General features: G+C 71.3%; 32 protein-coding genes. 15 read left to right on the top strand and 17 right to left on the bottom strand.

Annotation, left to right across the window (positions count from 1 at the left end; genetic code table 11):
* The 3 genes from EKE94_RS18175 to EKE94_RS18165 form a co-directional block, all read left to right on the top strand.
* The coding region (locus tag EKE94_RS18175) for a replication initiator protein A (RefSeq protein ID WP_206615119.1) at window positions 1-510 on the top strand (510 nt) is incomplete at its 5' end.
* A gap of 355 nt (window positions 511-865) precedes the next feature.
* Window positions 866-1,507, top strand: coding sequence for a ParA family protein (locus tag EKE94_RS18170; protein WP_127908054.1), 642 nt, complete (start codon window positions 866-868; stop codon window positions 1,505-1,507).
* Entirely contained in the window at window positions 1,507-1,953 is a 447-nt protein-coding gene (locus EKE94_RS18165) for a hypothetical protein (protein ID WP_127908053.1), read from the top strand. The genes EKE94_RS18170 and EKE94_RS18165 overlap by 1 nt, the downstream gene beginning before the upstream one ends.
* A 261-nt stretch (window positions 1,954-2,214) precedes the next feature.
* On the opposite strand, the gene EKE94_RS18160 is transcribed toward EKE94_RS18165, so the two are convergent.
* On the bottom strand, window positions 2,215-3,750 hold the full coding sequence (locus EKE94_RS18160) for a WecB/TagA/CpsF family glycosyltransferase (RefSeq protein WP_127908052.1): 1,536 nt from the start codon (window positions 3,748-3,750) through the stop codon (window positions 2,215-2,217).
* Between the two features lie 544 nt (window positions 3,751-4,294).
* Between EKE94_RS18160 and EKE94_RS18155 the strand changes: the two genes are divergently transcribed.
* From EKE94_RS18155 to EKE94_RS18145, 3 genes are all read left to right on the top strand, one after another.
* Entirely contained in the window at window positions 4,295-4,918 is a 624-nt protein-coding gene (locus tag EKE94_RS18155) for a LuxR C-terminal-related transcriptional regulator (RefSeq protein WP_127908051.1), read from the top strand.
* A 147-nt stretch (window positions 4,919-5,065) separates the two neighbouring features.
* Window positions 5,066-6,637, top strand: a complete 1,572-nt coding sequence (locus tag EKE94_RS18150; protein WP_206615118.1) for a GumC family protein — start codon at window positions 5,066-5,068, stop codon at window positions 6,635-6,637.
* Window positions 6,634-8,037 (top strand): O-antigen ligase domain-containing protein, encoded by a 1,404-nt coding sequence (locus EKE94_RS18145; protein ID WP_407940930.1) that lies wholly within the window; start codon window positions 6,634-6,636, stop codon window positions 8,035-8,037. The genes EKE94_RS18150 and EKE94_RS18145 overlap by 4 nt, the downstream gene beginning before the upstream one ends.
* A gap of 452 nt (window positions 8,038-8,489) precedes the next feature.
* Here EKE94_RS18145 and EKE94_RS18140 read toward each other — a convergent pair whose 3' ends face one another.
* The 4 genes from EKE94_RS18140 to EKE94_RS18125 all read right to left on the bottom strand — a co-directional run bounded on the left by EKE94_RS18140 (window position 8,490) and on the right by EKE94_RS18125 (window position 13,412).
* Window positions 8,490-9,563 (bottom strand): glycosyltransferase, encoded by a 1,074-nt coding sequence (locus EKE94_RS18140; RefSeq protein WP_127908050.1) that lies wholly within the window; start codon window positions 9,561-9,563, stop codon window positions 8,490-8,492.
* 61 nt (window positions 9,564-9,624) lie between these two features.
* Complete coding sequence (locus EKE94_RS18135; protein ID WP_328590514.1) at window positions 9,625-10,659, bottom strand: glycosyltransferase family 2 protein; 1,035 nt, start codon at window positions 10,657-10,659, stop codon at window positions 9,625-9,627.
* Window positions 10,660-10,691: 32 nt separating this feature from the next.
* Window positions 10,692-11,675, bottom strand: a complete 984-nt coding sequence (locus EKE94_RS18130; RefSeq protein WP_235856101.1) for a glycosyltransferase family 2 protein — start codon at window positions 11,673-11,675, stop codon at window positions 10,692-10,694.
* Between the two features lie 435 nt (window positions 11,676-12,110).
* Entirely contained in the window at window positions 12,111-13,412 is a 1,302-nt protein-coding gene (locus EKE94_RS18125; RefSeq protein ID WP_235856100.1) for an oligosaccharide flippase family protein, read from the bottom strand.
* Between the two features lie 687 nt (window positions 13,413-14,099).
* Between EKE94_RS18125 and EKE94_RS18120 the strand changes: the two genes are divergently transcribed.
* Window positions 14,100-15,275, top strand: a complete 1,176-nt coding sequence (locus EKE94_RS18120; RefSeq protein WP_127908048.1) for a polysaccharide biosynthesis/export family protein — start codon at window positions 14,100-14,102, stop codon at window positions 15,273-15,275.
* Between the two features lie 223 nt (window positions 15,276-15,498).
* Here EKE94_RS18120 and EKE94_RS19000 read toward each other — a convergent pair whose 3' ends face one another.
* Window positions 15,499-15,852 (bottom strand): type II toxin-antitoxin system death-on-curing family toxin, encoded by a 354-nt coding sequence (locus EKE94_RS19000; RefSeq protein ID WP_328590515.1) that lies wholly within the window; start codon window positions 15,850-15,852, stop codon window positions 15,499-15,501.
* 19 nt (window positions 15,853-15,871) lie between these two features.
* Complete coding sequence (locus EKE94_RS18110; protein ID WP_127908046.1) at window positions 15,872-16,057, bottom strand: hypothetical protein; 186 nt, start codon at window positions 16,055-16,057, stop codon at window positions 15,872-15,874.
* A 240-nt stretch (window positions 16,058-16,297) separates the two neighbouring features.
* Between EKE94_RS18110 and EKE94_RS18105 the strand changes: the two genes are divergently transcribed.
* The gene (locus EKE94_RS18105; RefSeq protein ID WP_127908045.1) at window positions 16,298-17,179 is read left to right on the top strand and encodes a metallophosphoesterase; all 882 of its coding nucleotides are present in this window, start codon (window positions 16,298-16,300) and stop codon (window positions 17,177-17,179) included.
* 132 nt (window positions 17,180-17,311) lie between these two features.
* Window positions 17,312-17,665, top strand: a complete 354-nt coding sequence (locus EKE94_RS18100) for an ADP-ribosylation/crystallin J1 (protein WP_127908044.1) — start codon at window positions 17,312-17,314, stop codon at window positions 17,663-17,665.
* A 220-nt stretch (window positions 17,666-17,885) separates the two neighbouring features.
* Here EKE94_RS18100 and EKE94_RS18095 read toward each other — a convergent pair whose 3' ends face one another.
* The 6 genes from EKE94_RS18095 to EKE94_RS18070 form a co-directional block, all read right to left on the bottom strand.
* A complete protein-coding gene (locus EKE94_RS18095) occupies window positions 17,886-19,400 on the bottom strand; it encodes a peptidoglycan-binding protein (RefSeq protein WP_127908043.1) in 1,515 nt (504 codons plus the stop codon).
* A gap of 191 nt (window positions 19,401-19,591) precedes the next feature.
* Window positions 19,592-20,896, bottom strand: coding sequence for a DUF3131 domain-containing protein (locus EKE94_RS18090; RefSeq protein ID WP_127908042.1), 1,305 nt, complete (start codon window positions 20,894-20,896; stop codon window positions 19,592-19,594).
* 14 nt (window positions 20,897-20,910) lie between these two features.
* Window positions 20,911-22,860, bottom strand: a complete 1,950-nt coding sequence (locus tag EKE94_RS18085; protein WP_127908041.1) for a glycosyltransferase — start codon at window positions 22,858-22,860, stop codon at window positions 20,911-20,913.
* A gap of 80 nt (window positions 22,861-22,940) precedes the next feature.
* Window positions 22,941-23,843 carry a hypothetical protein gene (locus EKE94_RS18080; RefSeq protein WP_127908040.1) on the bottom strand — a complete coding sequence of 301 codons (903 nt, stop codon included), beginning with the start codon at window positions 23,841-23,843 and terminating at the stop codon, window positions 22,941-22,943.
* 11 nt (window positions 23,844-23,854) lie between these two features.
* A complete protein-coding gene (locus EKE94_RS18075; RefSeq protein ID WP_127908039.1) occupies window positions 23,855-25,525 on the bottom strand; it encodes an STAS domain-containing protein in 1,671 nt (556 codons plus the stop codon).
* Window positions 25,526-25,582: 57 nt separating this feature from the next.
* A complete protein-coding gene (locus EKE94_RS18070) occupies window positions 25,583-26,872 on the bottom strand; it encodes an acyltransferase (protein WP_164871029.1) in 1,290 nt (429 codons plus the stop codon).
* A 277-nt stretch (window positions 26,873-27,149) separates the two neighbouring features.
* Between EKE94_RS18070 and EKE94_RS18065 the strand changes: the two genes are divergently transcribed.
* Complete coding sequence (locus EKE94_RS18065; RefSeq protein WP_127908037.1) at window positions 27,150-27,971, top strand: OmpA family protein; 822 nt, start codon at window positions 27,150-27,152, stop codon at window positions 27,969-27,971.
* A gap of 322 nt (window positions 27,972-28,293) precedes the next feature.
* On the opposite strand, the gene EKE94_RS18060 is transcribed toward EKE94_RS18065, so the two are convergent.
* From EKE94_RS18060 to EKE94_RS18050, 3 genes are all read right to left on the bottom strand, one after another.
* A complete protein-coding gene (locus EKE94_RS18060; RefSeq protein ID WP_127908036.1) occupies window positions 28,294-28,878 on the bottom strand; it encodes a hypothetical protein in 585 nt (194 codons plus the stop codon).
* Window positions 28,879-29,227: 349 nt separating this feature from the next.
* Window positions 29,228-31,045, bottom strand: a complete 1,818-nt coding sequence (locus EKE94_RS18055; RefSeq protein WP_127908035.1) for a hypothetical protein — start codon at window positions 31,043-31,045, stop codon at window positions 29,228-29,230.
* On the bottom strand, window positions 31,045-32,808 hold the full coding sequence (locus tag EKE94_RS18050) for a DUF3131 domain-containing protein (protein ID WP_235856099.1): 1,764 nt from the start codon (window positions 32,806-32,808) through the stop codon (window positions 31,045-31,047). The genes EKE94_RS18055 and EKE94_RS18050 overlap by 1 nt, the downstream gene beginning before the upstream one ends.
* A 295-nt stretch (window positions 32,809-33,103) precedes the next feature.
* On the opposite strand from EKE94_RS18050, the gene EKE94_RS18045 reads away from it, so the two are divergent.
* The 3 genes from EKE94_RS18045 (at window position 33,104) to EKE94_RS18035 (ending at window position 37,976) form a co-directional block, all read left to right on the top strand.
* Window positions 33,104-35,209 (top strand): ATP-binding cassette domain-containing protein, encoded by a 2,106-nt coding sequence (locus EKE94_RS18045; RefSeq protein WP_127908033.1) that lies wholly within the window; start codon window positions 33,104-33,106, stop codon window positions 35,207-35,209.
* Between the two features lie 15 nt (window positions 35,210-35,224).
* Complete coding sequence (locus EKE94_RS18040) at window positions 35,225-36,598, top strand: biotin/lipoyl-binding protein (protein ID WP_164871027.1); 1,374 nt, start codon at window positions 35,225-35,227, stop codon at window positions 36,596-36,598.
* A 313-nt stretch (window positions 36,599-36,911) separates the two neighbouring features.
* Complete coding sequence (locus EKE94_RS18035; protein ID WP_235856098.1) at window positions 36,912-37,976, top strand: replication initiator protein A; 1,065 nt, start codon at window positions 36,912-36,914, stop codon at window positions 37,974-37,976.
* A gap of 3 nt (window positions 37,977-37,979) precedes the next feature.
* Here the strand turns inward: EKE94_RS18035 and EKE94_RS18030 are convergent, their stop codons facing one another.
* Window positions 37,980-38,612 (bottom strand): recombinase family protein, encoded by a 633-nt coding sequence (locus tag EKE94_RS18030; protein ID WP_127908031.1) that lies wholly within the window; start codon window positions 38,610-38,612, stop codon window positions 37,980-37,982.
* A gap of 252 nt (window positions 38,613-38,864) precedes the next feature.
* On the opposite strand from EKE94_RS18030, the gene EKE94_RS18025 reads away from it, so the two are divergent.
* Entirely contained in the window at window positions 38,865-39,758 is an 894-nt protein-coding gene (locus EKE94_RS18025) for a family 16 glycosylhydrolase (RefSeq protein WP_127908030.1), read from the top strand.
* A 473-nt stretch (window positions 39,759-40,231) separates the two neighbouring features.
* On the top strand, window positions 40,232-40,898 hold a 667-nt coding region (locus tag EKE94_RS18020), incomplete at its 3' end, for a replication initiator protein A (RefSeq protein ID WP_206615117.1).

Raw genomic sequence — 40,898 nt, 5'->3', positions numbered from 1 at the left:
CTGTCGGACTGGGTCTTCAACGCAATCCGCGCGCAGGAGGTTCTGACGCTGCACCGCGACTACTTCCGCCTGCGCAAGCCGATCGAGCGGCGCGTCTACGAGATCGCGCGCAAGCATTGCGGCCAGCAGGACGAATGGCGCATCGGCCTGCCCCTGCTGTTGAAGAAGACCGGCGCGCAAAGCCCGTTGAAGCGGTTTCGCGAGATGATCCGCGATCTTGTCGCCTATGACCACCTGCCCGACTACAGCGTCACCTTCGATGCCGCCGCCGACATGGTGACCTTTCGCAACCGCGGCAGCCTGCTGGCTACCTGGGCCACGGCCTGGGACGGCCGGCTCGATGCCGAGGCGCATCACGACGCGCGCGAGGTGGCTCCGGGCTGGGACGTCTACATGCTGGAGGAGAAATGGCGCCTCTGGCTGGGCGAGCACGAGATCGAGCCGAAATTCCCCGAACGTCACTTCATCAAGTTCTGCCGCAGCTGGTACGAGAAACGCGGGCGTCCGTAGGATCGCAGCAAAGAAAGATCCTAGTTTTGCAGATCCCTGCGAGCCTAGGATGCTATGAGAGGCGAAATATAGGATGCATGTATCCTAGGGTTCTGCGCCATCCCGTCCGGCGGTCCTTCTTGTCCATGTCCATGCAGCCGCTTCGGTCCGCGATCCCTTTAGGCACAGCTTCGCGATTTCCCCGAAGGATCTGCACCGCACTGCTTTCGACGCACTGCGGGGGCGCCCTGCCAGCCGTCACGCAGCGACCCGCAAGGAGGGAAACGCAGGATCCTAGGAACGCAGGAGCCTATGTTGTCGCAAGGCTAATTTCGTGATATCCTAGGACTTAATAAACAAAAACCTGAGGCAGGCCATGATACTATCCTTGATCTCGCAGAAGGGCGGGGTGGGCAAAAGTGCGCTCGCCCGGCTTCTGGCCGTGGAAATCGCCAAGGCGGGGTGGTCGGTGAAGATCGCCGATCTCGACCCCGCGCAGGGCACCTCGACCAAGTGGAAGGCGCGGCGCGACCTGGCCGGGCTGCAGCCCGACATCGCGGTCGAGAAGTTCCGCACCGTCGACCGCGCCCTGAAAGAGGCCGACCGCTTCGACCTGATGATCCTCGACGGGCCCGCCCATGCCGAACAGGGCGGGCGGGTGATGGCGCGCGCCAGCGACCTGGTGATCCTGCCCACGGGCTACAGCCTCGACGACATGGAGCCGCAAATCGAAGCCGCCTACGAGCTGGAAGAGGCCGGTATTCCGACCGAGCGTCTGCTTTTCGTGTTCTGCCGCGCCCGCGGGTCCGAGGCCGAGGATCGCGCCGCGCGCGGCTACATCCGCAAGGCCGGGCTTCAGGCGCTGGGGCCGATCCTGCCCGAAATGGCCTCGATCCGTCAGGGTCACGCCGAGGGCCGCGCCGCGTCCGAGGTGCCTTTCCCGAAGGTGCAGGAAAAGGTGATCGCCGTCGCACAGGGCATCGTCGACCAGCTGACCGCCGAACGGGAGGCCGCGTGATGGCACGGGGATTGCAGATCGCCGAACCGCCCCGCCGCCGCGGCGCCGCAGCGCAGGAGAAGCAGGCCACCGGGACGCCGCAAGGCAGCTCCGGCCCGGCAGCCGGGACCGAGGTTGAGGCTGAGGCTGAGAAAGGGCAGGGCGGCACCACCGGTGAAACCGCCCGCAAGGGCGCACCCGCGACGCGGACACCGGGCAGCGACCCCGAGCCGAGGACCGCTCCGAAATCTGCGCCGAAAACTGCGGGCCCCCGCGCCGTCGCGGCGCCGTCGCGGGGCGAGAAGTTCTCGCAGGTGGCCGAGCACGACAAGGTGCAGTTCAACAAGCGCGTCACCCGCGGCACGGCAGACGGGTACGAGATGCTGGCGATCCGCACCCGCCGCAAGGTGCCCGAGCTTCTGGCCGAGGCGCTGGAGCTGCTGGAAGAGCGCTACGGCAGGGTCTAGGACCACAGGAACCTAGGAATCTGCGTTCCTAGGATTCTCGCTTTCTGCCGACATAGGATCCTGCATGTCCCCGGGCTTGCAGAGCGCGGCGCGGCGGCGGCGTTCTCGTCCCGGGTGTGGTCGGTGGCCCCGTTTAGGACCCGTTTTGGAGATCGCCCCCGCCCCCCCCCCGTCTTCCGTCACCGCACGCAACGCCGCTCCGCCCGCCCCGTCGGGGGCCGGCGGAGCGGGCAGGGGGGCGCCGTGACAGGAGGCGTCGTGTCAGTATGCGCCGCGGCCGGTCAGCACCGCGCGGAAGGTCATCGCGATCAGCATCACGTCCAGCATCACGCTGCGCGAGGCGGTATAGGCGACATCCATGTCGATCATCTTGTCGAAGCCGATATCGGCCCGGCCCGAAACCTGCCACAGCCCCGTCAGCCCCGGCTTCACCGCCAGCCGCGCCAGCGCCCGGTCGGGATAGGCCGCAACCTCTTCGGGCAGGGCAGGGCGGGGACCCACCACCGACATCTCGCCCCGCGCGATGTTGAGAAGCTGCGGCAGCTCGTCCAGCGAATAGCGCCGCAGCAGACGGCCCACGCGGGTGACCCGGGGGTCGGCCTTGGACTTGAAGCAGACGCCGGCGCGGTCCGACGTGGCCAGCAGCGCCGCGCGGCGCGCCTCGGCATCGACATGCATCGAGCGGAACTTCAGCACCTCGAACAACCGCCCGTCGCGCCCGACCCGCACCTGCCGGAACAGCACCGGCCCGCGGCTGTCCAGCCGGATCGCCGCCGCGATGGCAAGGAACAGCGGCCCCAGCAGCAAAAGCGCGGGAAGGATCACGGCAAGGTCGAGCGCACGCTTGGCCACGTCGGCCCGCGGAAAGGCGCAGGACAGCGCGTGGGCCGCGGCCCGTGCCAGGAAGGTGGCGTTGCCCACCAGGTAGCGCCCGGCCATCCGCCGCGGCTCCATCGCCAGGCGCCAGGCCCATTCCATCCGTGCCCGCCGCACCGCGGCCGGTGCCCGGCGGACCCGGCCGGCGAGGAAGTCGAACAGCGCGCCCACCCCCAGCGACAGGCCGGGCCCCATTCCGGTGTCAGTGTCGGCCGCATTGGCCAGCCACAGGTCCTGCCGGGGCACGCCCATGGCCACGAGCAGGATATCGGCACCCGAGGCGGCGATCGCCTCCTGCGCGGCCTGCGGGTCCGCGGCGCCGGCGAAACCGTCGCGCACCCCGGCGATGCGCAGGCCCGACGCCCGGCGCAACAGCGCCAGCGCGGCATCCTCGGCCACCCCCGGTGCGCCGCCGAAGAGGTAGACGGACATCCCGCGCCGGCCGGCCTCGTCCAGCAGGCGGGGCACGAAATCGGTGCCGTTGAGGTTCTCGGTAAAGCCGCCGCCGCGCATCCGTGCCGCCAGCTCGACCCCGATGCCGTCGGGCAGCACCATGTCGGCGCCCTGCAGCGCCGCGGCATAGGCCGGGTCGCGGGCCATGACGTTGCCGCAATGGGCGTTGAGAAAAGCCACCCGCTGCGGCGGGGTGCCGGTCTCGACCGCGTCGAGCAGCCGGGCGATGACGCTCTCCGCGTCGGCATCGACCACCTGCAGGCCGAAAAGTGCGCGGCGGGCGAGCCCGTCGGTTTCGGAGACGTCCCCGGCGATGGCTGCGGGATTGGCTGCGGCGTTTGCAAGACGATCCGCGGGGGAGGCGGCAGAGAACGCGGCAGGAGAGGCGGTGGGAGACGCAACGGCGGGACCGGTCGCCGGAACCGAGGTGGCGGGACGGGTGAAATCGAAAGGGGCAGCGTAGCTCATGGAACCGGCCTCCGGCGTTGCTTGGATGCCTTGACCATCCCGGGACGGGGCCTCAGGCTCAACTGAGCGGAGGGAGAGAGCGGCGGCCCTTCCGGTCGTGCCCGCCGCCGGAGGGGGGGCGGACCTATCCCACCGGACAGGCCTGCCCTCCGCACGGGACCGAGCGGGACCGAGCGGGACCGCACCGGGGACCACACCGGGGCTGCCCGGGAACCGCCTCCCCAACCCTCCCCGGGCAACGGAGGGGCAGGAGAGGGGCCACGCAGAAGCCGGACCACGCCCCGGGGTTTGGTTCCCAGGTTCCGGGCCCCGCCGGGAAGGGTCGGCCCGGGGGCGATCCGCACAAGGATCCCGGGCGCCGTGCGAGAGGCCATCCGGAGGGTCATCCCAGGGGGGCATCCGGGGGAGAGAAGCGGGGCAGGGCAGCAGGACACCGCGCAACCGACCGGGGAAAAGCGAAAGCCGTCTGTTCTCCGGGGCTTGTGGCCCCGGGCCGGGCCACCTAGGATCAACCGCAAGCTGCAAGACGGGAATTGGGGAAGACATGCGGGTCCTGATCGCGGACGACCACGATCTTCTGCGCGATACCCTGTTGCTCTATCTCGAATCCGAAGCCGGGATCGAGGCAACGGGCGTCGCCGATTATCCCGCCGCCGAAGCCGCCGTCGCGGCCGCGGACGGCGACCGGGGCTACGACCTGATCGTGCTCGACCTCGACATGCCGGGGATGTCCGGGTTGACCGGGCTCGACCGGGCCATGGCCTGGGGGGCGGGACAGCGCGTGGCGCTGATGTCTGGCACCGCCAACCGCGAAACGGCCGAGCGTGCGCTGGCCGCGGGCGCGGCGGGGTTCCTGCCCAAGACGCTGGCGGCGCGGTCGCTGGTCAACGCGATCCGCTTCATGGCGATGGGCGAGCAATACGCGCCGCTGGACTGGCTGCGCGCCGCCGAGGCCGAAGAGGCGCATCCGCTGGCGCAAAAGCTGTCGCAGCGCGAACTGCAGGTGCTGCGCGGCCTGACCGAGGGCAAGTCCAACAAGGAAATCGCGCGCGACATCGACATCCAGGAACCGACGGTCAAGCTGCACGTCAAGACGCTCTATCGCAAGATCGGCGCGGCCAACCGCACCCAGGCCGCGATGATCGCCAAGGAGGCCGGGCTGTTCTGACCTATCCGTGCGGATAGGGAAACCGCCCGACAAAACCGCGGCCCTCCCCCTCCGGGATCAGGAAACGGCAAGGTATTAACTATAGGACTGCAAGGGCACGCCGCCGGCGCCCCTCGCGGGGCCGGCCCGAGACCAGGAGCCGCCCCGATGTCCCGACGTTCCGCGATCCGCCAGATCCTGTCGCTGCCCTTCCGCATTCTGGGCGCGGTGCTGCGGCCGCTGCGCCGGCTCTGGCCGTTCCGCACGCCGCTGCGCGACCTGACGGTGGTGCGGGTGCTGGCCGGCGGTCCGATCAACGACCTGGGCCGTCTGCCGCGCTACCTGGGCTTCTTCCTGCTGGGGGCGGCGCTGATCTGGGCGCCGATCGCCAGCTACCTGTCGACGGCGCCGCTGCGCTACACCTCGCAGGTCTCGCTGATCCTGCCCGGCGCCGGGGCCTCGGCCTCGGTCAACCTCGACCAGATCGGGCAGGCCTCGTCGAACTCCTCCTCGCCCTTCTCGAACAACTCTGTCAGCCCGACCGAGACCTACAAGCGGCTGCTCTCGGCCGATCGCATCCTGTCGGCCGCCGCGGCCCAGGTGGGGGTGGCGCGCGAGGCCCTGGGCAAGCCGCGGGTCGAACTGGTCGACCAGACCGGGCTGATCCACATCCAGATGACCGGCGGCTCGCCCGAGGACGCGCAGGACCGCGCAGAAGCGCTGGTCGGCGCCTTCTTCTCCGAGGTCGACGCGTTGCGCAACGAAGAGCTCGACGTGCGCACCGAAAGCGGCTCGGACGCCATCGCGCAGTACCGCGGCGCGGTCGACGACACCCGGGTGGCGATCCAGGCGCTGCAGCGCGAAAGCGGGCTGATCTCGGTCGACCAGTACAACAACCTCGTGGGCGAGGCCGAGGCGCTGCGCAGCCGGGCCAGCGACCTGGCCAATGCGCTCGGCGAAGAGACCGAGGCGGTCGAGGCGCTGCGCCGCGCGCTCGGCATCGGGCCCGCGCTGGCCTCGGCCACGCTGAAGCTGCATGCCGACAGCGAATTCTCGGCGATCATCGAAGAGATGGGCCTGCAGGCGGCAAAGCTTTCCGAGGCGAAAAGCCAGTACGGCGACAGCCACCCCAAGGTGCGCGCGGTGCAGGCGCGCTACGACGTCGCCCGCAACCGGGCACAGGCGCGCGCGCGGCGGGTGACGAACCTCGGCGACGGCGATATCGCGCAGCTCGACCTGGCGCCGATCGGCGGCCGCTCGGGGCTTTTGTCGCAGCTCGTCACGCAGGAGGCGCGGCGCGCGGGGCTCGCGGCCGAACACGACGCGATGATCGCCCGGCTGGCGCAGACCCAGGCGCGGGTGCGCGACCTGATCGACCCCGCCGCCCGGCTGGAGGACCTGCAGCGCGATTTCCGCGTGGCCGAGGCGGTCTTTGCCTCGGCGCTGGCACGGACCGAAACCACCAAGACCGACCTCTATGCCTCCTACCCGCTGGTGCAGGTGCTCGAGAACGCGTCGCTGCCCGAAGGGCCGTCCTCCCCCAAGACCAAGCTTGCCATCGCGGCGGGGGTGGCGGGGACGCTGTTTCTGCTGATGGGCCTGATGCTGACCTGGCTGCGGCGGCCGCTGATCGGCCGGCTGCTGGAGAACCCCGAGACCGCGGACGCCCCGCGCCGGCGCGAAGCCGCAGGCCCCGAGGGGCCCGCCCCCCTGGCCCCCGGCGGCGGCCTGCCGGCATGACCGGAGGGGCCGCTGCGGAGGCTGCTGCAGGGGTTGCGGCCCATGGGGTGGGACCGGGCGCGCCCCTGCGCCCGCAGAACCCGGCCGAGAAGATCGCCCTGCGCAGCCTGCAGCTGACCTGGCCCTTCTACTTCATCGGCGCGCTTTACGTCGTGGGGCCGGTGCTGGGCTGGATCCTGGCGGGGCTGGCGGCGCTGGCGCTGTTCCTCGGCCCCGCGATCCGCCGCGACCTGCGCCCCACCGGATCGATCCCGCCCGTCGTCTGGGCCTGGATCCTCGGCATGGGGGTGATGCTGATCGCGCTCTGGGTCGGGCACCTGAACTGGGGCTTCGGCGCCAAGGGCACGATCAAGTCGACCATCGGCTGGGCCAAAGGCTGGGCGCTGGTGGCGCTGTTTCCCTTCGCGGGCGCCATCCTGCCCGTCCGGCGCGAGATCCTGGTGCGCGGGCATTGCCACGTCGCGCTTTGGACACTGATCCTGACGCCGATCCTCTTCGTGGCGCCGATGATCGGCCTGCCGGAGAAGATCTTCACCTCGCCGCTGAAGGCGGTGGGGGGGCCGGGGCCGGAATACTTCTCGGTCTACTTCTACACCATCGATCCCGGCGCCGGGGTGCCGCGCTGGCAGTTCTACGTGCCCTGGTCGCCCTTTGCCGCGCTTCTGGGCGTGGTCATGGTGCTCTTCGCGCTCGAGGAACGCGACCGCCGCTGGATGGCCGCGGGGATCGCCGCGGGCGTCATCATGATCCTTCTGTCGAAGTCGCGCATGGGGCTCGTGGGGCTTGTCGCCTGCACCATCGGGCCGCGGATGCTGCCCCTGATCTTCAAGGGCTGGGCCTGGCAGGTGGCTGCGGCGATCAGCGCCTCGATGGCGGTGCTGGGCACGGCGCTTCTGCAGATGCTGCAGGACGGCGTCGCCGCCTTCAAGGGCGCCCGCGCCGACAGCACCCGGGTGCGCGAGACGTTGCAGCGCATCGCCGGGGAACGCTGGCGGGAAGAGGCGTTCTGGTTCGGCCATGGCCGCGTCGCCCCGGGGCCGCACCTGGTGGAATACATGCCGATCGGCAGCCACCACACTTGGTGGGGCCTTCTCTTCGTCAAGGGCGCGGTGGGTTTCGCGGCGCTGCTGGTGCCGCTCGTATGGCAGACCGCCCTGGCGCTGGTCGATGCCGCGCGCGGGCCGCGGGGACGGTTGCCGCTCGGCATCATGATGACGCTGGTGCTTCTGTCCTTCGGCGAAAACATCGAGATCGAGGCCTATATGTTCTGGCCGGGGCTGATGATCCTGGGCCTGCATGCCCGCGAATTGTCCGACGAGGCGCGCGACCGCCGGCTCAGGGCCGAACTGGCCGCCCAGGCTGCCGCCACCGCGAGGATGCAGTCCACCGGGGCCGCCTGACGGGCCACCACCCAACCGCCCACCGACCTCGGGCCCACCAGGTCCGAACCTTCAGCCCCGCGCCGTCAGCCCCGCGCCGTCAGATCGGGGTTTCGGGGCGCCGGGCCGGTCGATCTCGCCGGCGCTGGACCAGCCACGGGGCACTCGACCACGCCGCACGGCACGACGAACGGCCACCCGGTTTTCGTCAGGGGCCTTCCCCGCCAGCAGCGCCCGGCCCCTGGTTTCTTCTCTTCGGAAATACTCCACGGGGGTGCGGGGGTGTGAAACCCCCGCGGGCCGGACGCGGGGGCGCCCGCGCCGGGCCTGCCGCGGGCGCACACCCGCCTGTCCTGCACGCACCGCCGGACGCGAAAGGGCACGGACCCGACAGGTCCGCGCCCCCAAGGACTGTCTTGCAGAAGCGGCCCGAACGCCCTCGGCCTGGGGGCCGGGGCGAAACCACCCGAAGGTCAGGCCACGCGCACGAGGCGGGGCCGCTCCGGCGTGGCGGTCGCCTGAAGGGCGGTCTGATCGGCTTCCGCCCCGATCTCGGCAGGACCGACCAGCTCTTCGGTCAGCGCGGCCCACCCGGCGGCAAAGCGGGTCCCGGCGTCGGCCGCATCGCGACGGGCCCGGTCGGTCTGCCCGGCCTCGGCGCCCGACAGCAGGCCCTTGATCGCCGAGGCCCAGGCCGGGGCACCGGGATTGACGGCGATCGCGCCGCCGCGGATCTGGTCGCGCAGGCCGTCCACCTTGGCGGCCAGCAGCGGCCGGCCCGCCGCCCGCGCCTCGAGCCCGACAAGGCCATAAGGCTCCCACTGCGAGGGCATCGCCACCGCGTCCACACGCGCCATCGCCTGCGCGGGGTCGGCCGCGAAGCCCAGGAAACGGATCCGCGCATCCCCGCGGGCCAGCATCTCGAGCCGCCTGCGCTCGGGGCCGTCGCCGATCATGTGCAGCTCGGCGTCGCGGCACTCGACGCGCCGGAACGCCTCGATCAGCATGCCGAAGCCCTTCTGCGTGTCGAACCGGCCGATCGCGCCCAGGACCCGCGGCCGCGGCTGCGCCGGGGCGGCCAGTTTCAGAAAGGCCGACAGGTCGACACAGGGCGAAATCACCCGCAGGTTGCGGTCGTGAATCAGGCCGAAATCCTCCATCCACGCGCCTTGTCCGGCACTGACCGCGACCACCTTGTCGAAAAGCGCGTAGGCCGTGCGCAGCATCGTCACGAAGCGGTCGCGCTGCGTCACGTTGTGCTGCATGAAGGCACCGGAATAGCTGTGCTCGATCTGCACGATGGGCAGGTGCGCATGGCGGGCGCGCAGGGACATCAGCCCCGGCAGGCTGCGCCAGTTCAGCGTCATGTGCGAAATCACCAGATCCGCCTCGAGCGTCAGGCGCCCGGCGCGGCCGCGGGCCACCTTCACCACCTCATGGTGCCCGAGCGCGGCCAGCCGGGGATCCCCCGTCATGTGGTCGAGCATGCGCATCACGCCGCCCGGCGAGGTGTCGTCGATCAGGTGCAGGATGCGAAGCTGGGCCATGGAAGGTCTCCTTTCGGGGATCTGTCGGAAGAGGGTCAGGGAGAGGTGGATCAGGCGGGGGTCAGGCGGGGCGGCGGCGCAGCAGCGCCTCGGCCCGGGTGATGGCGGCGGGGCCCAGGACGGCCAGCGCGCCTGCGGCTAGGCAGGTGGTCAGGGTCTTGGCAGGTTCCTCGACCAGCGGGCGCAGCGAGGCGCGCAGGCTGGCCCGGGCCAGGCCCGCCGCCCGGTCCGCGTCGCGGCTCGAAATCGCGCGGCGCGCGAGGTAACGCAGCTGGTAGGCCCGCGCGGCCGGTGCGTGGCGGTCGAAGAAACCGGGCGCCAGCGGGGTCAGCTTGCCGACCATCCGCTCCCACGCCTCGAACTGCCGCTCGGTCCCGGCCGACAGGCCGGTGCCCGAGATGCGGTAGCGCGTCAGCGCGCCCGGCACGCCTTCCAGCTGCCAGCGCGTGGTCAGCGCCAGCCGCAGCCAGGTCTCGATATCCTCGGACTGGCGGAAGCTTTCGTCGAACCACCAGTCGCGCTCGGTCTCGCCCGCGGGACGCCAGGCGATGGCGTCGAGCGCGGCGCGCCGGATCACCGGGGCCGAGCCGTTGCCGACGGGGTTGCGCTTGAAGACGTGGCGCGCCGCGACCCGGCGCAGCCGCGGCGCCTGCGCGAGGCCCAGCGGGCGGCCGGCCTCGTCGATCAGGGCCGACCCGGAATAGCTGATGCCGACGGCCGGCGCGGTGCGCAGGTGAACGACGTGGATAGCCAGCTTGCCCGGCGCCCAGAGGTCGTCGGCATCGCAGAACCCGACGAAGGCGCCGCGGGCATGGTGGATGCCGGTGTTGCGGGCGCCGGCCAGCCCGCGGTTGGCCTGGCTGACGATCCGCACCCGGGGGTCGGCGGCATAGCCACGGGCGACCTGCAGCGTGGTATCGGTCGACCCGTCGTCGACGATGATGATCTCGAAATCCGTGAAACTCTGCGCCAGCAGCGCCTCCAGCGTGGCGGGCAGGGTGGCGGCGACGTTGTAGGCCGGGACGACGATGCTGGCCTGCGGCGCGGTGCTGGCCTGCGGCGCGGTCGGTTGGGAAGCGGTCATCTGGACGGTCATGGCGGGCAGCCTTTCTCGAAGAGGCGAGACGATCAGCGGGCGAAGAGGGCGCGGTTGACGGGGCGGGGCAGCACCAGCGCGGCCAGCGCACCGGCCGCCACCAGCCCGCCGCGGCGGGGGGGCGAGAAGAAGCCGCGCGGCGAGGCGCGCAGCCCCCGCAGCGCCAGCGTCAGCGCGGTGACGCGCCCGGCCGACAGGCGCAGCGCGCGGCGGGCGAGGTAACGCAGGTGGATCGCCTCGGCCCGGCGGCAGGGGCTGTGACCCAGCCGCCGCGCGGTGGCCAGCGCCGCCGCGCGGCCCGCGGCCATCGCGGAAAGGTCGCTCGACAGGCCCGCGGCCGAGGTGCGGTAGGACACCAGGACCTCGTCCAGGCCCTGGATGCGGGCGCCGCCGCCCACCAGGCGGATCAGCAGCTCCAGGTCCTCGGCATGCACCATGCCTTCGTCGAAACCGCCCGCCTCGACGAAGAGGTCGCGCCGCAGGGCGAGGTTCGACATCGTGCAGACCGGGTTCTCCCCCAGCAGGGTGGCCACGTCGAGCGTCGCCTGCGGCCGGGCCGAGACGGTGCCGGGCGCGGCGGGATCGGTGCGGAAGAAGGCGACGCGGGCAAAGACGCCGTCGGTCGCGGGGCCAGAGCCCGTGCCTGCAAAGGCGGCAACCAGCCGGTCGATCTTCTGCGGGGCCCAAAGGTCGTCGGCATCGAGAAAGGCCAGGATCCGTCCCTGCGCGGCCTGAGCGCCCGCATTGCGCGCCGCGCTCGGGCCGCGGCCGGGGTTGCGCATCAGCCGGATGCGGCGGTCGCGCAGCGCCGCGTCGGCCAGGATCGTGCGGGTCGCGTCGGTCGAGCCGTCGTCGACGCAGATCGCCTCCCAGTCGGTGCGGGTCTGGGCCAGCAGGCTGTCCAGTGTCGCCTGCAGCGTGTCCGCCGCGTTGTAGCAGGGCAGCACGATCGAGACCTGCGGCACGGCCGGGGCCTCGGCCTGTGGGGCGGCGGGGTGGAACATGGACTGGGTCATCGGGGCACCTCGGGGGCTGCAGGCGTCTTTCCTGCAAATTACCCTAGGTCCCGCGCCGCCGCGCGGCCGCGGATGGCGAGGCCGGGGGCGCGTCGGGAGAGGCCCTACCCCTTTGGGATAGGTGCCCTTCCCCGCCCCGCCCTCAGGCATCGGCCAGAAGCGGGACGCGACTGGCGGGACACGCAGGGCCAGACACGCGGGGCAAGGCACGGCGGGCACCTGATCGGCGGATCCGCGGGTGTGCCGGCCGGACTGGCCTACCGGGAATGCCTGCAGAACGCCCCGGCTACATGTCGGTGAGCCCCGCAAGTCCCGGCCCACCCTGCCGCATGTCCCGATCCCGCCGGTCAGGCCCGGATGTCGGCACTTCCGGCGCACCGATGCGTCTGCCGGCCGGGGTGCACGGCAGGGACGGGCAGGGTGGGTCGGGCCAGGTCAGGCGGGTTGCGGCCCGCAACCACCCTCCATGCCACCACTCTCCATGTTCCCGACTTTCGGGGTTCGGCCTTTCTCCGCCGCGCGCCGCGGGGCAAAGGCCACCGACAGGGCCGGCCAGGCCCCGGCCAGCTGCGCCAGGGTCGCCACCGCCAGGTAGCCCGCGGCGATGCCCACCAGCCCGTGCGGCGCCATCACCACCGTGTTGGCGATCAGCGCCAGGGTGGTGGCCAGCGTCACCGCGAACTCCACCTGCGGGCGGTCGGCGCTGCGCAGCCACTGCGCCGCGGCCGACCACAGCACGCCCGGGATCGCCGCGAGGCAGAGGATCGAGACCACGCCGGCCAGCCCCTCCCACTGCGCGCCGAAGAGAAGCGGCACGTAGTAGGGCGCCAGCAGCGCCTGCGCGATCACGGCGGGCGCGATCAGCGCCAGACCCAGCACGACCGCCCGGCGCAGCGCCGCCTCGCGGTCGGGGGCGGCGCACAGATGCGGGTAGAGCACGATCGAGAAGGCCGCCGAAAAGGAATTGGCCAGCCCGAGCCCGGCGTTGAAGGCCATGAAGTAGAGGCCCAGCACCTCGGGCCCCATCAGCGCGCCGACGACCAGCTTGTCGGCCTGCATCCGCAACGCCTTGACCACCTCGACCCCCAGCACCGCCGCGCCGAAGCGCAGGAAAGGGGCCAGTGGCGCGCGCAGGGCAGCGCGCGAGGGGCGCCACGGCCGCAGCCGCCGCGCCGCCAGAAGCCAGATCGGCGCCGCCAGCAGCCGCGGCAGGATCAGCGCCAGCGGCCCCGCCCAGATGAGGGCCAGCACCGCCGAGAACAGGTTCGCCCCCACCACCTGGCCCGCGGCGATGGCCGCGGTCTGGCGCAGCTTGTCCTCGCGCATCGCCAGCGCGATCTGTACCAGCCCGCCGGGCATGAACAGGTATTCGGCGGCGAGGATCACCAGCATCAGCGGAAACAGCCAGCCGCCGCCCAGGGCCCAGATCAGCCCGGCCACACCGCATTGCAGGGCGAAGAGCCCCAGGCACCAGGCCCAGAAGATGCGATGCGCGGTGGCGCAGGTCGCCTCCAGCGCCTCGGGGCGGGCGGCGATGATGCGCTGGCCGACGCCGTTCTCGGTCAGCGCCTTCAGCACGTCGGCGGCGGCCAGTGCCGCGGCGGCGACGCCGATCGCCTGGGCGTCCATCGACCGGGCGACGGACGCCACCACCAGCAGCCGCGACGCCTTGGCCGCGGCCTCGGAGAGGCCGTAGGCAGCCAGGTTGCGGCCGAAAGGTCCGACGCGCGACAGCAAGCGGGCACTCAGGGAGGGCGCCCCAGGCGCGATCGCGGAAGACGGGGCATGTCCGGCGGGGGGCGTCAGCGGCATCACGGAACCTCGGGGGACAAGGACGGAAGAGGGCGGCGGGAAAGCGAAAACGGGCGGCGAAGACGGAGGGCGAAGACGGAGGGCAGAGGCAGGAGAGAGATGGCGGCGGCTGTTACGAAATCACGGGCAGGGCGTGACGGGCAGGGAATGGCGGGCGGGCAGTGACAGGTAGACGGGCCAAACGGGACGGGTGAGGCGGAGCGGACGAAGCGAGGCGAGGCGAGAGAGGCAGGGACCGGGCAGGGCGCAAGATCGAGCGGGATGGCAGGGCGGAAGGCCCCGGCCCCCGGAAACGGGGGTCGGGATGGCGGAGAGGGAAGCTTGCCCCCTTATCGCCCGTCCCGGCGCAGCTGTCGCTGTCGCCTCGGGCGAGCGGCCTTGCGCATTTTCGCCTTTTCCTACCCATCGGTATAGACGGGCCGGCCCCGCGCAGGGCATACTCGCCCCGAACCGGACCCGGGGCATAATCGGGCCGGCAGGCCCGCATCCCCGGGCCGCACGAAAGGGCGGAGCAGGCACATCGCAGCACCCTTGGGCATTCCGGCGCCGCGGCGGGCGCTCCTTCCCCTCGCCATCCTGGCGGCGGCCGGTGTCGGCTGCAGTCCCGAACGGATGCGCGAGAACATCGAGCCCGCGATCGCCAACCGCTCCGTAACCGTCGGCCGCGCCTACCAGGCCCAGTACCGCACGCCGCCCGAGGATTATGCCCGCGTCCTGCGCGCGCCCGCGATCAACGCCGAACCCTGCCTGCCGCCGCGCGGCCCCGCCGCCGGGACGGGCCGGGTGGTCAGCGACGGCAAGGGGGTGCGGATGCTGCCGCCCTCGCTGCAGGGCGAGATCCTGTCGCGCGGCGACCTGGTCGATCTGCGCGTGGCCGAGGACGAGACCTTCACCGGCTCCTACGTGATCTCGCGCGACGGCACGCTGAAGCTGCCCTATCTCGACCCGATCCCGGCGCAGGGACGCGCGCCCGCCGAGGTCGTGACCGACATCCGCGACGGGCTGGTCGCCTCGGACTTCTATGTCGAGACGCCGCCGGTATCGCTTTTGCTGACCGATTTCGCGGCGGTGCGCGTCGCCGTGTCGGGGGCGGTCTTCGAACCCGGCGCCAAGGATATCGGTGCCGTCGCGGGGGCCGAGGCCGACGCGCTGCGCCGGGTGGCCTTCGGCGCCTCGACCGAGGGGCGCAACCTGTCGGTGGCGCTGCGCAGCGCCGGCGGCATCCGCCCCGACGCCGACCTTTCCGCAGTCGAGATCCGCCGCGCCGGCGCGGTCTGGCGGGTGGACCTGCGCGATGGCTTCGCCGGCGGTGCCTTCGACGACGTGATGCTGGTGGCCGGCGACGAGATCGTCGTGCCCTCGCGCCAGTGCTTCCAGGACGAGCTGATGGTGCCGGGGCCGTTCAGCCCGCCGGGCATCACGCTTTTCATGTCGAGCCTCACGGTCCCCGCCACCAGCAACTCGCAGGCCGCCATCGGCCGCGACGTGCGCGAGGTGCAGTGGGGCACGCGCTTCATGCAGGCGGTGGTCGACAACAACTGCGTGGGCGGCATCCGCGCCACCAGCGCCAACCGCGCCGCGGCGCTTTTGTCGCGCAACCCCGCGACCGGCGTGTCGGTGGTGATCGAGCGCGACATCGAGGAGATGCTCGACCGGCCCGACCGCGACGACTACGACCCCTACCTTCTGCCCGGCGACGCCATCGCCTGTTACGACAGCACCGTCACCAACGTCGCCGATCTGGGCCGCGTGCTGGGCACCGTCGCCGCCGTCGCGGCAATAGATTAGGGGCGGTGGACCAAGGGCGGTGGACTGGGGGCCGGCAACGAAAGGCGGCAAACTCAGGACGGCGAACTCAGGACGGCGGGCCAAGGTCGTTCGACCAGGGGACCCGGGTCGAAAGCCGGGGCTGACGCGGGCCGCCACCGCGAGACCCGCCACGAAAGCCAGCGTCGACGCCGCCCCCCCCTCGCGCCGACACCGCCCCCCGGAACCGCCGTCCCGGCCCCTGTCAGTCCCGGACCAGCCGGGCGCGGAACCACGCGTCCAGCTCCTCGGGCCCCAGCCCGCCCGAGGCGACGGCGACGACCAGGTCGTCGATGGGATCGTCATCGGGGATGTCCAGGACATAGCCGCTGCGGTGGATCAGGATCTCGACCAGAAGCCAGGCGGTGCGCTTGTTGCCGTCGATGAAGCCATGGTTGTTGACCATGCTGTGCAGCAGCGCCGCGGCCTTGCGCGACAGCTCGGGATGATAGCCGGAATAGGGCCGGGCGAGCGCGGATTCGATCAGGTGCAGGCTGGAGACGCCGTCGCGCCCGCCGAACTGCAGTGCAGCATCATGCGCGGCGATGGCATCGGCCAGGGTCAGCCGGTAATGGCGCCTAGCGATCGGCGAGCCGCGCCAGCGCCGCGCTGCGCCGCGCTGCCGTCTCCTTCAGGATGTCGCCGGTCTTCGTATTGGCGCGCGAGGCGCTGTTGGCGGTGCGGACCTTCACGAAGCGGCCCGTCCCGGCTTCGCGGGTGACCCATCCTCCCTTCACGGGGGTGGTGACGGACGTCTTCTTCATCTCGGGCTCCGGGCTGTGGTCTGCACCCTGAAGATGCGGATTTCCGGGCCGTTTCGCAAGACGCCCCGGACGAGAACGCCGCGCGCGGGGGGCAACGCCGCGCGCGCGGGGGGCGGGCCCCGAGAGCGGCGGACGCTGGCCGGGGCCTGCGCGCGGCGAGGCGAGCCACGAAGGAAATCTTAGCCCCTCCTGTGGCATCACCCCCTGAACGGGGACAACGCGGGGGGCGAAGGACAGGCGATGCGGCGGCGGGATTTCTTGCTGGGCGGGGGGGTGCTGGCCCCCACGGCGGCCGCGGCGGGCTATGCCACCGGGGTCGAGCCCTATTTCCGGCTGGTCGAGACCCATTGGCATCCGCGCCCCGCCACCTGGCCCGAAGGGCTGAAGCTGCGCATCGTGGCGCTGGCCGACATCCACATGGGGCCGCCGCAGATGACGCCCGACCGGCTGCGGCGCATCGTGCGGCAAAGCCTGGCGCTGGCGCCCGACCTCGTGGTGCTTCTGGGCGACTACAAGGCCGATCACCCCTATGTCAGCCGCGATGTCTATACCGGCGACATCATCGCCATCCTTTCGCAGCTGCAGGCCCCGCTGGGGGTCTGGGCGGTGCTGGGCAACCACGACTGGTGGCTCGACCGGCACGCGCAGGCCCGGCGCGGGGGCCCCACCTTCTGGCACGCCGCCTTCGACCGCGACGGCATCCCCGTGCTCGAAAACGCGGCGGTGAAGCTGCGCCACCGCGGGCAGGATCTCTGGCTGGCCGGGCTCGGCTCGCAGCAGGCGTTCCGGGGCGCGGCCCGCCCGGGGCACCACGATTTGGCCGCGACGCTGGCGCCGCTGGCCGATGACGACGCGCCGGCGATCCTGCTGGCGCATGAACCCGACATCTTTCCGAAGGTGCCGCAGCGGGTGGCGCTGACGCTGTCGGGCCATACCCATGGCGGGCAGGTGCGGGTGCTGGGCTACTCGCCGCTCGTCACCTCGGGCTACGGCAACCGCTTTGCCTACGGCCACATCATCGAGCACGGTCGGCATCTTTGCGTCTCGGGCGGGCTGGGATGTTCACGGGTGCCGCTGCGCTTCGGCGTCCCGCCCGAGATCATGGTGGTCGACCTGGGCTGACGCGTGCCGGTCGGCGCCCCCGCCAGGCATCACTGGCAAACGCCCCGGAGGCCGGCCTGCCGCATGACTGCTTCGAGCCCATCTTGACGAACTGTATTGAGCTTTTATCGCGGGAGCTGATAGACAATTATCATGAGCATCGAACCCGAAACAGTGACTCTTTGGCGCCCCGTGGGGCCCCAAGAGCTTGAGCTTATTGAGCAGTCGGACATGAAAGTGTTCCCGCCCCGATTGCCAGAACAGCCGATTTTTTATCCGGTATTGACGGAAGACTATGCCATAAAAATCGCACGGGATTGGAACGTAAAAGCAAGCGGTTCCGGGTTCGTGACTCGCTTTGATGTTCTGAAGTCTTTTCTTGATAATTACGATGTGCAGAAAGCAGGAGGTCGTGCTCATCTAGAGTACTGGATACCAGCCGAGGAGATGAACTCTTTCAACGACGCCATAGTCGGTCGGATCGAGGTCACGAAACAGTTTCCCTAACCGCGTGAACGACAGCTTCGTCCGCACAACCGACGCTCGCGACCGCCGCAGCCATAGGTCGCCCAGTCATAGCCCCCCGGGGCAGACGCAGTGTTTCCGGCGAAAAGGGGGGACCTCCTAGGGCGCCCCCCCCCCAAAGATGTGTCCCGCTGCCTATCGACCGGCAGCCGATCGATAGGCAGCGTGGCGATCGGCCCCTCATCTGGACCCCGGCCGGGCCTCAGCCCGCGCCGGCCAGCCGCAGCCGCAGCCGCGCCTGCGTGTCGCCGACGGGCAGGCCGCTGGCGATCAGCCCTTCGCCCTGCTGGAACCGCGCCAGCGCGCCGCGCGTGGCGGAATCGAAGCGGCCCGTGGTTCGCGGCAGGTAGCCCAGGATCACCAGCGCCGTCTGCAACGCGCGCACCTCGGCCTCGGGCAGGGCCGGCACCGCGGCGGGGGGAGGGGAGGGAGCCCCGAAGGGACCCTGGGAGGGAACCGACGAAGAGGACGCCGCGGCCGACGTCGGTGCGCGGCCCGGGGTCTGAGGTGCAGAGGCCTGGCGTGCAGAGGTTTGGGGCACGGAAGCTTTCGCAGCCGGGGCAGCAGGAGCCGTGGCGGCGGCTTTCGGCAGGGCCTGCCTTGCCGCGGGTCTGCTCACCCCGAGCTGCGGCGCGGACCCCATCCCGGGCCGCCCCCCCGGACGCGCGGCCACGCGCTCCGCAGCACGGGCCGCAGCACGGGCCGCAGGGCGTTCGGCCGCACGGGCGGCATCACGTTCGACAGCCCTTTCCGCGGCCGGCGCGGCGGCCCCGGCGAAGGGGCGGACAGCTGCCCGCGCCGCGGCCTCGTCCGAGGCGCGGGCCGCCAGCGGCCGGGTCATGCCCTGCGCGAGGCAGGTGTGGTAGGGCACACGGGCATGCTTGCCCAGAAGCTCGATCACCCCCAGCTCGATCAGGTTGCGCACCGCCTGGCTTTCCGATTCCAGGCGCGAGATCTCGAGCGTCAGGTCGAAGGGCCGCAGGTTGATCAGCCCCGCCGCCCCCGCGGTCCAGCTGCGCCCCACGACGACCATGGAATTGGCGACCGACGCGCCGGGCAGCACCGCGCGGGTGTCGTAGTCGACAAGGTGCAGGTCGACCGACACCACCGACAGCGTGCGCTTGCCCGACACGCCCACCGCGCCCAGCACGTCGCTGTCGATCTCGGTCGGTGACACGCCGATCCCGGTCTCGCGGCCATGCACCCCGCGGTCGACCTGCGAGATCGATCCGCGGATGTAGTAGTCGGGCCGGGGGTCGTTCTTCTTGGGATCCTCGGCCACGATGACGTTGATGCCCGTGCCGCGCACATGGGTCTGGTCGAGAAAGACATAGGTGCCGCTGCTGCGGTTCATCTGGCTGATGGCATTGATCAGCATGTCGTCGGCGCCGACCGGCAACTTGCGCGTCAGGTCGGGGATGTCGCTGGACGACAGGGTGACGCGCGGACGGCCGCTGGCGGCCAGAAGCCCGTCCATGCAGTGCAAGGGCATGCCGAAGGAGGTGAGGTTGCGCACCGGGGCTGCATCGGGGCGCATCGTGCGCAGCGCCAGCGTGGTGGGATCGCCGCCGCCGCACCCGGCCAGAAGGCCCAGTGCGGCGACAAGCCCCGCCCCCGTGCATCGGGGGATCCGTGCCCGGATTTTCCGCGACACGGCCCCCAAGGGATGCGTTCCCCATGGCCGCCGCTTCAGCCGTTCCTTCCTGAACTGCCGCATCGGCGACCCCACTTCGATTGCCTTGGATCCTGTCTAGCGCATCAAGCTTAACGATCCCTGAGCCGGCCCCGGAAAATGCGCCCCGGGGGCCGCCTCCGAACCGCCTTGGCCAGACCCGCCCTGGAACAACCGGCCCCAGACCGCCCACCCCGAAGGGCCACCCGGCGCGCGCCCGGAACGGCTGCCGCGGCTCAGCGCAGCATCGGGCCGAAGGCCTTGTAGTAAAGCGACTCGAGCACGACGGCATTGGTGTTGAGCGTCAGGATCGCGTTGGGCTCTCCGTCGGCCTCGTAGCGGCCCGCGGCCCAGCCGCCGGGGCCGGCGAGGTCGGCCAGCTCGGTGCGCAGCCGCGCGGTGTAGTCGGTGCCGTAAAGCGCGTCCCAGCCAAAGGCGGCCTTCAGGCTGACGGTGCGCAGCTCCGGGTGGAAACTGCCCTTTTCGGTGACCACGGCCCAGTCCCGGCCGTTGCTGAAGACGGCATTGTAGAGAAAGCTGGGCTTCTGATCGATGTGATCCTCCGAGACCGCGGTCAGCTGGCCCGTGCGGGCATGGCGGTTCTCCTGCGCGCGGTAGACCGCGGCAGCCAGGCGGGCGCCTTCGCCGTTCAGCCCCAGCTCGAGCCCCTGCAGCAGGTAGGGTTCGCTGACCACGGGCGTGATCGCGCCGAAGCTGGCCGCGCGGCGCAGGTCGGTCGCCACCTCGACCCCGGCCACGCCGTGCCAGTCGATCACCCGCCCCGCCGAGATCGCCGAGGTCGCATCGAGCCCCCAGAGCGCGGCGCCCCGGGCGGCGTATTGCTCGTAGCCGATGCGCCCCTCCTGCAGGTGTTCCAGCGCGGTCTCCTCGCCGTCCTCGCGGCGGGTGCCGATCAGCTCGCCGCCCACCGCGATGCCGTCGAGGTTCCAGCGCGCCACCACGCCGCGCACCCAGTCGCGGAACTGCGGGTGCCGGTCCTCGAGCACCCGCAGCGCCACCAGCATCCGCCCCATGTCGACGGCGGACCAGCCGATGCCGCGGGGGGTGGGCGAATTGCCGTAGTCCACCATCGCCAGCGTCCCGGTGTGGTAGGCCTTGTTGGGCAGCTGGTCGTCGACCAGCGCCATCCGCGACAGGCTGTCCAGGATCTTGCCCGCGCGCCACGACAGCTCGTCCGCGTCGATCACCTCCAGCCGCTCGGCCGCGACGAGGGCCAGGATGTAGGAGGCCTGGTCCCACATGGTCGAGGAGGGGTAGCCCGCGACGGAACTGACCAGCCCGGTTTCGGGGTGGGTATTGGCCTCCATGTAGCGCCAGGCGGTGGCCGCGGCGGCGCGGTCGGCGGTGGTCAGCGGCCGCGGCGCCAGCGGCGCCGGGGTGGCGGGCTGTGCCAGGTCCAGCCCGGCCAGCGGCTGGCGGGCCACGCGGCCGGCCCCGTCGGCGCCCACGGCGATGGCGGTGGCCAGCCCAAGGCCCGTCAGGAACAAAAGGCTGGGGCGAAGCGAGAAGACGCGTGTCATCGGCGGGATCCTCGTCAGGGGGCCGCGGGCGCGGCGGAAAGGGAAGGGCGACGCGGCGCAGCGGCGGCGGCAGATAGGGCCTCTGTGCCTACCTCTGTCCCGGCCTTTGTGTTGGTCTCGATCTGCGGCCGCCACAGCGCCGCCAGCACGACCTGCCCCACCGCGGCCATGTTCCACGACAGCCAGAAGGCGTTGACCACCAGCATCGGCAGCCCGTAACCCTCGGTCCCCGCAAGGTACTGCGCCAGGCCCCAGGCCAGCGCGCCCCCCATCGCCGCCAGCAGCACCACATTGGGCATCACCCGCTTCAGCGAGGGCGAGATCACCGGCGTCTTGGGCGTCGGCGGAAAGCGCGGCCGCTTCCCCCGCGCCACGGCCCAGAGCGCGCGCATCTGCAAGGGCAGCGACGCCACGGTCATCGCCCGGCCGTGGTGGATGTTGTAGCCCTTGCAGGCCGCCAGCATCGCCAGTTCGTTGGCTACCAGCATCGGCAGCAGGTGCGCGAAGAACTCGCCCGAATAGGCCGCGACCGGCGCCACGCCCGCGACCAGCGCCACCGCCGGCGCCAGCAGCAGCACCGGCGCCCAGAGCGTGGCGAGGTAGGACCAGAAGGTCGCGGCATAGTGCAGCCGCGTGCGCCACGGCATGCCGCGCCGGAACAGCGGGTTGTCGCGCAGCATGATGTCCAGCGTGCCGCCGGCGTATTTCAGGCGCTGCGTGCTCCAGGCGTCGATCGACCAGGGCGACAGCATCCGGCATTCGACCTGCGGGTGATAGACCGAGCGCCAGTGCCGGCCCGTTCCCGGGGCCTCTCCCGCGCCGCTCTCTGCCCCGTGCAGGTGGATCGAGGTCAGGATGTCCTCGGAGACGTGGTAACGGAAGGGCTGCATCTCGGTCCCCCGCAGCAGCGGCGCGGCCAGCTTCGGCGCGCGGCCCCGTGTCCGGAGCCCGAAGAGCCGCGCCAGGAGGCCCGTCCGGGCCCGCCCCGCGCCGCGCCCCGCCAGCCGTGCCTGGTGGTCGAGCGCACCCTGGAACACCGCGTCGCGGCGGTGGATCGACCCCGCGCCGCAGCAGAACGAGGCACCGTTGCGGTTGCGCCGCCGCTGGATCACGTCGAAGAACAGCATCGCGTCCGAGCGGAACGGATCCGCGCCCACCCGCGGCATCCCCGTCGCCCGGCGGAAAAGCGGCGCCAGCCGCGCCGCCGCGGGCGCCAGCCGCCCGGCCCGGCCGCCCGCCTTGCGCGCCAGCCAGTCCTCCCAGGCCTCGCCCTCGGGGATGTCGTAGAACCAATGCGGCGTCTGCACCCAGGCGACCTGCGGGTCGCGGAAATAGCCCAGCGTGTTTTCCAGGAACCCCGGCAGCACCCGGGTGTCGGCATCGCAGATCACCACGAAATCGCCGGAGGACCGGAACAGCGCGTTGCGCAGGTTGCCCGCCTTGAAGCCGCGATTGCCGTCGCGGCGGAAATAGCCGATCCCCGCCCGCCCGGCCAGCGCCGCCATCTCGGACCGGTCGCCGTCGTCGCAGAGGTGGATCCGCAACGTCACCCCCGCCGGCACCCGCATCTCCTGCGCCGCCGCGATCGAGGGCGCGACGACCGCGACCTCCTCGTCGTAGGTGGTCAGGAACAGGTCGACCTCGATCGCGTCTGCGTCTGCGTCCGGCAGCCCGGCCTCGGCCCGGGTCGCGGGCGGCGCGGCGGGGGCGGTGTCGCCCTCGCGCCAGATGTCATGCACGAACAGAAGCGTGCCGAGAAAGCCCAGCGTCTCGGCCCCCGCGACCAGCACCGAGAATGTCATCGCCTCGGGGTTCAGCGACGCCGTCCAGCGCCACAGGATGTACCACGCCCCAAGCCCCAGGGTGAGGCCCGCAAGAAGGTGCCAAAGCCGTTCGGCGCGCGCCGACTGGGGCGGCACGAAGGCGGGCATCCGCCCCTCGTATCGCTGGAAATAGGGGATCATGATAAAGACTATCCTGTCCGGAGAGGCGCGGGTACGGGCCCCGCTGTCCTAGGCTTCTATTTTTCTAGAAAACTACGTGTCTAGGAACCGGCGGCGGCTTTGACATCGGCGGCCAACGCCTCGGCGATCTCGAGCAGGGTGGCGCGTTCCTGGCGCGGCGGGTCCATGCCCGCGCCCTTGACCGACATCGACCAGACGCCGGCGCGGACCTTCACCCCCGGGTCGCGGGTCAGCACGGCGGTCTGGCTGAGCGAGGCGAAGGCCGAATAGGTGTAGCCGCACAGACCCTCGGGTTCCGAGAAGGAGGCATAGATCGCCAGTTGCGGGGCGCCGGGCAGCGCCGCGGCGGCCTCGGGCGTCACGACCTGCAGCCCCGCCGTTCCCAGGGTTTCGGCGAAGGCGGCCTGAAGCTCGGCCCCGAAGCTGTCGGGAAACCCCGGCGGCGGGGACATGCCGGCCAGGTCCAGCCCGACCTGGCGCAGTCCCTTCAGGGGCGCCGGCTTCTTGGCCAGCGTCAGCGCCTCGAGGTTTTCGGGCCTCAGAAGGGCCTGCGCGGCGCGAGGCGCGGCGGGGGATGTCCCGGGCTGCGCCCCGTCCACGCTCTCGGTCCCGGGCGCGGGCGTGGTCTCGGACGTGGTCTCCGACCTGGGGGCGGGCGCCGGAGCGGCCTCGCAGACCCGCGGCGTATCGGGCGCCGGGGCGGCGTCCATGCGGTCGAACAGCTGGCGCACCGTTGCCGTCTCTTCGGGGGCAAAGGGGCGGCTGTCGTAATCCTTCAGCAGGCGGCAGTCGGCCTTGCCGGCGCAGGCGGGATCGCTGCGGTGGGTTTCCTCGAGCAGCCAGAACCGGCCGTCCTCCCGGCCATGCGCCCGGGCCGGCCCCGCCGATGGCAGGGCGACCGCGCAAAGAAGGGAAGCGGCCAGCAGGACCGCCACCAGCAGCGGCCCCCTGCGGGCCGGGGCGTGATCGGATCGTGCCTGCATCGCGCCCTCCCTCAAGCGCTGCGACGCTGTGCGGCCGGCGCAGTCTGCCCGGGCCGGGCGCTTGCCGCCGACCGCGGGCCGGCCGCGGTGTTGGCGGCCGGATCGACACCGCCCGCAGGGCGCATCGCCGGCCCCGGCACGGCCACCACCACCCTGTCGGCCGCAGGCGTGGCGGCGACATGCCGCCGGACCGAGGGCGTCGGCCGGAGATCGGCCGCAATGGGGGAGTTCGGCCGGAGATCGGCCACGCGGGGCAGCGCAGCCCGGGCATCGGCTGCAACCGGCAGCGCGGCCCGCGCCTCGGGCGAAAGCACGGCGTCGGCGACGCGGCTGCCCGCCGCGACCCGGGTCCCGGCCTCGACCAGGCAGCGGCTGATCCGGGCCCGGCGGCCGATCACCGCCCCGGCCCCCACCGCGCAGGGCCCCCGCAGCACCGCCCCCGCCTCGATCACCGCGCCCTCGCCGATGTGGCAGGGTCCGCTCAGCCGGGCCAGCGGCGAGATCCGGGCGCCGGGGGCGATCCAGAGCCCCGGGCGCACCCGCTCTCCGGTGGGGACCACGCCCGGCAGGGCGCCTGTCAGCGCCGCCGTGGCCGCCGCCTGCCGGCCCAGACCGTCCATGACCGCGTGCCAGCGGAACGGCACCCGGAAGGCGCCGACGGTTTCCCCGGCCGCGATCAGCCGGGGGATCAGGTCCGCGGCGATGTCGCCTTCGTTGTCCCCCGCGAGGCCCGGTCCGATCGGGTCGCCCCCGAGGACCCGCTCCAGCACATCGGCCCGGATCAGGTAGATGCCGGCATCGGCCAGGCGCGGCCCCGGCGCACCTGGTCCGGCCCCGGCCCCCGTCCCGATCGCGGTGACGCGGCCGGCGGCGTCGATGGCAAGCGGCAGGCCTCCGGCCGCCCCGGGTTGGTCCGGCACGCGCAGGGCGGCCAGGGTGACGGCGGCGTTCTGGCGGCGGTGCCAGGCCGCCATCGCGCCCAGGTCGATGTCGCTTAGCGCATCGGGGCGCAGCACGAAGGTGTCGCCCGCGAAGGCGGCGTGGCGGCGGGCGATCCGCGCCAGCGCCGCAAGACTGCCCGGCGCCGCGTCCGCGGCAGGCGCCGCCTCGCACAGAAACACCGCCGGCGCGGGATCGGGCCGGTGCGGCAGCCACCCCGGCAGCCGCCCCTCGGGATCGCCCGAGGGATCGGCGGCATCGATCAGCACGTCGGAGATCCCGAAGCCCGCCAGGTGGCGCAGAAGGTGCCCCAGCACCGGGCGGCCCAGGACGTCGCCCATGGGCACCGCCCCCGCCCCGCCGCACAGCACCACCGCCCGGCGCCCGGCCAGGCGCAGCCCCCGGAACGCCGGATCGGCCAGCGCCAGGTCGACGCGGGCATAAAGCGGCAGCGTCTCGTCCAGCCCGGCCCGGCGCAGGTGCCCCCGCGCCCCGGCGTCGAGCCCGCAGAAGGCCAGCCGCAGCCGGTCGCCGTAGGTCGCGTAAAGCTCGACCAGCGCGGCGCTGCCCGCGGCGGTGCAGCCTGTCACCGCGGCCAGGTCCAGGATCGCCGCCGCGATGCCGCGTGACAGGGCGGCATCGAGTGTCCGGGCCAGGGAGGCAAAGGCACTCATGCGCAGGACGCCGCCGCTCAGGCGCAAACGCATCAGGCGCGGCGAGATGTCATCGACCGTGAACAGCATCGGGCATACTCCGGATGGCAGGAAAGGGACGCGGATCTTGGGGCAGGCGCGTGGCGGTCAGGCCAGGCGCGCGGAGGCCGGGAGGGGCGCGCCGGGCGCGGGCGCATTCGGGGGGGCCAAACTCGGGCCTTCCCGACTTGGGCCCTTCAAATTCGGGGAGGCCGACCGCCGCCGGAGCCCGGGCAACGGCCCCAGCCCGATGGTCCAGGCCAGCGGCGGGCAGCGCCCCAGTAACCAGACCAGCCCCGAGGTTCCCGCCAGCGCCAGCGTGATCTTCACGCCGACCTGCCCGATCGGGCTGGGCGCAAGTTCCGGGGCACGGAACAGCACGATCTCGGCCAGGTCGAGAAAGATCGGGTGGCAGAGGTAGATGCCGAAGGCGTAGGGCGCCATGCGGCTGATCGCCTTGGGCCAGCGCCGCCCGGCGAGGCAAAGGCAGACCGCGAAAAGCACCACGGGCATCAGGTAGTCGGCCCAGTAGCCCACCGCGAAGCCGTGCGGCCATTCCCCCCGCGTCACCGTCAGCCAGGTCGCCGCAAGCTTGGCCAGGAACAGCGCCGCCCCGGCGAACAGCAGCAGCGGCAGCCAGACCTCGCGGGCGCGCGCCGCGCGCACCGGATCGACCGGCGCATCGGGGGCCTCTCCGCGGACGCTTCCGGGCGCGCTTCCCGCCGCGCTCCGGCGCCAAAGGCCCAGGAAGGCGCCCGCGGCCATGCCGTAGCCCACGTAGGTCAGCCCCTTCACGCCGCGCACGATCCACGGCAGCGCCTCGGTCCCCCAGAAGGTCGAATAGACGAAGAGATCCAGCTCGCGTTTCAGCGCCAGCGTGCCCAGCACCGCCAGCCCCAGGGCGGGATGGACCACGGCAAGGCGGTAGAGCGGATAGGCCAGCACCAGCAGGAACAGCGTCGGGATGAAGTGCATATGGTACTTCACACCCCCCAGAAGCAGCCAGCGCGCCCAGGCGGCGGGGTCGGCCAGCTGCGCGCGCAGGGCGTCGCCATAGCCGAAGGCATCGGCCTTGAGCAGGTTGTAGAGCGCGTAGAACAGCGTCCAGAACAGGAAGGGGACAAGCAGCCGGCGCGCCTGCTCGGCCACCACCCGGCCATAGCTCCGCGGCCGCCGGTCCAGCCCCATCAGCAGCAAGAACAGCGCGATGATGATGAAAAGCTCGGTCCGCGCGACGTAGATCACCGCGCGCAGCAGCATCGGCGCGACACGCTCGGACACGGCGGCGTCGGCAAAGGGGCGGCCCATGGCATCGGCCGTGGCGTGCAGGCCGATCATCGACACCCCCGCGATCAGCCGCAGCGCGTCGAGCCATACGAAACGTTCCGATTGCGCCATACCCCCGCCCCTCGTATCGGCATTCCCGGCTTCGGGAATAATCATTGCCGCGGGAGGGATAATTTTTGTTGAACCGGCGCCCCGCGATCCTATTCCAGCCTTGTTGGATTTTGATAAAATTTATTTGGCATAATTGCATTCTAATAGAATTGACGCGGCCGTCGTGCAGGAGATCCTTTTTACCGGATCAAGAGAGTCCCGGCCCGCACCACATTTCGCCGTGCGTTAAACGCATCTTATTTCCCGCGCGGTATCCAAGCGGGGAAAGGATACCGCAATGCCGTCATTTCGCATCTCCTGCATCGCCCTTCTCCTGTCGTCGCTTCCGGCGATGGCCGAGCCTGCGGCGCCGGCGCTGTCGGCGCGCGATTGCGCGGCGCTGTGGCAGGCCTACAGCGTGGCGCACGACTCCTGCCGGGCGGTGCTGGACGGGACCGAAGGCGACACGGAACGCGGGGCCGGTGACGGGGGAGATGGCGGCGCAGATGGCGGGGCCCGTGTCTTGGCGGACGTGGGGACGAACGTCAGAACGGGCATCGGGGCGGACATCAGGACGGGCATCGGGGCGGACATCAGGACGGGCATCGGGGCGGACATCAGGACGGGCATCGGGGCGGAAAATGCGTCGCAGGCCGCGCCCGGTGGTCCGGCCGGCGTCCCCGCGGTTTCGGTGACGCCGGTCGCGGGGGCCGCGACCGCGGCGCCGCCGCGCGCGCGGCCCCCGCTCCGTCATGCCGGAATGTCGGCAGAGCTGCTGCAGAACAACCTGATCTTCTCGACCGGCAGTGCCACGCTCGGGACGGACCTGCAGACGCGGATCGCCTTTCTGGCGCGGGTGCTCGAAACGACGCCCCTGCGCGATGGCTGCCTGCGGCTGGTGGGTCATGCCAATCGCGGCCCGAACGACGACCCGGCGGACAACATGACGCTGTCGCGCGACCGTGCCGAGGCCGTGGCCACGGCCCTGCGGGCTATCCTGGCCAACCCCGCCCGCGTGGTCGAGGTGGCCGGCGTTGGCGATGCCCGACCTCTGGCAGGGCGGCCCGCAAGCGCGCCCGAGAACCGCCGGGTGACGATCTACGCGCGCCGCTGCCGCTGAGGTGCGTGCGCCCGTGGCCCTCCGGGCAGCAACGGGCAGCCACCGCGACCCCAGGCCGGACGATCGGGATCGCGCCGCTATCAGGGCTTTTCCCATCACGACTCTCACACCACGGACCCTGCGCCTCACAGCAGCTCTGACCGGGAATGGGCCGGTGTACAGGCTGTCGCGACCACACCCTTCGGGCCAAGGCGTCCGGCAGCCCTTTCGGACGGGCACGACGGGGGGCGCGGCGAGTTAGCACGGCAGGCGCAGCACTTCAGGTCAAGCACGGCGGGCCAAGCACTTCCGGGCAGCATCCCCGGCACCAGCGCGACCGGCGTCAGCCTTGTCGCGCAGCGGCCCGGGCAATGCCGGGCCAGAGGCGGGCGTCGCGGGTGCTGCGCGCCTCGTATGTCGCGAGCCAGCCCAAGTAGTCTACGGCCTCGGACAGCCCCGCCAGGGACAGGCTGCGCGCCGGGTGTCCCGGCTCCTCGATCACCAGCCGCGCACGGGGGAGCGACAGCCGCCGCACCAGCGCCCCGCTCAGCGGTTGCGCGAACAGGCCGGCCAGGTCGCGCCGGGGCCCCGCCCCCTCCAGCGACAGCCGTGCTCCCGGGGCCACGGCGGCCAGAAGCCGGGCCGCCCCGTGCGCGTCGAGGCGCAGGACGACCTCTTGCCCCCGGGCCATGCAGCCCCGCAGCGGCACCCGGCAACTGACCGTCCAGGCAGTGTGATACCGCCCGGCCGCGACCGCCACGAAACGCGCCGCGCCGTCGGCGGTGATCTCGGGCCGGATGTCGGTGCCGTAAGGCGTGGCCCCCCGCAACGGGGCGATCCCCGCCCCCAGCCCCAGGACAAGGCCCAGGGCGCCGATCGCAGCGATCGCGCGCGTCCTCGTGGCCCGCCCTGTTCCGGGGCGGGACATGGGGTGTGCCGCGGGGCCTGCTGTCGCGCCTAGAAAAGGGTTCGCGCCCGGCGCGTCCCGGGGCAGGGCTTTCTCGGCCAGCCGCCGAAGATGCGGCGACCGCCCTGCCCGGACTTGCGCCCCTATGTCCGCCCAGACCTCTGCCCGGGCCCGCAGGCCGCGCACCGTACCGGGCGGCGCGGCGACATGCCCGAGAGCGGCCCGGGTAGTGGCCCGGACGACAGACGTGATGACGGACCGGAGGGCGGGCCCTCCGCGGGGGATGTTGATGTGCGGGCGCATGACACTCCTCCTTCAGGGGAAGACTGCCCGGCGCCCGCGCCCCGGCCGCGGCCGGAGACGGGCAGGATCACGGCATTTGCGGAGAAGCCGACAGGATCCCGGAGGCCGTTCGCCCCACGATGTCCCCGGGGGCGGCGGACACGACACCTGCAGACGGCGCCACCGGAACAGGCACCGCAGCGGGGGCCGGCGCTGCCGGGACCGACGGGGCGGCAAAGACCGAGCGGAAGTAGTCGGTCAGCAGGCGGAACTCGTCCTGCGTCACCTCGGCCCGCGCGGCAGGCAGAGGTGACGCAGGCGGGGTCCCGCCGGCAACAGGGGCGGCGGGGAGGGGCGCCGCGGAGGGCGGGGCGGCCGGAAGGGAGGCGGTGGGAACGGCGGGCGGGGCCAGCGGCGGCGTGACCCCCAGCGTCCCCAGCAGTCCCGCAACGTCCTGACCGACCTGCCCGGCCTCGTCCCCGGCGGATCCGGCAGCGGCACCCGGCGTGCCGCCCTGGCGCATCTGCAGCAGCATCACCGCCGTCTGCGGATCGAGGCCGATCTCGGTCATGAGATAGCTCAGCTGCCGCGCCAGGCGTGCCTGTTCCGAGCCGCCCGCACTATCACCCGCGCCGTCACCGGCAACGTCACCCGCGCTGCCGCCCGGGCCATCCTCCGCGCTCTGTCCCGGCCTCTCGGCCCAGCCGCCATCCTGCCCGACATCCTGCCCGCCGGCGGTATCGGTGTCCGCATCGGTACCCGGCGCCGCCGCACCGGGGGACGCGATCGCGGGCGCGGTGTCCGGCAGGCCGATCTCGTCCATCCGCGCAAGGTCGATCTGGCGCTGCAACTGCATCACCCGCGCCTCGAGCCGCGTCATGTTTTCGTCCGGGGCCGCAGGACCCGCAACGCCCCCGGCGCCATCGTCCGTACCGCCCGCCCCGGTCGCTCCGGCCGCCCCGGTCCGCTGCAACAGAATCTCGCGCAGCAGGTTCAGCTCGCCCCGCACCTCGGCCACCTCGGTGGCGGTATCGGGGCCCGATGCCGGAAGGGCGCCGCCCGCCGGCAGCATCGGGCGGGCCTGCGGCTGCGGCATGGGCGAGGCCCAGGCCTGCGGCTGGGTCAGCCGCCCGCCCTCGGTCAGATCCACCGCGTTGGGCACCGGCCAGTCGCGCGGCAGCACGGTGTAATCCTGCCGGGCCGCGACCCAGCGCAAATAGGCCGCGACCGCCCCGAACCCGGTCAGCGAAATCCGCGCCTGCTCTTCGCCGTCGCGGCGGTGCACCAGCTCGCCGCCCGAGCTCAGCAGGGTTTCAAGCTGGGCGGTCAGCGGCATCAGCACCTGCTCGGGCAACTGGATTTCGCTGACACCCTCGGCCATGTGCAGGGTGTCGCCCTCGATCACTTCCTCGAGCTGCAGCTCGAACTGGCCGCGGGTGTTGAGAAACAGCGACAGCCCGTCCTTGCGGCCCATGCAGGACAACGTGCGCGGCCGGCAGATCACCTCGAAGATGTCGGTGTCGAGCCGGGGCGTCGGCGCGAAGCGGGCGTATCCGTCGGGATCGAAGCGGAAATAGACCCCGCCCACCAGCCCCTCCTGGAAGGTCGGCCAGCCGAAGGCGCCGCGCAGCTCCTGCCGGGCCTCGCGCGCGCCGATCGCGAAGGGGATCGAGGTGTCGAGCACCGCATTGTCCGACGAGAACGCGTCCGCCTGCGGACCGGTCGCGGTCTGCGGCGCGCCCCGGGACCCGGGGGCGGTCTGCATCGCCGTCTGGCCACCCGCCTGCACCGGCGTCTGCATCGGCGCCTGCACAGCCGTCTGGGCGGCCGCCTGGACGGCGGTGATCGCGGGAACGGCCGCCCCGAGCGTCAGCGCGGCGAGGCCGGAAAAGGTGAGCTGTCTCATCAGTAGTCTGCCTCGCTCTGGACCGAGTGGCGGAGGGCGGGCAGCCAGTCCTCTTCCCTCGGCGGATCGGGATAATTGCGCTTTTCTCGGATGTTCTGGTCGCGGTAGGCGGTGTACCAGACCTCGGTTTCGCCGGTGTAGGGCGTCAGGATCGGGCCCTGCACCTTGTGCAGGAGGGCCGCCAGGATGATCCCGTTGTTGTTGGCGGTCACGACCTCGACCCGGCCCTCGCCGCCTTCGTAGAGCCCTTCGTACATGCCGCGCTCGGGGTCGTAGAGCTCGATCATCGCGTCGAAGAGCACGTCGGTGTAATCGGTGTCCCACAGCGACCACATCCCCAGCGCGGCCTTGGCGGCGACGGCGGCGTGCTTGGGCGAATAGTCGCCGCGCGGGGTGACGGTGTTCCAGGGGTAACCGTCCGAGAAGATGCTGTCGTAGACGAAGTAGGGCGAGCCCTTCACGTTGTGTTCGGACCGCGCGGTCATGAAGCCGGTCTGGCGCCAGCGCGCCTCTTGCACGGCATAGATGCGGTCGGCGAACTCGGCGCGCCAGCCGTCGGAATGCAGCCACGCGGGCGTGCTGTCGTCGTGCGGCAGGTCGAAGCCCAGCTCCAGCCCGTCCTGCAGGTAGGATTCCGTCACCACGTAGTTCTGCGAGCTGAAGACCCGCGGGTCGCGCCCGTCATAAGGCACCGCGACCCCGAACATCGACGCGGTCAGGAAGGGCTCGGCCCGGTGGGCGAGCACGGGCTTGAAGCCCCAGAGCGCAAAGCCCTTGGCGGCGTATTCCTCGTAGCCCAGCCGGCCCTCCTGGGCATAGACCGTCTCGCCCGTCTTCTTGTTGACATAGGCGCCACGCATCAGCCCCTCGTCGTCGATGACGTTCGAGAAATCCCATTTCAGCAGGATCGCGTCGATGCTGTTGCCCAGGTAGGGATAGCGGTTCTTCATGATCCGCAGCCAGATCATGAAGCGGCCGATATCGAGGGCGGAAAAGCCGATTTCGCCGGGCTTGTTGGCATAGTTCACCTTTTCCCCGGTCCTGGTGTGATACACCTTGTTGGGCAGTTCCTTGCGGAACAGGTCGAGCCCTTTCAGCGTGGTCAGAAGCCGCATCGCCCGGCGGTCGAATTCGGGTTTCTCGATCAGGCACAGCTCGTAGGCCGCGACGAGCCCGCTCATGTACGAGGCGGTGTCCCACAGCGTGGTCGAGGGGTAGCTGCCCACCGAATTGGCCAGCCCCGTCTCTTCCTGCGTGTAGGTGTCGAAATAGTGCCACGCGATCTTGGCGGCGCGCATCTCGCGTTCGTCGAGAAAGCCGCGCCTTGCGCTGTAGCGGCGGACGTATTCGTTGCGCCGGGTATAGCCCGGGGCGCGTTCGGCCATGGTCTCCTGCCGGTCGTAGTGATCCGGCGCCATTTCGCACATCCGCGGCGGCTTGTTCCGGCGCGGCTCGTCGCGAACCATGCTCGTGGTGACGCTGGGCAGGTTGCCTCGCATCAGCGCCGGCAGGTCGTCCAGGTCGCCCCCCGCCACGATCGGCACCGCCGTCTCGGGCTGGCGCAGGAACACCGCCCGCGCGCCCGTCCCCACCGTCGCCGCCAGCACCGAAAGGCCCAGCACCGCCCCGGCCAGCGCGCCCAGGCCGAACCGGGCTGAACGGCGGTCGCCCCGCACTCCGGATTGCGCGCCGGGGCGTGATCCCGATCGGGACATGCCGTCGTGGCCCTTTTCGGGGCGGGGATGATCTGAACGCGGGCTCATCGGCTGCGTCACCTCGCTGGAAACGGTCGAAGGCGGAAAAACGAAAGCAGAGAAACGAAGGCGGGAAAACAAACCTCCCCCGCGGGGGCCTGGCGGTGAAAAGGCGCCCGGGATTTGCGCCCGGGCATCATGGTTACGGCGCAACCTAAGCAAATCAGGCTTAAGAAACCGAGAATCGGAAAGCGGTACCAATTACGACTTTTGGAAAAGTCCAGTTATCTCAAAAGTCTTTCTTAAGCGTCCTGCCCTATCCCTGACCCTCGTTTTGCCCTGCCGAAAAACCCGGGATCCCGAGATGCTGCAATCGCACCAGATGACGCCCGATCTGTCCCCGTCCGAGCCGTCCCCGGATGCCGTTCCCGGCCCGGACGCGGGGATGGAGGCTGGGCTGCAGGCCCCCGTTCGGGCCACGGTTCGGGTCCCCGAACGAATGGCCGAACGACTGGCCGACAAGACGACAGATGGCGCCCCGGCAGCGGGCCCCGAAGCCGGGCCGGGCATGCCTGCCGCGGTCGCCCCGCCCCTCGAGATGGCGGCGCGGGCGCTGCCGGCCTGGGCCGGGGTGCTGTCCTCGGCCTTCACGGCGGGGGCGGGGCTGTGCCTTCTGTCGCTGGGCCTTCTGGCGGTCTTCTTCCAGGCGCTGGTCGCGGAAGAGGGCCAGACGCTGCTGGCGCCGCTGCTGGCGGCGGTGGGGCTGGTGCCGGTGCTGGGCAGCCTGATGCTGGACTACGCCCATACCCGGGCGCTGGCGGGCTACCGGGCGCTGCGCCGGGCGCAGACGCGCCGGGCCGAGGCGGGGCTGGCACTGCTGGCGGGCGGCGTGCTGGCGGTGCTGCACCCGCTTCTGTGCCTGGGCGTCGCGGTGGCCGGGGCGGGCGCCACGGCGGCCGCGCGGCGGCTGGCACGGCAGGGCAGCACCGAACCGCTGTGGGACATCACCCCGGCCGAGGCCGTGGCGCTGCTGGCGGGCCGCGATGCGGCGGGGCTGCGGCTGGCCGGAACCGCGCCCGACGCCCACGCGATGGAGGCACCGCTGGCCCGCGCGCTGCAATGGCTGTCGGCCCTAGTGGCGCTGGCCGCGGCCAGCTACCTGGCCGGGGTCGGGCACCTGACCACGGCGGCGGTGCCGGGGGTGGCACTGATCAGCTTCTGGGCCGGCGGCGGGCTGGCGAGCTACCTTCTGGCCCGCAGTCGCCCCGATGCCGAGGGCGCGGGCCTTGCCCGCGAGGTCGTGTCGCTGGGTCAGTCCGGCCCTGACGGAGACGGGTCCGGCGACACCCGGCCGGGGCTTGTCGTCGCCGGGCTGACCGTCGGCCGTCCCGATGCGCCGGCGCTTCTGTCCGAGGTCGCCTTTGCCGCCGAGCCGGGCACGATCATCGGCCTCACCGGCCCCAGCGGCGCCGGCAAGACGCTGCTGCTGCGGGCCCTCGGCGCGCCCTACGACCTGGCCGGGCTGGAGCTGCGCGGGCAGGTGCGGATCAACGGCGCCGATCCCTGGCACCGCTCGGCCGAAACGGGCGGCGTGCCCGCGGCCTACCTGCCGCCCGAGCCGCTGATGCTGCCGGCCTCGGGCGCCTGCAACCTGACCTGCTTTCACGGCGGACCGGCCCGCGACCGGGGGCGGCAGATCCTGGAACGGATGCTGTTCTCGGACGAGGACGCGGCGCGGATCTGCGACGCCCCCGACGCAAGGCTTTTGCCCGCTGCGCAGCAAAAGGCGCTGTCGATCGCCCGCGCCCTGCTGCTCGGCCCCGACCTCTACCTGATCGACCGGCCCGAGGACGGGTTGGGCACCGACCGGCTTGACGCCGTCCTGGCCCGCCTGCGGCAGGAATGCCGGATGGGCCGCGTCGTGGTCATGGCCACCGACGCCCGCCCCCTGCTCGAGGCCTGCGACAAGCTTCTGGTGATGCAGGACGGCCGCGCCGTCGACTACGGTGACGCGACCGCGATCCGCGCCAAGGAGACGGCCGGCTGGGCCGGCTTCACCGCCGCCCGCACGCTGGAAAGCGAGGATAACCTGCTGCGCTGGGTGCAGGGGCGGTTCCGCCGCCCGGGCGACGACGGCAACCGGCGCAACGCGATGCAGCTTGCCGCCGAGATGCTGGCCTTTTCCTGCCAGACCGCCGCACCGGGCAGCGCGCAATCCCTGCGGTTCGAGTTCAAGCACTTCACGGGGCACTGCCTGCTGCGGATGATCGATGCCGATCCGGCGCTGTCCTCGGGCAAGCTGGAACAGGCCCGCCGGCAGGCGGCCGAGGCTGCCGGGATCGAACACCTGCCGCCCCTGGCGCAGGTGGTGCGCTATGCCGCCACGCTCGACGCCGGGGTCGAGGCCGATCGCCGGGTGCTGACCGCGCGGCTCGACACCTACGACCCGCGTCTCGGACGGGGCGGCTGATCGATGGGCCGGCACATGCCCAGAGGGTTCCGCCACTGCCCCCGCGCCCGCCGCGGCGCCGGCGGCGCGCTGTGGTTTGCCGCGGCGCTGTCCGGGCTCGTCCTGCTGGCGGGCGGCACGCATGTCGCGCTGCGCGACGTGGCGGTCCCGGCGCGGCAAAGCTATCCCGGCCGGCTTGTCGCCGCGGCCGCGCCGCTGACGCTCGACCTGCCCGCCGGGGTTCCGCTGGGCGCGATCACCGTGGCCCGTGGCGACCGCGTCGCGGCGGGCCAGACGCTGGCCGTGCTCGACCGCCCGGAACTGGCCCGGCAACTGGCCGTGCTGCGCCGCGAGCGGCTGTTCGACATGGCGCTGCGCGCCTGCCTGCTGGCCGGGGGCGGGGTCGGTCGTGGGGCCGGGCGCGGGGCTGAGGGGCAGTCCCTCGAAGACCTGCCCGGCCTCGGCCCCGAGGCGCCGCCGGACCCCGAAACCCTGGCCGGGCTCGACCGCGTGCGCGAGGATTGCGCGCTGGAGTCCGAGACCGCCCTGCACGAGGCCGACCGCGTCGCCGCGGCCGAGGCCGCCCTGCGCGACGAGCTTGCGCTGCTTGAAACAGGGCGGCGGCTGTTGATGCAGGACCCGCCCGAGGGGCTGGCCGAGCGGCGGGCGCTGGCGGCGCGCGCCGTGGCGCTGGCCGGCGAACGCACCCGGCTGGAAAAGCGCCGCGCCGACCTCGAACTTGCCGCGCGGGCCGCCGACCACGCCCGGCGTCGCGCCCGGCTGGACCGCATCGCCGCGCTGAGCGACCGCATCGCCGCCGCCACCGAGGCCGAGACCCGGCTGGTCCGCCACCACGACGCGCCGCGCCTGAGCCTGCCCGAGGGCGGCGAGGTGGTGCGCGTGCGGCAGGTGCCCGCCGGCACGACCCTGGACGACCCCGGCCCGATCCTGGAGCTGCGCCCGGGCGGCCCCGCCGCCTATCTCGTCCGCGCCGAGGTTCCGATCGAGCTTGCGCACAGGCTGCGGCCCGGCGCCATGATCCGCATTACCCTGGACGGGGCCGGCGCAAGATACGGCACCGGGCATGGCGGGCCAGGGATCGAAGAGGAGTTCACGGCCCCGCTGCGCTTGAGCGGCCGGCTGACCGGGACCCTGCGGCCCGCGGATGCGGCACATGCGGTCCTGACCATCACCCCCGATCCCGACAGCTCGGCCCGCCTGCGCGACCAGCCGCTTGCGGCCGGGCTCGACACCCTCTCCAGCGCCGTTTCGGTCTCGGTGGCCCTGGAGGACACGACGCTGCACAAGGCCGCGGGGCGCAGTCTCATGGCTCTCTCCGGCCGGGTCCGGAACGGCTGGTCGGGGCTCCTCGCCTCCCTTCCGGCAAGCCTTTCCCCGACGTCGTCCTGAGCGTATCCGCGGGCGATTCGGGGTTTTCGGCGCCCGGAGCGCCCCGCTGCGAGGTCCTGATCGCTCTGCGCCCTTGAGTTAGAAGTGTGTTAGAATCTGTTACGCTCGGAGAACCCGCGAATTTCCCGATCTTGTTCCGAGGCTTACCATTCGAGGTGGTGGGTGAAATATCGAAGATGGGTGGGTGAAATATCGAAATCCGGTGGGTGAAGTATCGAAGCCGCTGCTCCCCTCCGGGTTGACGGAAGTGGGTGAAGTATCGAAACTCGTCGAGGGTGGGTGAAATATCGAAACGCAGGCGAGGCCCGGCCCCTTGGACAGATCCCCCCTTCTTCCCGACCGCCACGCGATGGCCGATTTCTTCGTCTGCGACGTCTTCGACGCGGTGGCCAAGGCCGACATGGCCTCGATGGAATACCCGATCTTCTCGCTGTCCACGAAACCCGACCGGCGGCTGCGCCGCTACGAACAGGGCGACTGCTTCGTCGAGATCACGCCCTCGATGAAGGGGCTGGCCACGGTCCACGACCGCGACGTGCTGATCTACTGCATCAGCCAGGTGATCGCGGCGCTGAACGACGGCCGGCCGGTCACCCGCACGCTGCGGCTGAAGGCGCATGACCTGCTGGTCGCCACCAACCGGATGATCAACGGGCAGGCCTATTCCGGGCTCAAGGCCTCGCTCGAACGGCTGCGGGGCACCACGATCAGCACCAACATCAAGACCGGCGGAACCGAGCAGTTCGACGTCTTCGGCCTGATCGAACGCGCCCGCGTGGTCCGCGAAACCCGCGAGGGGCGGATGCAGGAGATCGAGATCGTGCTGTCGGACTGGGTCTTCAACGCCATCGAGGCCCGCGAGGTGCTGACGCTCAGCCGCGACTATTTCCGCCTGCGCAAGCCCCTGGAGCGGCGGATCTACGAACTGGCGCGCAAGCATTGCGGACATCAGCGGCAGTGGGAGATCGGGCTGGCGCGGCTGAAGGAGAAATGCGGCTCGACCTCGACGCCCAAGGAGTTCCGCCGGCTGGTCCGCGCCATCGTGGCGCAGGATGCCCGGCACGGCCACATCCCCGACTACGCCGTCACGCTGGAGCCCGCGCGCGACGGTGGCGACAAGGTGGTGGTCCGCAACCGCCGCGGCCTGCGCCCGCAGGCCCCCGGCGCGGGCCTTCTTGCCGGACCCGCCGCAAGGGCGCTGCCGCCCCTGCCCGCCGACACCCATGCCGAGGCGCGGCGGCTGGCGCCGGGCTGGGACGTGCATGCGCTGGAACAGGAATGGCGGCTGTGGTGCCAGGACAAGGCGCTGGTGCCCGACCACCCTGCCCCGCATTTCCTGAGCTTCTGCCGCAGCTGGGCCGCCAACCAGGAGCTCTGAGCCTCAGCTCTCTCCGGTGGCGGTTTCCCGGGCCGCCTTTTCCGGGACAGGCTTTTCCGGGATGGGCGTTCCGGCCTTTCCGGCCCCTGCCCCCACCCCTGCCAGCGCGCGGTAGACCGTCATCCGCGACACCTTGAGATCGCGCGCGATTTGCGCCTTCGGTCGGCCCGCCGCGGCCAGCCGCCGGATCTCGGCCACGTCCGTCTTCGGCCGCCGGCCTGTATAGACCCCGCGCGCCCGCGCGGCGTCGATCCCGGCGCGCTGGCGGTCGCGGATGAACTTCAGCTCCATGTCGGCGACCATGCCAAGCACGGTCAGCACCATCCGCCCCATTTCGCCCGAGGTCGAGACCTCGGGTTCGAGCACCCGCAGCGCGGCGCCCTTCGCCTCGAGCTCGTGGACCAGGTTCAACACGTCGCGGGTCGACCGCCCCAGCCGGTCCAGCCGATGCACCACCAGCTCGTCGCCGGCGCGCAGGAAGTCGAGGATCGTCGCCAGTTCGCCGCGATGGGCCCGGCTGGCCCCCGATCCGGTCTCGGACCGGATCACGTCGCAGCCGGCCTGTCGCAGCGCCGCGGTCTGCACGCCCAGGTCCTGGCTGGCCGAACTGACACGGGCATATCCGATTCGCGACATCGAGACTCCTTCGGACAGGCCGGGCTGTCACATTTGGGTGGCTGCGCGAGGGATACTGTCACAGTCGGGACTTTACCACCCATTTGAGACGAATTTGCACGTCACAAACCCCTGTCGCGCAGGGGTATACCCATTTGGGACGTCCCGAGAGCCGGATTTTCCCATTTAACCTTATGATTCGATAAACCTCGCGAGCATCGCGGCCTGCGGTTACGGCAGAAAATGAACAAACCGTAACGCACGAGGCTGAACATGCGACTTTTCGTTCTGGTAATGGCTCTGATTTTCTCTGCATTTGCCGCGATGTCGCATGATCTCGACGCAGAAGCCGGCGCGGATGCCAGCCTGGACGCGGGTCTCAAGGCGGGTCTCGAAACGGGCCTGACCGCCACCGGCACGGGGTTCCGCGAAGACTTCCGGGCCAGCGACCCCGCCCTGCGCGCGGGCTGGCAGAAGGCCGAGTATGCCTTCGATCACCCGATGTTCGACACCGACTGGCGCGCCGATCATGCCGTCGCCGACGACGGACTGTCGCTGCGGCTGGAGCCGCAAGAGGGCAAGGCGAACGGCTTCGTCGGCGGCTCGATCCGGCGCAAGACACCCACCCATTGGGGGCGCTACAGCGCGGTGATCCAGCCCGCCGCGGGGGATGGCCTGATCACAGGCTTCTTCACCTATACCGGTCCCACCTATGGCAGCCGCCACGACGAGATCGACATCGAGTTCCTAGGCAAGGACACGCGGTCGATGCATGCCGCCTGGTTCGTCGACGGCGAACTGCGGGCGCGTACCGTGCCGCTGGGCTTCGATGCCGCCGATGCGCCGCGGCTTTACGCCTTCGACTGGCTGCCCGACCGGATCCGTTGGTACGCCGACGGCCGGCTGATCCTCGAAATCACCGAAGCCGACGGGCCGCTGCCCAAGATGCCGGGCATGCTCTTTGCCAATCTCTGGGCGGCCGATGCCTCGATCGCCGGCTGGTCGGGCCGGACCACCCCGGAACAGAGCGCCGAGGCCCGGGTCGGCTGCATGAGCTTTGCGCCCTGGACCGGCCTGATGACGGGGACGGACACGGACTTTGCCTCGACCGACCACGCCTGCGCGGTGCCGGGCGATGCACCGCAGTTGGCCGCCGCCGGTTTCTGAACCGCGTGTAGCGGGGCGGACCTGCCGGGTCTGCCCTGGGCTTACGGCCCGCGTCATGGGCAAGGATCGTAAGCAGACATGCGGGTGCCCCGGTCCCTGCCTCGGCCTCGCGGTGCAACGCCCCCTGCCCCGCATTTCGCACCGCGAGAACCAGCGCCAGAGGTTGGGGTCAAGGCACCGCAGGATGGCAGAGCGCTGTCTTTCCAGGCACGTTCAGCTGCCAGATCCGCCTTGTAAGCGGGCTGGATGCCAGGCTTCGGGTGTTAAATAGGTGTTAGATATGTGTTAAGCTGTGGATAATCCCTCAGAACCTTTTGATTCCAAAGTGCAATCTCAAAGCTTCGGTCACTGAAACCCCGAATCTCGGTCACTAAAACCCCGAATCTTGGTCACTAAAACCCCGAATCCCAAGGCACCGGTCACTAAAACCCCGAATCTTGACAGATGGTCACTGAAACCCCGAAGATGGGTGTATGAGTGATCCCGCCACGCCCGACCTGTTTTCACCCGGCTTCACCGACCCGGCCCAGGGCGCCGGCGAAGGTCGCGACAGCACCGATCGGGGCGCGGCGCCCGGCCCCGCGGACGATGGGGCCCCGACGACGGCCTTTCCTGCCCCGCTTCTGCCCGACAGGCACCCGCAGCATGATCTTTTCATCTGCGATGTCGCCGATGCCGTTCTGAAGGACGTCATGCAGCATATGGAGCATCCCTTCTATTCGCTGTCGAAGAAGCCCGAGACGGCGATCCGACGCTACGAGCACAATGGCAACTGGCTGGAGATAACGCCCAGCGTCAAAGGCCTGGCGACGATCTACGACAAGGACATCCTGATCTACTGCATCAGCCAGATCATGGCCAAGCTGAAGGACGGCCAGCCGGTGTCCCCCCGGGTGCGGATCAATTCGCGCGACCTTTTGGTCTTTTCCAACCGCGGGACCTCGGGCAAGGACTACGCCGCGCTGATCGAGGCCATCGACCGGCTGGCCGGCACCCGCATCAGCACCAACATCCGTGCCGGCAGCGAAGAGCAATACGACAGCTTCGGGCTGATCGACACCGCCTCGATCCGGCGCAAGCACGGGCTCGACGGGCGGCTTCTGTGGTGCGAGGTCAAGCTGTCGGACTGGGTCTTCAACG

The sequence above is a fragment of the Mesobaculum littorinae genome, assembly GCF_004011175.1.
In the GTDB taxonomy this organism is placed as follows: domain Bacteria; phylum Pseudomonadota; class Alphaproteobacteria; order Rhodobacterales; family Rhodobacteraceae; genus Tranquillimonas; species Tranquillimonas littorinae.
The sequence above is the reverse complement of the archived record's forward strand: the minus strand, read 5'-3'. Positions and strand labels throughout refer to the sequence as shown.

Bases quoted from the DNA above. Each gene is read 5' to 3' on its own strand.
- EKE94_RS18145 (WP_407940930.1), top strand. From the start codon at position 6,634: ATGACCGGAGGGGCCGCTGCGGAGGCTGCTGCAGGGGTTGCGGCCCAT.
- EKE94_RS18060 (WP_127908036.1), bottom strand. From the start codon at position 28,878: ATGTCCCGCCCCGGAACAGGGCGGGCCACGAGGACGCGCGCGATCGCT.
- EKE94_RS18080 (WP_127908040.1), bottom strand. From the start codon at position 23,843: ATGCAGGCACGATCCGATCACGCCCCGGCCCGCAGGGGGCCGCTGCTG.
- EKE94_RS18065 (WP_127908037.1), top strand. From the start codon at position 27,150: ATGCCGTCATTTCGCATCTCCTGCATCGCCCTTCTCCTGTCGTCGCTT.
- EKE94_RS18085 (WP_127908041.1), bottom strand. From the start codon at position 22,860: ATGATCCCCTATTTCCAGCGATACGAGGGGCGGATGCCCGCCTTCGTG.
- EKE94_RS18120 (WP_127908048.1), top strand. From the start codon at position 14,100: ATGCGCGAGAACATCGAGCCCGCGATCGCCAACCGCTCCGTAACCGTC.
- EKE94_RS18030 (WP_127908031.1), bottom strand. From the start codon at position 38,612: ATGTCGCGAATCGGATATGCCCGTGTCAGTTCGGCCAGCCAGGACCTG.
- EKE94_RS18105 (WP_127908045.1), top strand. From the start codon at position 16,298: ATGCGGCGGCGGGATTTCTTGCTGGGCGGGGGGGTGCTGGCCCCCACG.
- EKE94_RS18170 (WP_127908054.1), top strand. From the start codon at position 866: ATGATACTATCCTTGATCTCGCAGAAGGGCGGGGTGGGCAAAAGTGCG.
- EKE94_RS18075 (WP_127908039.1), bottom strand. From the start codon at position 25,525: ATGCTGTTCACGGTCGATGACATCTCGCCGCGCCTGATGCGTTTGCGC.
- EKE94_RS18025 (WP_127908030.1), top strand. From the start codon at position 38,865: ATGCGACTTTTCGTTCTGGTAATGGCTCTGATTTTCTCTGCATTTGCC.
- EKE94_RS18070 (WP_164871029.1), bottom strand. From the start codon at position 26,872: ATGGCGCAATCGGAACGTTTCGTATGGCTCGACGCGCTGCGGCTGATC.
- EKE94_RS18165 (WP_127908053.1), top strand. From the start codon at position 1,507: ATGGCACGGGGATTGCAGATCGCCGAACCGCCCCGCCGCCGCGGCGCC.
- EKE94_RS18160 (WP_127908052.1), bottom strand. From the start codon at position 3,750: ATGAGCTACGCTGCCCCTTTCGATTTCACCCGTCCCGCCACCTCGGTT.
- EKE94_RS18150 (WP_206615118.1), top strand. From the start codon at position 5,066: ATGTCCCGACGTTCCGCGATCCGCCAGATCCTGTCGCTGCCCTTCCGC.
- EKE94_RS18110 (WP_127908046.1), bottom strand. From the start codon at position 16,057: ATGAAGAAGACGTCCGTCACCACCCCCGTGAAGGGAGGATGGGTCACC.
- EKE94_RS18155 (WP_127908051.1), top strand. From the start codon at position 4,295: ATGCGGGTCCTGATCGCGGACGACCACGATCTTCTGCGCGATACCCTG.
- EKE94_RS18100 (WP_127908044.1), top strand. From the start codon at position 17,312: ATGAGCATCGAACCCGAAACAGTGACTCTTTGGCGCCCCGTGGGGCCC.
- EKE94_RS18040 (WP_164871027.1), top strand. From the start codon at position 35,225: ATGCCCAGAGGGTTCCGCCACTGCCCCCGCGCCCGCCGCGGCGCCGGC.
- EKE94_RS18135 (WP_328590514.1), bottom strand. From the start codon at position 10,659: ATGACCGTCCAGATGACCGCTTCCCAACCGACCGCGCCGCAGGCCAGC.
- EKE94_RS18045 (WP_127908033.1), top strand. From the start codon at position 33,104: ATGCTGCAATCGCACCAGATGACGCCCGATCTGTCCCCGTCCGAGCCG.
- EKE94_RS18055 (WP_127908035.1), bottom strand. From the start codon at position 31,045: ATGAGACAGCTCACCTTTTCCGGCCTCGCCGCGCTGACGCTCGGGGCG.
- EKE94_RS18140 (WP_127908050.1), bottom strand. From the start codon at position 9,563: ATGGCCCAGCTTCGCATCCTGCACCTGATCGACGACACCTCGCCGGGC.
- EKE94_RS18095 (WP_127908043.1), bottom strand. From the start codon at position 19,400: ATGCGGCAGTTCAGGAAGGAACGGCTGAAGCGGCGGCCATGGGGAACG.
- EKE94_RS18090 (WP_127908042.1), bottom strand. From the start codon at position 20,896: ATGACACGCGTCTTCTCGCTTCGCCCCAGCCTTTTGTTCCTGACGGGC.
- EKE94_RS18130 (WP_235856101.1), bottom strand. From the start codon at position 11,675: ATGACCCAGTCCATGTTCCACCCCGCCGCCCCACAGGCCGAGGCCCCG.
- EKE94_RS18050 (WP_235856099.1), bottom strand. From the start codon at position 32,808: ATGAGCCCGCGTTCAGATCATCCCCGCCCCGAAAAGGGCCACGACGGC.